This window comes from Undibacterium sp. SXout20W (assembly GCF_049340285.1).
In the GTDB taxonomy this organism is placed as follows: domain Bacteria; phylum Pseudomonadota; class Gammaproteobacteria; order Burkholderiales; family Burkholderiaceae_D; genus Undibacterium.
In genome coordinates, this window is the sequence record NZ_JBMPPH010000011.1 from 1 (window position 1) to 57,671 (window position 57,671).

At 46.4% G+C, this 57,671-nt stretch carries 49 protein-coding genes, 3 tRNA genes and 2 pseudogenes (1 of these 54 running past the window's edge); 29 read left to right on the top strand and 25 right to left on the bottom strand.

Annotated elements, in window-relative coordinates:
* From ACO0K1_RS07870 to ACO0K1_RS07890, 5 genes are all read right to left on the bottom strand, one after another.
* On the bottom strand, positions 1 to 124 hold a 124-nt coding region (locus ACO0K1_RS07870), incomplete at its 3' end, for a GTP-binding protein (RefSeq protein WP_017454492.1).
* 77 nt (positions 125 to 201) lie between these two features.
* A tRNA-Thr gene (locus ACO0K1_RS07875) sits at positions 202 to 276 on the bottom strand.
* Positions 277 to 310: 34 nt separating this feature from the next.
* Positions 311 to 384 (bottom strand) — tRNA-Gly (locus ACO0K1_RS07880).
* A gap of 48 nt (positions 385 to 432) precedes the next feature.
* A tRNA-Tyr gene (locus ACO0K1_RS07885) sits at positions 433 to 517 on the bottom strand.
* A 72-nt stretch (positions 518 to 589) separates the two neighbouring features.
* Positions 590 to 1,336, bottom strand: a complete 747-nt coding sequence (locus ACO0K1_RS07890; RefSeq protein WP_423024441.1) for an MgtC/SapB family protein — start codon at positions 1,334 to 1,336, stop codon at positions 590 to 592.
* An 850-nt stretch (positions 1,337 to 2,186) separates the two neighbouring features.
* On the opposite strand from ACO0K1_RS07890, the gene ACO0K1_RS07895 reads away from it, so the two are divergent.
* From ACO0K1_RS07895 to ACO0K1_RS07905, 3 genes are all read left to right on the top strand, one after another.
* The gene (locus ACO0K1_RS07895; RefSeq protein ID WP_423024443.1) at positions 2,187 to 2,567 is read left to right on the top strand and encodes an arsenate reductase family protein; all 381 of its coding nucleotides are present in this window, start codon (positions 2,187 to 2,189) and stop codon (positions 2,565 to 2,567) included.
* Positions 2,560 to 3,381, top strand: coding sequence for a hypothetical protein (locus ACO0K1_RS07900; protein WP_423024445.1), 822 nt, complete (start codon positions 2,560 to 2,562; stop codon positions 3,379 to 3,381). The genes ACO0K1_RS07895 and ACO0K1_RS07900 overlap by 8 nt, the downstream gene beginning before the upstream one ends.
* Positions 3,382 to 3,674: 293 nt before the next feature.
* The gene (locus tag ACO0K1_RS07905) at positions 3,675 to 4,007 is read left to right on the top strand and encodes a YXWGXW repeat-containing protein (RefSeq protein WP_423024447.1); all 333 of its coding nucleotides are present in this window, start codon (positions 3,675 to 3,677) and stop codon (positions 4,005 to 4,007) included.
* 187 nt (positions 4,008 to 4,194) lie between these two features.
* Here the strand turns inward: ACO0K1_RS07905 and ACO0K1_RS07910 are convergent, their stop codons facing one another.
* The 4 genes from ACO0K1_RS07910 to ACO0K1_RS07925 all read right to left on the bottom strand — a co-directional run bounded on the left by ACO0K1_RS07910 (position 4,195) and on the right by ACO0K1_RS07925 (position 9,310).
* A complete protein-coding gene (locus ACO0K1_RS07910) occupies positions 4,195 to 5,745 on the bottom strand; it encodes an HDOD domain-containing protein (protein ID WP_423024449.1) in 1,551 nt (516 codons plus the stop codon).
* Between the two features lie 150 nt (positions 5,746 to 5,895).
* The gene (locus ACO0K1_RS07915) at positions 5,896 to 7,527 is read right to left on the bottom strand and encodes a tetratricopeptide repeat protein (protein WP_423024451.1); all 1,632 of its coding nucleotides are present in this window, start codon (positions 7,525 to 7,527) and stop codon (positions 5,896 to 5,898) included.
* Positions 7,528 to 7,753: 226 nt separating this feature from the next.
* A complete protein-coding gene (locus tag ACO0K1_RS07920) occupies positions 7,754 to 7,951 on the bottom strand; it encodes a DUF2905 domain-containing protein (RefSeq protein ID WP_423024453.1) in 198 nt (65 codons plus the stop codon).
* Between the two features lie 168 nt (positions 7,952 to 8,119).
* The gene (locus tag ACO0K1_RS07925; RefSeq protein WP_423024455.1) at positions 8,120 to 9,310 is read right to left on the bottom strand and encodes a class I SAM-dependent methyltransferase; all 1,191 of its coding nucleotides are present in this window, start codon (positions 9,308 to 9,310) and stop codon (positions 8,120 to 8,122) included.
* A 45-nt stretch (positions 9,311 to 9,355) separates the two neighbouring features.
* On the opposite strand from ACO0K1_RS07925, the gene ACO0K1_RS07930 reads away from it, so the two are divergent.
* The 3 genes from ACO0K1_RS07930 to ttcA are packed head-to-tail and all read left to right on the top strand — an operon-like array spanning position 9,356 to position 11,544.
* On the top strand, positions 9,356 to 10,171 hold the full coding sequence (locus ACO0K1_RS07930; RefSeq protein WP_423024457.1) for an SDR family oxidoreductase: 816 nt from the start codon (positions 9,356 to 9,358) through the stop codon (positions 10,169 to 10,171).
* Positions 10,172 to 10,186: 15 nt separating this feature from the next.
* Positions 10,187 to 10,585 (top strand): dihydroneopterin aldolase, encoded by a 399-nt coding sequence (locus ACO0K1_RS07935; protein WP_423024459.1) that lies wholly within the window; start codon positions 10,187 to 10,189, stop codon positions 10,583 to 10,585.
* A gap of 5 nt (positions 10,586 to 10,590) precedes the next feature.
* Positions 10,591 to 11,544: a tRNA 2-thiocytidine(32) synthetase TtcA gene (gene ttcA / locus ACO0K1_RS07940; RefSeq protein ID WP_423024461.1), complete on the top strand. Its 954-nt coding sequence runs from the start codon at positions 10,591 to 10,593 to the stop codon at positions 11,542 to 11,544.
* A gap of 90 nt (positions 11,545 to 11,634) precedes the next feature.
* Here the strand turns inward: ttcA and ACO0K1_RS07945 are convergent, their stop codons facing one another.
* Together ACO0K1_RS07945 and ACO0K1_RS07950 are read right to left on the bottom strand one after the other, a co-directional pair.
* Positions 11,635 to 12,057, bottom strand: coding sequence for a DoxX family protein (locus ACO0K1_RS07945; protein WP_423024463.1), 423 nt, complete (start codon positions 12,055 to 12,057; stop codon positions 11,635 to 11,637).
* Positions 12,058 to 12,092: 35 nt separating this feature from the next.
* Positions 12,093 to 12,707: an FMN-dependent NADH-azoreductase gene (locus ACO0K1_RS07950; RefSeq protein WP_423024465.1), complete on the bottom strand. Its 615-nt coding sequence runs from the start codon at positions 12,705 to 12,707 to the stop codon at positions 12,093 to 12,095.
* 159 nt (positions 12,708 to 12,866) lie between these two features.
* Between ACO0K1_RS07950 and ACO0K1_RS07955 the strand changes: the two genes are divergently transcribed.
* The gene (locus ACO0K1_RS07955) at positions 12,867 to 13,787 is read left to right on the top strand and encodes a LysR family transcriptional regulator (RefSeq protein ID WP_423024468.1); all 921 of its coding nucleotides are present in this window, start codon (positions 12,867 to 12,869) and stop codon (positions 13,785 to 13,787) included.
* Between the two features lie 118 nt (positions 13,788 to 13,905).
* On the opposite strand, the gene ACO0K1_RS07960 is transcribed toward ACO0K1_RS07955, so the two are convergent.
* Positions 13,906 to 14,601 carry a response regulator gene (locus tag ACO0K1_RS07960; protein WP_423024470.1) on the bottom strand — a complete coding sequence of 232 codons (696 nt, stop codon included), beginning with the start codon at positions 14,599 to 14,601 and terminating at the stop codon, positions 13,906 to 13,908.
* A 10-nt stretch (positions 14,602 to 14,611) separates the two neighbouring features.
* A complete protein-coding gene (locus ACO0K1_RS07965) occupies positions 14,612 to 16,069 on the bottom strand; it encodes an ATP-binding protein (protein ID WP_423024472.1) in 1,458 nt (485 codons plus the stop codon).
* Between the two features lie 356 nt (positions 16,070 to 16,425).
* Here ACO0K1_RS07965 and ACO0K1_RS07970 point away from each other — a divergent pair, with 356 nt between their 5' ends.
* The gene (locus ACO0K1_RS07970; RefSeq protein ID WP_423024474.1) at positions 16,426 to 16,848 is read left to right on the top strand and encodes a hypothetical protein; all 423 of its coding nucleotides are present in this window, start codon (positions 16,426 to 16,428) and stop codon (positions 16,846 to 16,848) included.
* A 150-nt stretch (positions 16,849 to 16,998) separates the two neighbouring features.
* Positions 16,999 to 18,081, top strand: a complete 1,083-nt coding sequence (locus tag ACO0K1_RS07975) for a hypothetical protein (protein ID WP_423024476.1) — start codon at positions 16,999 to 17,001, stop codon at positions 18,079 to 18,081.
* Positions 18,082 to 18,260: 179 nt separating this feature from the next.
* Here ACO0K1_RS07975 and ACO0K1_RS07980 read toward each other — a convergent pair whose 3' ends face one another.
* The gene (locus tag ACO0K1_RS07980; RefSeq protein WP_423024478.1) at positions 18,261 to 18,812 is read right to left on the bottom strand and encodes a thymidine kinase; all 552 of its coding nucleotides are present in this window, start codon (positions 18,810 to 18,812) and stop codon (positions 18,261 to 18,263) included.
* 254 nt (positions 18,813 to 19,066) lie between these two features.
* Here ACO0K1_RS07980 and ACO0K1_RS07985 point away from each other — a divergent pair, with 254 nt between their 5' ends.
* The 10 genes and pseudogenes from ACO0K1_RS07985 (at position 19,067) to ACO0K1_RS08030 (ending at position 29,490) form a co-directional block, all read left to right on the top strand.
* The gene (locus ACO0K1_RS07985) at positions 19,067 to 19,519 is read left to right on the top strand and encodes an Hsp20 family protein (protein WP_423024480.1); all 453 of its coding nucleotides are present in this window, start codon (positions 19,067 to 19,069) and stop codon (positions 19,517 to 19,519) included.
* A 588-nt stretch (positions 19,520 to 20,107) separates the two neighbouring features.
* A complete protein-coding gene (locus tag ACO0K1_RS07990; RefSeq protein WP_423024482.1) occupies positions 20,108 to 20,476 on the top strand; it encodes a response regulator in 369 nt (122 codons plus the stop codon).
* A 12-nt stretch (positions 20,477 to 20,488) separates the two neighbouring features.
* Positions 20,489 to 20,770, top strand: coding sequence for an STAS domain-containing protein (locus ACO0K1_RS07995; RefSeq protein WP_423024484.1), 282 nt, complete (start codon positions 20,489 to 20,491; stop codon positions 20,768 to 20,770).
* A gap of 148 nt (positions 20,771 to 20,918) precedes the next feature.
* Entirely contained in the window at positions 20,919 to 23,162 is a 2,244-nt protein-coding gene (locus ACO0K1_RS08000) for a chemotaxis protein CheW (RefSeq protein WP_423024486.1), read from the top strand.
* A 1,414-nt stretch (positions 23,163 to 24,576) separates the two neighbouring features.
* Positions 24,577 to 24,957 (top strand): annotated as a pseudogene (locus ACO0K1_RS08005) (PAS domain-containing protein); the annotation flags it as partial.
* 351 nt (positions 24,958 to 25,308) lie between these two features.
* Positions 25,309 to 26,280, top strand: a pseudogene (locus tag ACO0K1_RS08010) (methyl-accepting chemotaxis protein); the annotation flags it as partial.
* Positions 26,281 to 26,289: 9 nt separating this feature from the next.
* Complete coding sequence (locus ACO0K1_RS08015) at positions 26,290 to 26,892, top strand: chemotaxis protein CheW (RefSeq protein WP_423024488.1); 603 nt, start codon at positions 26,290 to 26,292, stop codon at positions 26,890 to 26,892.
* Positions 26,882 to 27,715, top strand: a complete 834-nt coding sequence (locus ACO0K1_RS08020; RefSeq protein WP_423024490.1) for a CheR family methyltransferase — start codon at positions 26,882 to 26,884, stop codon at positions 27,713 to 27,715. Before ACO0K1_RS08015 ends, ACO0K1_RS08020 begins: the two co-directional genes overlap by 11 nt.
* 189 nt (positions 27,716 to 27,904) lie before the next feature.
* On the top strand, positions 27,905 to 28,399 hold the full coding sequence (locus ACO0K1_RS08025; RefSeq protein ID WP_423024492.1) for a chemotaxis protein CheD: 495 nt from the start codon (positions 27,905 to 27,907) through the stop codon (positions 28,397 to 28,399).
* A 17-nt stretch (positions 28,400 to 28,416) separates the two neighbouring features.
* A complete protein-coding gene (locus tag ACO0K1_RS08030) occupies positions 28,417 to 29,490 on the top strand; it encodes a protein-glutamate methylesterase/protein-glutamine glutaminase (RefSeq protein WP_423024622.1) in 1,074 nt (357 codons plus the stop codon).
* A gap of 183 nt (positions 29,491 to 29,673) precedes the next feature.
* On the opposite strand, the gene ACO0K1_RS08035 is transcribed toward ACO0K1_RS08030, so the two are convergent.
* Both ACO0K1_RS08035 and ACO0K1_RS08040 read right to left on the bottom strand, forming a co-directional pair.
* Positions 29,674 to 30,810 carry an alpha-hydroxy acid oxidase gene (locus tag ACO0K1_RS08035; protein ID WP_423024494.1) on the bottom strand — a complete coding sequence of 379 codons (1,137 nt, stop codon included), beginning with the start codon at positions 30,808 to 30,810 and terminating at the stop codon, positions 29,674 to 29,676.
* A gap of 139 nt (positions 30,811 to 30,949) precedes the next feature.
* Positions 30,950 to 31,858, bottom strand: coding sequence for a LysR family transcriptional regulator (locus ACO0K1_RS08040; RefSeq protein WP_423024496.1), 909 nt, complete (start codon positions 31,856 to 31,858; stop codon positions 30,950 to 30,952).
* 149 nt (positions 31,859 to 32,007) lie between these two features.
* On the opposite strand from ACO0K1_RS08040, the gene ACO0K1_RS08045 reads away from it, so the two are divergent.
* From ACO0K1_RS08045 to fahA, 3 genes are all read left to right on the top strand, one after another.
* The gene (locus tag ACO0K1_RS08045) at positions 32,008 to 33,348 is read left to right on the top strand and encodes an MFS transporter (RefSeq protein WP_423024498.1); all 1,341 of its coding nucleotides are present in this window, start codon (positions 32,008 to 32,010) and stop codon (positions 33,346 to 33,348) included.
* A 90-nt stretch (positions 33,349 to 33,438) separates the two neighbouring features.
* Positions 33,439 to 34,758, top strand: coding sequence for a homogentisate 1,2-dioxygenase (gene hmgA / locus ACO0K1_RS08050; RefSeq protein WP_423024500.1), 1,320 nt, complete (start codon positions 33,439 to 33,441; stop codon positions 34,756 to 34,758).
* A complete protein-coding gene (gene fahA / locus ACO0K1_RS08055; protein ID WP_423024502.1) occupies positions 34,759 to 36,090 on the top strand; it encodes a fumarylacetoacetase in 1,332 nt (443 codons plus the stop codon).
* A 155-nt stretch (positions 36,091 to 36,245) separates the two neighbouring features.
* On the opposite strand, the gene ACO0K1_RS08060 is transcribed toward fahA, so the two are convergent.
* The 4 genes from ACO0K1_RS08060 to ACO0K1_RS08075 all read right to left on the bottom strand — a co-directional run bounded on the left by ACO0K1_RS08060 (position 36,246) and on the right by ACO0K1_RS08075 (position 41,030).
* A complete protein-coding gene (locus ACO0K1_RS08060; RefSeq protein ID WP_423024504.1) occupies positions 36,246 to 36,476 on the bottom strand; it encodes a hypothetical protein in 231 nt (76 codons plus the stop codon).
* A 244-nt stretch (positions 36,477 to 36,720) separates the two neighbouring features.
* Positions 36,721 to 36,975, bottom strand: coding sequence for a hypothetical protein (locus ACO0K1_RS08065; RefSeq protein ID WP_423024506.1), 255 nt, complete (start codon positions 36,973 to 36,975; stop codon positions 36,721 to 36,723).
* A gap of 103 nt (positions 36,976 to 37,078) precedes the next feature.
* Positions 37,079 to 38,380, bottom strand: a complete 1,302-nt coding sequence (locus ACO0K1_RS08070) for a cytochrome-c peroxidase (protein WP_423024508.1) — start codon at positions 38,378 to 38,380, stop codon at positions 37,079 to 37,081.
* A gap of 178 nt (positions 38,381 to 38,558) precedes the next feature.
* Positions 38,559 to 41,030: an alkaline phosphatase family protein gene (locus tag ACO0K1_RS08075; RefSeq protein ID WP_423024510.1), complete on the bottom strand. Its 2,472-nt coding sequence runs from the start codon at positions 41,028 to 41,030 to the stop codon at positions 38,559 to 38,561.
* A gap of 504 nt (positions 41,031 to 41,534) precedes the next feature.
* Between ACO0K1_RS08075 and rlmF the strand changes: the two genes are divergently transcribed.
* Positions 41,535 to 42,485 (top strand): 23S rRNA (adenine(1618)-N(6))-methyltransferase RlmF, encoded by a 951-nt coding sequence (gene rlmF, locus ACO0K1_RS08080; protein ID WP_423024512.1) that lies wholly within the window; start codon positions 41,535 to 41,537, stop codon positions 42,483 to 42,485.
* A gap of 522 nt (positions 42,486 to 43,007) precedes the next feature.
* Positions 43,008 to 44,252 (top strand): nitronate monooxygenase, encoded by a 1,245-nt coding sequence (locus ACO0K1_RS08085; protein WP_423024514.1) that lies wholly within the window; start codon positions 43,008 to 43,010, stop codon positions 44,250 to 44,252.
* A 102-nt stretch (positions 44,253 to 44,354) separates the two neighbouring features.
* On the opposite strand, the gene ACO0K1_RS08090 is transcribed toward ACO0K1_RS08085, so the two are convergent.
* Both ACO0K1_RS08090 and ACO0K1_RS08095 read right to left on the bottom strand, forming a co-directional pair.
* On the bottom strand, positions 44,355 to 45,497 hold the full coding sequence (locus ACO0K1_RS08090; protein WP_423024516.1) for a JmjC domain-containing protein: 1,143 nt from the start codon (positions 45,495 to 45,497) through the stop codon (positions 44,355 to 44,357).
* Between the two features lie 113 nt (positions 45,498 to 45,610).
* Positions 45,611 to 46,621: a DUF2804 domain-containing protein gene (locus tag ACO0K1_RS08095; protein WP_423024518.1), complete on the bottom strand. Its 1,011-nt coding sequence runs from the start codon at positions 46,619 to 46,621 to the stop codon at positions 45,611 to 45,613.
* A 199-nt stretch (positions 46,622 to 46,820) separates the two neighbouring features.
* Between ACO0K1_RS08095 and ACO0K1_RS08100 the strand changes: the two genes are divergently transcribed.
* A complete protein-coding gene (locus ACO0K1_RS08100) occupies positions 46,821 to 48,200 on the top strand; it encodes an exonuclease domain-containing protein (RefSeq protein ID WP_423024520.1) in 1,380 nt (459 codons plus the stop codon).
* Between the two features lie 11 nt (positions 48,201 to 48,211).
* Here the strand turns inward: ACO0K1_RS08100 and pncB are convergent, their stop codons facing one another.
* The 3 genes from pncB to ACO0K1_RS08115 all read right to left on the bottom strand — a co-directional run bounded on the left by pncB (position 48,212) and on the right by ACO0K1_RS08115 (position 51,374).
* Positions 48,212 to 49,402: a nicotinate phosphoribosyltransferase gene (gene pncB, locus ACO0K1_RS08105; protein WP_423024522.1), complete on the bottom strand. Its 1,191-nt coding sequence runs from the start codon at positions 49,400 to 49,402 to the stop codon at positions 48,212 to 48,214.
* A 117-nt stretch (positions 49,403 to 49,519) separates the two neighbouring features.
* A complete protein-coding gene (locus ACO0K1_RS08110) occupies positions 49,520 to 50,386 on the bottom strand; it encodes a cysteine hydrolase (protein ID WP_423024524.1) in 867 nt (288 codons plus the stop codon).
* A 283-nt stretch (positions 50,387 to 50,669) separates the two neighbouring features.
* On the bottom strand, positions 50,670 to 51,374 hold the full coding sequence (locus tag ACO0K1_RS08115) for an MgtC/SapB family protein (RefSeq protein ID WP_423024526.1): 705 nt from the start codon (positions 51,372 to 51,374) through the stop codon (positions 50,670 to 50,672).
* A 669-nt stretch (positions 51,375 to 52,043) separates the two neighbouring features.
* Between ACO0K1_RS08115 and ACO0K1_RS08120 the strand changes: the two genes are divergently transcribed.
* The 4 genes from ACO0K1_RS08120 to ACO0K1_RS08135 all read left to right on the top strand — a co-directional run.
* Complete coding sequence (locus ACO0K1_RS08120) at positions 52,044 to 54,290, top strand: TonB-dependent receptor (protein WP_423024528.1); 2,247 nt, start codon at positions 52,044 to 52,046, stop codon at positions 54,288 to 54,290.
* A 222-nt stretch (positions 54,291 to 54,512) separates the two neighbouring features.
* Positions 54,513 to 55,586: an extracellular solute-binding protein gene (locus ACO0K1_RS08125; protein WP_423024530.1), complete on the top strand. Its 1,074-nt coding sequence runs from the start codon at positions 54,513 to 54,515 to the stop codon at positions 55,584 to 55,586.
* 127 nt (positions 55,587 to 55,713) lie between these two features.
* The gene (locus tag ACO0K1_RS08130; RefSeq protein ID WP_423024532.1) at positions 55,714 to 56,832 is read left to right on the top strand and encodes an ABC transporter ATP-binding protein; all 1,119 of its coding nucleotides are present in this window, start codon (positions 55,714 to 55,716) and stop codon (positions 56,830 to 56,832) included.
* Positions 56,833 to 56,840: 8 nt separating this feature from the next.
* Positions 56,841 to 57,671 carry the 5' portion of an ABC transporter permease gene (locus ACO0K1_RS08135; protein WP_423024534.1) on the top strand. The gene runs 36 nt beyond the window's last position, so the window shows 831 of its 867 coding nt (coding positions 1-831); the start codon lies at positions 56,841 to 56,843; its stop codon lies beyond the right edge, outside the window.

Here is a 57,671-nt window from a genome sequence, read left to right on the forward strand (position 1 = left end):
CGCCAAATTTTTTGGACAATACTGTCGCAATCGCTGCTGTCAGTGTAGTTTTACCGTGATCAACGTGACCAATTGTACCGACGTTGACGTGCGGCTTGGTGCGTTCGAACTTACCTTTTGCCATTTTGGACTCCTAACGATTTTGATGAGAATACTCAGGCACGCGCCCGACAAATTCAGACTAGACTACACCAGTTCACATGGTGCCCTTGACGTGGATTGAACACGTGGCCTCTCCCTTACCAAGGGAGTGCTCTACCACTGAGCTACAAGGGCAGCTCGTTTCGCACAAACACCATGCAAATAAAACTGGAGCGGGTGAAGGGAATCGAACCCTCGTCATAAGCTTGGAAGGCTTCAGCTCTACCATTGAGCTACACCCGCAGGGGCTACCACTTCAGCCGCATACTTACTTAAAAATTCTTTATCCTATGGTGGAGGGGGCTGGATTCGAACCAGCGTACTCAGAGAGAACAGATTTACAGTCTGTCGCCTTTAACCACTCGGCCACCCCTCCGTAGGGAACTCAGAACTATAGAGATGCAAAGACCTTCTGTCAAGGACTATTTGTGAAATTTGTCTAAAAGCCTCAATTTTTTGCATGCGCAAGCTGAAATGATTCCACTCCTTCAACTTTTTCAATATCGAGTGACAACTCACTAATGGACTTCGCTGCATGCTTATTTTCCGCAACCGCAACAAAACGCCATTCATGACCATGCTCGTTGTTACTGATGCATAAGGTTCTCGTCATGAGTACATACCCACGTTCTTTCGCCATAGCAACTAAAGCAGCTTCCTTAGGCTGATAGCCTTTTTTGAAACGTAGCGTTATGGCAATTGCCGACTGTGTAGGCAGCCACATTTCCAATCGATACACCAACACCATGCACCCAGCGGATAAAAGTGCCAGCAGAATTGCGGCCGCATAAAATCCGACGCCGATCAGAATGCCGATGGCTGATGACGCCCAGATAGACGCCGCCGTGGTCAATCCGCTAATACTAAAGCCTTCCTTCATGATAACGCCGGCGCCAAGAAAGCCAATCCCCGTTACCACACCTTGCATTACTCTGGTTGGGTCTGCGGCGGAAGGCGTTAAGACTTTCCCTCCAAACCAAAATTCTGGATAACCGACCAACACCACCAGCGCCGCAGAGGCCATACAAACCAAGCCGTAGGTGCGCATACCTGCAGCACGTCCATGATAGGAGCGCTCATATCCAACAAAGCAGCCGAGCACCAAAGCACCCGTAAGATTAAGAAAAATTGTTATATTTGCACTTAATTCGGCGGGCGACCAAAAAACCATTAATTGACTCAAAAATTCACGCATAAAGCCTTATCAGAAATCTCATAAATCGTGCAAGTGTAAAGAGATTACGAGCAACATGTAAGTGTGGAAGTGAAGACTGGCATCATCGACAACAGATCTGTCATCGATCTGATTTTTCGTTTAGTCGCTTATTTGTCGTTTATTAGTCGGTTATAGGTGCTTAAATTAAGGTGCAATCTGAAATCAAGAGTCCGCATCAGTATTGGCGAAGCAAGTACTTACCATTAATAAAAAACCGTGAGGTAAAGACTTTTTTGCAATGCTCGCAAAAATATAACTCAGTAAGGGTCATGTTTTTCGCACAGCGTTTTTCCTTGCAAAACCTCCAGTAGGCAAATGAGATGTCTCTTCGCAGGGGGTGCACCCATAATAGGAAAACCAAGGGATAAAAAACCAGAGCTCAAATTCGCATAGCGTATAATTTCACTCCTGAAGCACTAACTCTTTGGTGATTATTTGATCAAATTCCCTAGGCAATACCGCCCGTGGCGCGCAAAAAAAATGGCTATCTGCGTCTAAAAATGGCACTTTGATTAGCTTATTTACCCCATTTTATTGATCTCATCCAAAGAGCAAATCTGTCTATTTGACTCTTTTGGTGGTGAATATGTTGAAAATTTGCGCAACGTAGGACTATGCGGAACGACAAGACAAATGAAGATATCTGCAATTTCCAGACTGACAACCTCGTATTGCAAATCAAACTTCGTCGCCAAGATTGGCACTTAACAAGTCATATCAGCACGGGCCTTTAATGGTTTTAAATAGTTTTAAATGGTTTTAAATGGTTTTAGTTGGTTTTTAATGGCTTTTAAAAAAGCAAATCAACGTTAAAGTTAAAGCATCACGAATGATTAAAATTTACCACAATCCACGGTGCTCGAAATCCCGCGAGACGTTGTCGCTCGTTGAGCAAATCGCTACAACGAAGCAGCTAGAGCTCGACATCATCGATTATCAAAAAACACCCCTCACAGTAGATTTATTGAAGAGTCTATTACGTGAATTAGGCGGCAACGTACAAACAATGCTGCGCTCCAACGAAGAAGAGTACGATGCAGGTCATTTGGCGGATGCCGATGACCACCAAGCGATTCTGGCAATTGCGAACCATCCCAAATTACTTCAACGCCCTATCGTCAGTTATCAAGGTAAAGCAGCAATCGGCCGGCCTCCAGAGCAAGTATTAGCGTTATTTAATGAAAGTAATGAAAGTAATAAGTATGAGTGAATTCAAATTAGCCGCGGGTAGCGTTGTTAAACTGGGCGTGATAACCACCCAGTTGTATCCAATATTGAGGAATGGCTTATCGGCGAATACGCCAGCACACCAGTTCCAGACGAACGCCGACGGCGCGCTTTCAAAAAAAGCAGACACGCCTGGCGTACAAATCGGCGAGTTGATGGCCTATTTTTCAGCCTGCGCGGCTTTTTGCAATAACACCAGTGAAATCCATCATCAGCAGCAGGATGCGATGGCACGCTTTGTTGGTGCGTTGCAAGATCAACGCGGGACTAAACCGGTCATGCCAGAGTTGGAAGATATTGCGCATCAGGCGGGTTTACCTATCGTGCTAGAAATTGTCCTGGAAGAAGATTGCGTGCTGCTCGCGGATAGCCATTTTGTCAGCGAGACTGAACCTGAAAAGAGCTGGAAACTCTGGCGCAGCGGTTACTTGCAACGTGCTGATGGCATCCCTGCACATTGGATTAAACAATTTTATTTTCCACGTTTGCTTGATTATCGTGATGTGACATCTGCACGAAATCCGCGCAGTCTCGAACAAACAACTGATACTGCACTGATGGTCGGTGGCTTGATGCAATATTGGCACAAAGATACGCCTGGCGATCTGTTAGCCGCGTTTAAAAAACAATATGGGCGGATTAACTTTTCTCAGCGAAGTAACTTTGACGAAACGTCATTGGAGCGCTTCTTCAATCTAAGTGCCGTCATCGACCCTGCCACACGTTTGTTGAATCAAATGACGATCTGGCAGGATATTGATGCGTTAGCGAAGAAACAAGGAATTGAACTTAGTTAAGTTGTGCTTCAGTTCTGCGTCAGTTCTGCTTCAGTTCTGCTTCACCTTTATTTTTGCTGTAAAAAAATAGCTGCTTGCGTGCACCTCAAAGCATTTTGCCGCGTTAGTGCAACATGCTTTGAGTTACACATAGCGAAGAAGCTAAGCACAGAAATATTTACTCTGTGCTGCAAAGAAGGAACATAAGGAAAAAGGAAACATTGCGCTGATTTTTATTGCTTGATTCAATTTTAAATCACCGTGTTTGCAGTAATTCTGTCATTCAGATGCCGAATGGCATTTTTGGAGAACGTATGAAACGCATCGCATTTTTATTAGCAAGCGCCACCGTGCTTGCATCAGTTGCCTCATTAACTGGCTGTGTTGTCGAAGCACCACGCCATCGGTATTATGCGCCGGCGGTCGTTACCGTGGCGCCACCTGCCCCGCAAGTAGAAATTATCAGCGCACCACCAGTCGTGGGTCATATCTGGATTGACGGTGCGTGGTATTGGGATGGTGGACGTCACGTCTGGCATCCAGGCTACTGGTCCGCCCCTCGCCCAGGCTATGCATGGGTTCCACATCGTTGGGAACATGTCGGTGGCGGCTGGCAATTCCACGAGGGGCATTGGGATCGTCACTGATAGTCACTGATCGTCACTGATCGTTAATGATAGTCAAGTAATAGGTGAAAAACAGCAATAAAAAAGCAAAAAAGCATTGCCACTATCTTGACCTACAAAAAAAGGAGCTAATTTGCTCCTTTTTTATTTGCGCTTTCCGCGTAATTTCAAATTCTACCCATCTTGGAGAACAAACTTTCGATTGAATTTATCCGCGCACCATCGCTGCCACCAACTGACTTTTCAGTGTTTTAATTAAGGAAGTTTCGTCATTTGGTACGCCTTCTTCCGCCGTAACAACACGATCTGCATAGATCAGACCTAATGATTTTTTTTGAACGACTAAAGGCAGGATAATAAAACTTCGTGCGTCCGGCAGCAGTTCCTGATACCAAAACGGCAGCAAACTGCGAATCTTCGGCGCAGACGTATCTGCAATCATCACATCGACATTATTCGTCATCGCCAGATGAAATAGATCTGCCTCTTGTTTCATCGAAAAGCTAAATCCTTTTTGCCGCTCAACATAATGTTCACCAACCGAAAACTTTGAAACGTAACATCCTCTCGTCTGATCACGGAGACATATGGTCGCAAAGCGAAATCCCATGCTGGAATATAGCGTTTCTAAGACCTGAAGAATGAGAGCATTGATCTGAAAATTTGCAGAAGCCAGCATCTGAGTGACGTCCTGAATTCCGGCTAACAGCAAATCATGGGCGTGATACGGTTTGCCGCTGGGATAGCGATCCGATTCCTGCGCTGGCAGCAACTCTTCAGAAACCATTAAAAATTCAGTGGGCACGCCAATGGCAGACGTCGGCTCCTCAGATTCAGTAAAATCGGCTGGCAAAGCAATGTTCATGCTCTTCGCTAGTTGCCGTGTTTCTTCTTCTACCCGCAAAAGCAGAGCCTCAAGCATTGGTTGATCAATTTCTAAAGCCTTCCCATATTTTTTCAGAATCGCCGCCAGATAACCCGGTGTCCCATGCTTACCCATGATGACGATCTCGGCCAATGCATCACTAAAACTGGCGACTTGTTTCAACCAGTCGTTACGGTAAGCGGCACGTTTTAATTCGCCAGCGGGTAATGGCGCCATCGATTGGATGATGGCTTCCGGAATTTTCCATTCCTGTAATGCCATCTCACCAAAACGTTCAAAACTACAACCCAAAAAGAGTTGTACAGCATCACCTGGACGCACTTCGCCTGCTTCTTCTAAATTTTGGATTTTGGCATAAAGTTGATAGTCAAACGAGGCCACTAATACCCGACCTACATTTTTAAACAATGCAGCCACTGCGGCCTCTTCGCCATCAGGAAAACGACCTTTACTTGCTATTTCACGACCGATAATACTGGCGCACAGTGAACGCACTAATTCTTTGCGAACACTATGTGCTTGCTCTTTGTTTTTAAAATAATCGACCAGTAACATTGCTGTCGCGCTGGTTTTGACAGTGTTAAAACCGAGCAAAAAAATAGACCGTGAGATGGTCGTCACGGGAGCGCCAGAACTGGTTCGATACTGTACGGTATTTGATAAACGTAAGATTTTTTGCGTCAATCCAACGTCAGATAGTATGAAATGTGCGAGGTTGTTGACCGATTCTAAGCCTGAAGAAGTGATTTCTATCACTTTCGCAATCGCTACACCCAACGTCGGCAAATCACTTTCCTCATGGATTTTTCTAAGTAATCGTTCGCGCTGTGCGGCGGGTAACAATGAAAGCGAGTGTAATTCTGTCTGAGTCATAGTTATGTAATGCCATCTGATGCCCGGGCTGAATGCGCGGCTCCCATGTTGGTCTATTCCAATTCCAATTGTAGAACACCAGGTAGCAACTCAATTCAGATTCAACATGCGGGTTGCTTTTGATCAAGCTCCCGATGCGATGTAAATAAATCAGCTTTTCGCGACGCGATTTAAGCTCATTCCATACTTTTTCTGTAGCTCATCGTACAAACCACGAATCGCTTTCAGACGCGGATTCATTGGGTCAAGACGCCGCCCCGCCTCAATCAGATGACGTGCTTGTTCGCCAATGGTGCTGTCCCACCCCATATTTTCCAGACATTTTAACGCCGCCAATGCGGCATTCAATACAACCTGAGGATTGTCCGGGGACTTCCTCGCGGCCGCCGTCATCAAATCAACCGAACCGCGGAAATCGCCTTGTTTAGCTTTTTGCACACCCAGTGCGACCAAATCCATCACTTCTCGCTGACTGCGTTGCGCCAGTTCTTTACCTAAATGTCCTTTTCCGGCGCTCTCAAAAATACCCACAGCGCGCGTAATGACCGCTTGGTTGCTGGCATTTTTCATCACACCGAGTACGATGTCCGAAGCATCGCCCTCTTTATCATTTTCAAGGCAAGTTTTTGCTAATCCCAGCTTTGTGCCAGTTGACAATCCGATGTCTTCCCGGCTGGCGACTACCGCCGCATCTAACTCGGTGTTGAGGCGAGAGTCCCCCGTTTTGGCATGTACCATGGCTGCGCTGATGGCTCTGCAGGCTTCCGTTTTTTTCAGCCCGCCCATGTTTTTTTCCATATCGCGGATCACTGTTTTTGCCTGGTCCGTATCGCCTTTTTTGACGAGCGCGTTGACCAAATTTAAGTGATCTTCAGGGTCACGAAATTCTGAGAATTTGGCCTTACTTACTACTTTTTTGAATACACTTTCGGCGGTCTGAATATCGCCGGTTTCCATTGCAATACGACCTAGATTGCGTAAGCGCCGCACCGCATGCGGCGATACCGTAACGGCGGTGTCAAGCACGTCTTTTGCCTCAGGAAGCGCGCCAATCATTTCATGCGTTTTCGCTAGCCAATCATACGCATCCATAAACTTATTATTTTCAGCAACCAGTGATTTTAGTATTGCTTCGGCTTCCTGATACTTACCTTGCATGAACAAGGTTTTTGCTAATCCGAGACGCGCCCAGGCGACCGCTTTGAGCTCGAAAAGTTGGATATATAAAGCTTCGGCTTCCGCTGCCTCGCCAAGAACTACGTGCAATTCCGCACGCAAGCGCATGAAATCAACCGCATATCGGGGATATTCGCGTTCGCCATGGTGACAGGCGGTGATCGCTTCTGTTACTGCACTGGCTTCCATTAAATTGTGGACTTCAACGAAGGCTTTACGCTTTTCCAGTGCACGAATCACACGTTCAAGCAACATGTCAGCGGTAAAAGGTTTCAGCAAGTAATCCGAAGGCGCTAATTCAGCAGCACTAACGACCTTGGCATACGATCGCTCGGCGGTGACCATTATAAAGATCGTTGAGAGTGGCGTTAGTTTGTGATGACGTACATCTTCTAGCAATTGCTGCCCATCCTGACCAACGCCAAGATCATATTCGCAGAGGACCAAATCGTACACTTTGGCCTGGATGCTGCGCACAGCAGTGCCTGCAGTCAATGCGTGTTCGATTTTTGTTATGCCGCATAAATTCAGCATATTGTGCAAACTGACCCGCATGCCTTGATGCGGTTCAATGAGCAATGCCCGGATGTCACTGAGTTCGCTCATTTCGACCTTTAGCGTTAATTCGTCTTAGTTCTCGTCTGAAAAAGCAGATGGGGTTTGGGCACCTGTCTGCCTGAACCAGCACTTCATACTTTAATTCTTTACCTTTGATTCATTATATTAAAGTGACCGCCCAATAGTATAGGAAGTTTTATTGTTTAACGGAAATATTGAGAGTACGCATCGGAAACTTTACAACTTACCGACATTTTTGTCCTCACTTTTTGCCTTACTTTATCAATCTTGCGATCAGCATCGCAAAGACGGACAACACAATGGTCGAGGCAAAAGGAAATGAGTAATTTTGCTTACCGAAACGAAATCGCAAATCTCCAGGCAAGCGTCCAAGCCCTAATTTTTCCAACCAAGGTAGCCAGCGGGAAATGATGATGACGACCAAAAAAATCACAAACACCCAGCGTATCACCAGATACTCCCCCTTAAATTTTAAAAATTGAGTGATTTATCAACGACAAATATAGATGAAAAAAAATACTCCTACTCAGTATATAAATGAATTTAAATCATTAGGGTGAGCAGGTATCCGTTAAGCCGTCTTTTCTGCAGACGTTTGTACGCTGCATCGGCACACAATTTACAAGCGGTGACAACGATCATGGCGCAGCAGACCCGCTGGCATGTCGACGCCACTACCGACGACCAACACTTTGAATAACTCACCCATTTCCGCCGGTGACACCAACTTTTGCAGCGCGTTGGCTTGCGGAAGATAACGCATCACTTGCTCTGCGGACTCTCGCGCCAGCAAGTTCGCAATACCAGATTCGAGCAAAAACGCCGCCTGACTGGTATAGCTCAATAACTCCAAACCACCCGCCAATGCTGCTTTTGCCATTGCCGTAAAATCAACATGCGCCGTAATATCTTGCAAACCTGGCAAATAAAATGGATCAGGATGCGCATGATGACGATAATGGCACATCAGCGTTCCCTGATCACGCTGTGAGTGATAGTACTCATTCGCCGGAAAGCCATAATCAAGCAGAATAGCCGCACTGCCCCGCCCGGATTCTACTTGCCCAGCTCTGAGCATACGCGCCAGACTGTGCATAAAACCGGTCGCCACGGCATGAACTTCAGTCATGTAAGGGGCAGGCAAGTGCTCAATGTCAGGGATTTGTGCCAGCTTTTGCAGGTCACAATCATGCTCGCGATAGACCAGACGTGGCAATCCCGATTGCGCATCTGGCTCTGTCTCAGCCACGGCGACACCCAACTCACGCCAGCCTTGTGCCGTCTTCATCACCAGATCGACTGGCATTGCATCCAGGACTTCATTGCCGAGTACCAAACCGGAAAACGAATCTGGCATTTTTTGCAACCAAATGACCTGGGGAAAGTCTTTCAATAAAACTTCCTGTCGTGCGCGCAGTTCGCCGGACAATTCCACGATAAAATAGCGGTCTATTGCAATTCCAGAAAATTGACATTCCGTTAAAAAGTCCCGCGCCAGCTTACCGGTACCGGCGCCGAACTCCATGACTTGGGCTGAGGTTTGCGCAAATAGCCTGGCTGCTAAGTTTGCCAGCGTTGCACCAAACAGCGACGACATTTCGGGAGCCGTTGTAAAATCACCGTCTTTGCCTAATTTTGTGGCACCGCCACTGTAATAGCCTAAGTCGGGCGCATATAAGGCGAGTTCCATATAGCGTGAAAACGGAATCCAGCCTTGATGCTGCTGAATTTCATCAATGATAAGTTGCTGCAACGCGTGCGATGCAGCCAAGGCATCTGGCGCCGGCAGAGGTAGAGATAATTTTTGCATACCGGCATTGTATAAAAAACGAAGATGACACAGTAAAGAATTTCCATGACTCAGCAATCCCATAGCCCCCACAACAATTCCAGCGCAACGCGCAGAGTTGCGCTGGTCACAGGCGCTGCCAAGCGTATTGGGCGACATATCGCCTTAGCCATGGCACAACAAGGCTGGGACGTGGTGGTGCATTTTGGCACGTCCGAAAACGAGGCCGCCGACGTTGTAGCAAAAATTACCGCCATGGGACAGCGGGCGGTAGCTATTCAGGCAGACTTGGCGAACGAATCTGCAACACGCGCCTTATTTCAGTCGGCGGTGGTGGCAATGGGTGAAATCCATTGCGTGGTTAATAATGCATCATTATTTGAAGAAGACCGCGCCAGCACCTTTTCGCAAACGTGTCTGGATCACCATATGCATGCCAATCTGGCAGCGCCTATCCTGCTGGCACAGGCGTTACACGCTGCCACCCCGGAAGGTCAGCAAGCCAGTGTGATTAATCTGCTGGATCAAAAGCTGTACAACCTCAATCCCGATTTTTTGTCCTACACCTTATCCAAAGCGGCGTTACAATGCGCCACCACAATGTTAGCGCAAGCTTTAGCACCAAAAGTAAGAGTCGTTGGTGTTGCGCCCGGCATTACGTTGGTATCTGGTCATCAAACCGAAGCCGACTTTAGCGTTGCGCATCAGGCCACGCCTTTGGGCTACTCCAGTTCACCGGAAGATATTGCACGTAGCGTTTTATTTTTGGCCAATAGCCCAGCCATGACTGGTACTACAATTTTAGTTGATGGCGGCCAACACCTAATCCCATTGCAACGCGACGTGATGTTTGTCGCGACTGCAACCGAATCACATTCTTAATCCATCGAGCACATTATGCTATCCGTTTTACACCACCCGCAACTCACCGATTGTCGCCGCCTGTTTTTGCGTAACTATGAAATTTCGATCAACATCGGCGTTCACGAATTTGAGAAAAAAGGCGAACAACGGGTCTTAATCAATGTCGATCTGTATATTCCATTAGCGGTGTCAACGCCAAAGGATGATCAGCTTGACGAAGTCGTGGATTACGATTTCATCCGCAGCTCAATCGCCCAACGGATCGCGCAAGGCCATGTACATTTGCAAGAAACTTTGTGCGACGACGTTGCCAAACTGATGCTCGCGCATCCACGCGTTCGCGCTGTGTGCATCTCCACCATGAAGCCAGATGTTTATCCAGATTGCGAAGGTGTTGGCGTCGAAGTTTTCCAGATCAAAAATGAAATGTAAGTACCATGCAAGCTAATCAAGAATCTTTGGTGGACATCATCCTCGACACCGCGCAAGAGCGTGCTGTCGAAACCAGATCACAAGAAAAAATTACCTACGAAAACAATAAACTGCATAAGCGTTTGTGCCGTCTGGTGGGTCAGGCGATTGGTGATTTCAACATGATCGAAGACGGTGACAAAGTCATGGTCTGCTTATCGGGTGGTAAAGATAGCTATGCTTTACTGGATATTTTGATGACGCTGCGTGAACGTGCACCGATTCATTTTGATATCGTCGCCGTTAACCTCGATCAAAAGCAACCGAACTTCCCGCCAGAAGTATTACCTGCTTATCTCGATAAAATCGGTATTCCTTACCATATCGAAAATCAGGATACCTATAGCATCGTCAAACGTTTGATCCCTGAGGGCAAAACCACATGCTCGCTTTGTTCGCGTTTACGTCGCGGTATTTTGTATCGTGTTGCTGATGAATTAGGCGCAAACAAAATTGCATTAGGACATCATCGCGACGATATTCTTGAAACGTTTTTCTTGAATATGTTCTTTGGCGGCAAGCTCAAAGGTATGCCAGCCAAATTGCAATCGGATGATGGCAAACATATCGTGATCCGACCGATGGCGTACGTCAAAGAAGCAGACACGCAGCGCTATGCCGAAGTCAAACAATTCCCTATCATTCCGTGTGATTTGTGTGGTTCTCAAGAAAACCTGCAACGCAAACAAATCAAAGGTCTGATGCGTGAATGGGATAAAAAATTCCCGGGTCGCGTTGATAATATTTTCGCTGCGTTATCGACCGTTGCACCATCCCATCTGATGGACAAAAATCTCTTCAATTTCAGTGACCTGAAGATTGATGGCCAGGCGCGCACTGATGGCGATATTGCCTTTGATGATGAGCCATGCTCAACACCGACATCGGGCGTTATTTCTTTGCATCTGAATCAAGACTGACGCAATTCAAAACTTACTTCAATAAGAAAACCCCTGAGATTTGCTTGATCTCAGGGGTTTTCTTATGACTGGAAAAGCATCATCAATTTTCTATTTCGCTTCTGTAGCACTATTCACAGAACGTTCAAGACTCAAATTCCCACTGCCATGCACCACGGCAAATAGCAGGCCCCCTGCCATCGACAAATTTTTCATAAAATGTATCATCTGGTTTTGTGCAGTATCGGCACCTGCATTCCAAAAATCATGAAAAATAAATCCCGCCGCCAGTGTGAATACCATCATCGCCAACGCCGCCCAGCGTGCTTTCCAACCAACGATGAGCATCAAACCACCACCGAGTTCCACGATGATCGCTGCCACAGCAGCAATCGCAGGAAATGGCACACCTTTGCTGGCGATGTAACCAATAGTGCCGTCAAATCCAGCAATTTTTGAGGCGCCAGAAGCGACAAAGATCAACGCCATCAAAATACGTGCGGCGAGCAAAGCATAATTTTCTACGTTTTTCATTTTACTTATTCCTTATTCCTTATTCCTTATTCTGATCAAGCTGTCACTATTTCTTCAATCTGTTGTGCTGCCGAGGACAACGCAGCGGCTTCAGCATCTGGCCCCATTGCCAGCCCTTCTGCATAAATGAAATTGACGTCCGTCATTCCCAGGAAACCAAAGAAATTTTTGAGGTAAGACATTTGCGTATCATTGGGCGTATTTTTATAAATACCACCACGGGTCAAGGCCACAACCACTTTCTTGCCCGTCAACAAGCCCTCAGGACCGTTTTGGCCATAGCGGAAAGTCACGCCAGCGCGCGAAATCGCGTCTACCCAGTTTTTTAGCTGAACGGAAATGCTGAAGTTGTACATAGGAGCGCCGATGACGACGACGTCAGCTGCCTGGATTTCAGCAATCAAGGCATCGTCCAGTGCGACGCGGGCTTGCTGCTCGTTTGTGCGATGTTCGGCTTGTGTAAACAGTGCTTGTAACGCCACTTCGTCCAATACAGGATGCGGTGTTTGCGCCAAGTCACGCGCCACTACCTGCGCCACTACATGGGCATCAGCACTGGCCGCAATAAGACGTTCTACGATCTTCTGAGCAAGCTGTTTTGAATGTGAGCCAGCAGCACGAATGCTGGAATTAATTTGTAAAATGTTCATAGAAACCTCTATCAATATTGCGATCATCAGGAATCTGCAATTCCGTCTCTCTTGATCTACGATGGATGAAGAATTGCGATAGACGTACTTTATAGATTCCAATTTTGATCCGGAAGAGCATAAAATGGATATCATTGTTCCAAAATCGGAAAAATAGAAATGCAACTAGAAGCTAACGATCTTTTGTTATTCGCTCGCGTTATCGAAGAAGGCAGCTTTAGCAAGGCCGCTGACCGTCTGGCAATGCCCAAATCGAGCTTGTCCCGCCGTATTTCGGCGTTAGAGACACAATTGGGTGAACGTTTGTTGTTACGCACTACCCGCCAATTGACAATTACCGATTTTGGGCAAAGTGTGTTGCACCACGCACAACAGGTACAGGATGAGGTTGATGCGACACTCGCACTGACGCAACACCGGCAAGCGCAACCGTCAGGGCGCTTGCGTGTATCCATGCCGAGCGACTTCGCCAATCAGCAAATGAGTCAGTTCCTGTCGTCCTTAATCCAAAAATATCCGGCAATTTCTTTGGAACTTGACCTGACACCGCGACGTGTTGACCTCATTGGCGAAAATTTTGATGTTGCAATCCGCGTTGGTGATTTACCTGACGATGCTTCACTGGCAGCCAGACGTTTAGCCGTATTCAAAGTCGGATTGTATGCAGCACCGGATTACCTGAAACGGCGAGGAACACCCACAGAACCAGAAGCCTTAATGGAACATGATGCCCTGCGCTTATTAGCGCGCAATGGCGAACCCAGCCCTTGGAAATTAACACGCGACGATGAACAATGGGAAGGTATTCCCCCCGGGCGTGCCACCGCAAATTCGCCAGAATTACTCACACGTCTAGCCTTAAACGGCGATGGTATTTTGATGCTATCGGACACTTTTATTAATACTTATCTGGAAAGCGGTGCATTGGTTCGCGTGCTGGCTGACTGGCAACTACCCTCTATTGACGTATGGGCAGTTTTTCCTGGTCGTCGCTTAATGCCTGCCAGAACCAGAGTATTCCTCGATAGTTTGCAAGCTGAATTTCAGAAAGAGTCTTGCGTGGGCAGGATCGACGTATAAATTCAGCGGAAGAGAACGTCTCGCGCCATAGCGGACGGAACAGCGCCAATATTCGTGCTCCCCTTCAACACTGCTTATTAGCTAGTAGGTATTCGGTTCACACCGATGAACGATTTGCTTAGGTGCTTGATGATGGTGGTAGTTCAAATCGATAACCAACCCCATATACCGAGTGCAAGCATTCGGGTTCCGGGAGCTTGCTTTGGATTTTTTTGCGAATATTTTTAATGTGCGAATCGATGGTTCTATCATTGATGTCGCGCTGATCTTCATGCGCAATATCGAGCAAATGTTGGCGTGAAAAGACCCGATTTGGATGACTGATCAATTCTGCTAACAGACGATATTCGACTGGGGTCAGCGGTAACGCATTCCCTTCAAATAGAATTCTTTGTTCTGCAGTTTCAATAAAAAATCCTGATGCTTGCGTCGTCTTCCCGCTATGCCGACGCAGATGGATTTTTGCTCTCGCCACGACTTCACGTGGGCTAAATGGTTTACACACGTAATCGTCAGCGCCTACTTCCAGCCCCAATAGTCTGTCAACTTCCTCGACTCTGGCCGTCAGCATAATGACCGGTATCTGCGTAAATTTTCTTATTTCCTTGCAGACTGAAATTCCGTCCATCAAGGGAAGCATGAGATCAAGCAATACAAGATCAGGAAGACTTTTTTGAACTGAAGCCAGACCGGATCTACCGTCGTGCTGTTGTTCGACCTGATAGCCACTGGCGACAAAATAGTCTTGCAACAATGCGGCTATTTTTAGATCGTCTTCAATAATTAAAATACGCTGCAGAGAATTGTCAGTCATCATTGTCCTGTTACAAAATAAGCGGAAGCCGGATTACCATTTTTAAGCCTCCTAACACCGATGGCATGGCGTCAATTTCGCCATCCTGCGCTGTGAGTAAAGCTTTACAAATAGACAGTCCAAGCCCACTTCCTCCATGTGCGCGGCTACGTGCCATATCGACCCGATATAGGCGATCAAACAATAAACTATGTGCGTTCAGTGGTACGCCGGGCGCACTATCTTCAATACAAATTTCGACAAAATTACGACTCGACGAAATACTGCATCGGAGTGTGCCAGGACTATCGGTATATCGGATGCTGTTTTCCAGCAGATTGCTGATCACCTGTGTCATGCGACTCGTATCACCTCGAATAAAAGTTGGCTCGGCAGGGAAGTCAATTTGTATCGATAACTGTGCTTTTTGTAATCGCAATGTATAGCGTTGTGTGATGGAAGCGACTAAAGCAACGATGTCGATTCTGGCGAACTCATAGCGTAAATCGCCAGCATCGGCGAGTGTCAATTGGCGCACGTCATCGACCAGCTTATTTAAATGCAATATCTCCGCATGTAAAGACGCCATCGCCGCAGGAGAAGAAGTTCTGACACCATCAATAATGGCCTCAACTTCTCCGAGGATGACGGTGAGCGGTGTCCGCAGTTCATGGGAGATATCAGCTAACATCTGCCGGCGTTGCGTCTCATTTTGCTGCAAGGAGCGCGCCATGCTGTTAATGTCTTTAGCCAACTCGCCCAGTTCATCTTGATTCAAAACCTCAGCACGCGCCTGGAATTGACCTTTAGCAATCCGTTTGCTGACTTTATGCAGCGATTTTAAAGGCCGTAGTAAATGTCGCGCCAGGTAGATGGATAAAATCAATGCGATGATGATCAGACCTAGTGCTAACCAGATCGTTTGTTGAATCTGTATGCGGACGAAATCCAAACCATTCGCATTGGATATATTGCGTAATGGTGCCAATCGAAGTGTGCCGACAACGCGCTTATCGACGACAATACTTTGTCGACTACCGTCAGGTGCAGTAGCGGCGTCACGGGGGCCAATAATTGCGGTTCCATGTTCGTCGATCAATGCCAATCTTTGTGCGAATCCCATAGGATCAGGGGGCGGCTGATCCAGCGATCTCTCTGGCAGAGGCACATCAGGCGCAGCCGATGTTTCTGCTGTCGGAGATATCGGTCGCTGTTCAATGACATTGCGTGGTGGATGCGGTCGCATTTGCTCGAGTATGTCGTGCAAGCCTTCGCGATCACGAGACAGGTGATCAAAATTACCATCGCGCCGATAATCTTCCGCCAATAACTGACTTAATTTTCTTAAATCTTGTTGTTCTAGCTCACTGAGATAAGAGATAAATCCACGTTTAAGATTTTGGCTGCTAATCCACGCCATCGTCCCTATGCATAAAATCACAATGGTGGTGATCGTAACGGCGATTTTTTTGGCGATGGTGAGGCGCATGGGATGCTTGGTGTAGGGCGTTGTTTAATTGATCAACATAGAGTCAGAATCTTTACCATCTACCGACATGGTAATGCCACAGTATAGCGACAGAGTATAGCGAGTGAGTGTATTACTTAAATATGGAGCAATAAAGGAATTGCCACTATTTTAAGCGATAGCCAAGATACTTAATTAAATGAAAACAATGCGTAAATTAACGCTAAGAAACCACACCATTAGACAAAAATTTACCTCTTTTCTCCATTTTTCCTCCTTAATTTAGATGCACTGTGGCAACTATGCAGACTTTTCTGGCTGCATGCCGCTAGCGAAATTCGCATGGCGATTCATGTTATCAAATCAGGAGGCTGCAAATGAAACAAGCAATTCGAATCTCGGGCATGACCAGACAACTCGTCGCGCTAAGCCTTTCAGGCTTAGCTCTAAGCGCCTGCGGTGGCGGCCGCGAAACGACAGCACAAACAACCCAAAGCATTAACGTCGCTGCGGCAGCAGAGACCAACGCCGCCAGTGTCGCCAGTGCTGCTATTACTGCAAGTTCCGACAGTGCCACGACCACGTCGACTGCATCTAGCGCAAAAATAGCGCTGGCACTGGCAAGTAATACGGCCCAGCCCAGTGCGACGGTCAGCACAGTATCAACCCTCGAAAAGCCAATCGCGATAAGCAATATCGAAGGAACTGTGTTAACTACGACCGCCAGCGGTACGATCGATACGAGCAATGCATTTTTCCAGGCATTTGGAAATGGTCGCAGTTGTGCCAGTTGTCACTAGGAGAGCCAGGCCTGGAGTATCAGACCAGATAGTCTGCAGCAGCGTTTTATACAAACGAATGGCACCGATCCAATTTTCAGTTTGGTCGATGGTGCCACTTCACCCAAGAGTGTGGTTACGACTCTTGACCAAAAACGTCTGGCCTATAGCATGCTGTTGACCAAGGGTTTAATACGTGTCGGCTTGCCGCTACCTGCCAATGCGCAATTTATATTGTCAGCTGTCAATGACCCTTACGGCTTCGCGAGTGCAACGCAACTTTCTTTATTCCGTCGACCACTACCAACAACGAACCTTAAATTTGAAACAACGATGATGTGGGACGGACGCGAGACTTTTTCAAATTCACAATCCGGTTTATGTCTCAAAGGCGTGCAACCATCGACATCTTTTGCCACTTCTGATTTTGACTTATTACATCAGGCAAATACCGCCGTACTGACGCACGCACAATCACCACAAGGTCTGACCGCGGCGCAGCAAAGAGCAATTGTCAGTTTTGAAGAATCATTGTTTACGGCACAACTGACGAGTACGCGTGCTGGCAGTCTGACCGATGCCGGGGCCAAAGGCGGTCCCGTTGCGCTGGCAGCTAGTAATTTTTATTTTGGCATCAACGACATTAGCGCAGGTGATTATGTCACTGGTGCTGCGTTTAATCCGAATGTAATGACAATCTTTTCGTCCTGGAGCAGTTTGGATGCACCGACCCCGGGCGCGAAAGGAAAACCTCCGGTGGCACCGACGGCAGTCAATGTATTACGTGCCTCAATTGCGCGCGGCGAGAAGATTTTCAATACTAAGCCATTTAATATTAACGGTGTCGCAGGTTTTAGCGATCAGCTTCGCACGAACTTGCAGCGTGGCACTTGTGCTAGTTGCCACAGCACGCCAGCAGTTGGCACGCAGTCCGTTCCACGATTATTTAATACCGGTGTAGCAGGCGCGAATTTGCGCACGCCAGATATGCCTTTGTACACGTTTAAAAATAACAAAACCGGAGAAGTCGTGCAAACAACAGATCCTGGCTTTGCGCTGACGACTGGTCAGTGGCAAGACATTGGCCGCTTTAAGGTGCCTGCGTTACGAGCATTGGTCGCGCGCGCACCGTATTTTCATAACGGATCTGCGCCGGATATTCCTGCGGTTATTCATTTTTATGATAAGCGGTTCAATATAGGGTTCACGCCACAAGAAGTGAGCGACCTGACAGAGTTTTTGAAGGTACTTTAATTTTAGAAAATAAAAAGCCGAATTGTCTTACCGGACAGGTTCGGCTTTTTGATGCCATAAAGTTCGCTTGCAACGTCTGGCACTATTCCAAGTGAAGATCGCGTGATTTATTGCGTGATTTATTGCGTGATTTATTGCATGATTTTTTGTGTGATTTAGTGTGTGATTTAGCGTGTAATTTATTCGGCGTAAAAGCAACGTCCACAAACATGTTGATAGCGTTCATTGCCACCAATGTCAATTTGTTCACCAACTTTTAACCTCTTACCGCGGCCATCAACCCGGATATTCATAGTGGCTTTCTTTCCGCAGGCGCAAATATTTTTCAATTCTTCAATAGTATCGGCTAGTGCCAATAAATACGTTGCTCCGGGAAACGGTTCTCCTAAAAAATCACTTCGTATCCCATAACAGATCACTGGCACACCGCGAACGTGTGCCAGTTGATGCAGTTGCTTAACTTGATCTGGCGACAAAAACTGTGCTTCATCAACCAGCACACAATTGACTTGTGGGGCTTCTTTAAAGAAATCAAATTCTGCATCAAAGACGTCAGCTTCTCGCTGAGGTCCCAGACGCGAAGTAACCTTGCCAATCCCATACCGATGATCAATCGCAGCCGTATATAAACAAACATGCTGACCTTGCTCTTCATAGTTATGTGCCACTTGCAACAACGCCGTTGATTTACCTGCGTTCATTGCAGAATATCTGAAGTAAAGCTTGGCCACGGGTGTTCCTTAAAATGTGATCGACGGGCAGATATTGTAACTGCATGCCGGAATTTCAAGAGTCTCTGACAAATAAAATTCCATATTTTATTTATTTATCTTGATTTTAAAAAACCTGAATTAAATCCCTTGAATTCAAAAAAATGCACCCTATCTTTGACTCAGCAGATGCTCATGTGAGGTCTGCAAATTCTAGCTAAACGCTTAGCTTATTTAGTTCAATTTATATCGCTTCATTTTAAAAGGATATCACCATGCGTAATTTTGATTTTGCCCCTTTATACCGTTCAGCTATCGGTTTCGATCGTCTCGCACAATTGTTCGACGATGCACAGCGCAACGATGCCGCTCCTAGCTATCCCCCATATAATATCGAGTTAATCGCTGAAGATAAATATAGCATTACGATGGCAGTTGCTGGCTTTGATCGTAGTGAAATTGAAATCGAAAGTGAGCGAGATACGCTCAAAGTTGTGGGTCGCAAACAAAAAGAAGATGCACCGAAAAATTACTTGCATCGTGGTATTGCATCACGTGATTTCGAGCATCGTTTTCGTTTAGCGGACCACGTCAAAGTCGTTGCCGCGAGCTTAAATAATGGTTTGCTCAATATCGAATTGGTGCGCGAGGTTCCTGAAGCCTATAAACCACGTCGCATCCTGATCGATGGCGAAAATTTGCAGTTAGTTCAAACGCAGGCAGCCTGATTTCTTACTTTAATCGGCTGAAATTCAGCCTTTTACGAAAAAACATGGTCATTGATGGCCATGTTTTTTTTGCTCAACATGATGTCGTCAATCAGAAACATCAACAACACCTGGAAATCATTCGACATGGGGCACAATCGCCCCAACTCATTTTAGCAATGAACGCCGACTTTGATTTTGTCCGAAAAAGCTTCGCTTTAACCGTTTAACTTAAGCGTTTATTGGATAAATCCACGGAAATTTTTAGTTACCATTTTAATTTACCGCACAGAAACAACAAGATATTCTTTATTAATATAGAGAAATATTTAAAGAATTTATTGCTTTTATAACTATAAAATTTGTGAGATGGTAAGATATACATGGTCTCTTGCCTCTGTATTTTGGCTTTTTCATGCGAATTGCCACAGAAATTGTGTTTATAAAATTAAGTATGTGAAATAATGTAACTACTATTTCGTGCCAGTGTAAAACTTGGCGTCTCAAATAATGAGCTGCAAATAGGCCATTTTTGAATTATTCTTTGTTCGACAAGAGTAAAGTCGGCTGAGCGTAGTTGTTGCATTATTCTTCATGAGAGGATGTCGTATGTCCAAGACTGTAATGGTGGTAGATGATTCTGCGTCTGTTCGGCAAGTAGTAGGACTTGCTCTTAAAGGTGCAGGCTATACCGTCATCGAGGGATGTGATGGGGTTGACGCATTGTCTAAGCTCAAAGGACAAAAAGTACATCTGATTATTTCAGACGTCAATATGCCCAACATGGATGGTATTAGCTTTGTTCAGGAAGTAAAAAAACTCGCGGCCTATAAGTTCACCCCAATTATTATGCTGACGACAGAGTCGCAAGAAGGTAAGAAATTGCAGGGTCAGGCCGCTGGCGCCAGAGCTTGGGTAGTCAAGCCATTTCAACCTGCACAAATGCTGGCAGCAGTGTCAAAACTAATCCTGCCCTAGAAGAGGCGCGCTATGAAAAGCCAGACAATTGAAGGTGAGTTGACGATCTATACTGCGGCGACAGAGAAACAAAGTTTGATGAATTTTTTGGACACCGACAGTGAGCTTGAGTTAAATCTTTCACAAGTATCAGAGATGGATACCGCAGGCTTGCAAATCCTGATACTGATGAAGAATGAAGCACGTCGTCAAGGCAAAGTACTGCGGTATGTTATGCATAGTAAGCCCGTGCTGGAAATTCTGGAAATGACCAACGTTACTACAAGTTTTGGTGACCAGATTATTCTGACGTAACAACTTTCTTTTATCTTCAAATCGCGTTAAATTAGCTTCTCCACCCCCTAATTCAATAGACCGTCGGTAACTTTGATCCAATTAGTCCGGTGATCATTATGAGTAATTGAAGCACAGCATTCCATAGCAATTGAAAGCGGAGGATTGAATGAGTTTCGATATAGAAATGAAAGCCGCGATGGAGACGTTTATCGTCGAGAGTCGCGACTTACTGCAGGATATGGAAGATTTATTGCTAGGCCTTGAGCATAGCAACGACACTGCAGATGCCATTAATGCTATTTTTCGTGCGGCTCATACCATCAAAGGTTCATCTGGACTTTTTGGCTTAGATCATATCGTCAGCTTTACCCATGTACTTGAAAGTCTCCTTGATAAAGTACGTGATGGCGAGATTCCAATTTCCGCCAAATTGGTTGCGGCACTTTTGCCCTGCCGCGATCATCTGAGCTTGTTGATAGACCGCATTGCTGTCGGCGACCTGAGCGCCAGCCCTGAGCTGACAGCCGCTGGTGCTGAGTTACACATTCAACTGGGATACTTTCTTGACCACAAGCAAGGCTCCGAAACTGGCTCTGCCATTCAACATGCGTCCGACGAACCCACACACACAAGTAGAACAGAGGGATGCAAAGTCGATGCCGGAAATTGGTATTTGTCACTGCGTTTTGGCCCGAATTGCTTACGCAATGGTATGGACCCCCTCTCTTTTATCGGCTACCTCAATACCTTAGGGGATGTGGTTCATATCGTTACCATCAGTAATGAGTTGCCTGAAGCCGATGTAATGGATGCCGAAACTTGCTACTTAGGCTTTGAAGTCGTATTAAGGAGCAATGCAACAAAAGAGGCTATCGAGAGCGTCTTTGAGTTTGTCAACGAAGATAGCGTGATACGTATCGTTCCACCGAACAGCAAAATCGATGAGTATATAGAAATCATCAATTCACTCCCGGATGATATTGAGCTCCTCGGCGAAATATTGATAAAAAGTGGTGTACTGACAAAGAACGAATTAGAAAGCTGCTTGAGCTTACAGCGCCAACGACGGCAAAATTCTACGTCTGAAGAAAGTGCAACACTGGTGCCAATTGGTGAAATATTGGTTAAGCAAGAAATGCTGCAAAAACCCGTATTGAACGCCGCGCTCAATAAACAACAACAAGTAAAAGACTCAAAAGCACGGGAACGTCAAAGTATTCGTGTCGATGCAGAACGTCTTGATAAACTAATTGATCTCGTCGGCGAGCTAGTGATTGCGGGCGCTGGCGCCAATTTACGCGCGAATAAAATTGCAGATATGGCCTTACTGGAGTCCACCAGTGAAGTCATGCGGTTAGTAGAAGAAGTCCGTGACAGCGCATTACAACTCAGAATGGTACCGATAGGAACCACGTTTAGTCGTTTTCAGCGTGTGGTCAGAGATGTCAGCATGGAATTGGGCAAAGACATTATTCTCGAAATTTCTGGTGGCGATACCGAAGTGGATAAATCCGTCGTTGAAAAAATTGGCGACCCTTTAATGCACCTGGTTCGCAACTCGATGGATCATGGCATTGAGTCATCGACCGTACGCCTCGCCCGTGGTAAGCCTGCCCAGGGTATCTTGCGCTTAAATGCGTATCATGAATCTGGCAGCATCATTATTGAAGTCAGCGATGATGGTGGTGGATTAAACAAGGACAAAATTCTCGCTAAGGCGATCGAACGTGGTTTGATTACACCCAATGCCGTACTCAGTGATAAAGATATCTATGCGCTCATTTTTGAGCCCGGATTTTCGACGGCAGATCAGGTTTCTAATTTGTCCGGACGTGGTGTTGGTATGGATGTGGTCAAGCGCAACGTCACCTCGTTACGCGGCAGTATCGATATTGATAGCGAAATTGGGGTAGGTGCAACAATCAAGATACGCTTACCGCTGACTCTGGCGATCATCGACGGTTTTTTGGTCGGCGTGGGTACATCTTCGTTTGTCGTACCACTGGATCATGTAATTGAATGCGTAGAATTACCAAAAGAAAGTGATGATCTCGACTACATGGATCTGCGTGGGCAGGTATTACCATTTATTCGCTTGCGAAATTTTTTTGAAATTGAAGGTGAATTGCCACGTCGCCAAAATGTGGTGGTAGTTGGTTATGGTGATAATAAAACAGGGCTGGTCGTTGATCGCTTAATGGGTGAGTTTCAAACAGTAATCAAACCATTGGGACGATTATTCAATCATGTAAAAGGTATTGGTGGTTCCACTATTTTGGGTAGCGGAGAAGTAGCACTGATACTCAGTATTCCCGCAATGACACAGTTATATTCTGCACAAGAACAAAAGAAGCTTCTGAACTCATCAATGCCATTACCAGGCCCAAAAAAGCAAACACAGGAATTGTAATAAAAATCTGCAATTCACAGTATATGTCGTAATTTGAAGAAAGGAAATGCAAATGAAATCGCTCTTAGAATCCTTAAAAATGTGGCAAAAATTTGCGCTGGTTGGCTTATTTGTGATTGCTTTATTTGGATTGCCGTTTGTGCTGTATTTGCATGCCGTCAATCAAGAAATTCATGACTCCGATTTTGAAAAAATGGGCGCTCATGCTTTGGTACCATCCGCTAAATTACTGCAATTGGTCCAACGCCATAGTTTGCAAAATCAAGGGGTGATTACAGGTGACAAGAATATCCGATCCTCTCGTGATGCTACTTCACAAGAAATTTCAAACGAATTGGATGGCATGCTCACGATGAGCAAGCAAAATCAAGAACTTGGACTTGAAGACAAACTTAGCCAATTGAAACAAGCATGGACGGCACTTCTGAATGAACAGGATAGCTTTAATAATGAACAAAATCGTGCCAGACACTCCGAGTTAGTCAATAAACTTTTTGGCATCATTGACACCGCTGCGGATAACGGAAATTTACTATTGAGTCCTGATGCCGGCACCTTTTATCTGGCAACAATGGCAAGCGATAGCGTTGTGAAATTGACCGAGAAATTCCGTACTTCCAGAGCGCTTGGTTACGATACCCTCACCAATAAAAACCTCACTGATCTAGATCGTGGCAAACTTGCCGCTAACAACGCTGTCATTGCTGACCATATCGCCAGAAATGACAAAAATTATTCAAAATTAATTGCGGCTAGTTCCGTCTATAAAGATACGCTAAGTTCCAAAATATCCGAACAAAATACACGATCCAGAGAAGCCCTTAACTTAATCACCGACAAACTGCTGGAAGCCAGTAAATTTGAAATGGAGCCGCAGGCCTACACGCAAAAATTGACCAACGTTATTGACTCAACGCATGAGTTGGAACAACTAGTGACCAAAGAGTTGGTTAAAAGAACCGATGAGCGTAATAAAGAACTCAAATCACAACGCATGCAAACCGTAGGCGCTTGCATGCTCATGTTGCTCGTAGTCGTTAGCCTTTCCTGGGTCATGATCAAAACAATCATTCGCCAAATCGGTCAGGAACCTACCGATGTCGTAGAGTATGCCAATCGGGTCGCATCAGGAGATTTTTCAGCATCATTAGAATTACGTGATAACGATATTTCCAGTATTGCAGCTAACTTGTCAGCGATGGTGGGCAATATCCGCGCGCGTATCGAAGAGAGTGAACAAATCGCACAAGAAACCCTGCGGATAAAAATCGCGCTGGACAATGTTGCCACCAATGTGATGATTTCGGACGTCAATAGAAATATCATCTACATGAATAAGTCGATTGTCAGCATGTTGACTGAGGCTGAATCCGATGTCAAAAAAGCGTTGCCGAATTTTTCTGTTGCCAATTTAATGGGTTCAAATATCGATCAATTCCATAAAAATCCGGCGCATCAAAAACAATTGCTCTCAACGTTCACTTCTAACCACCATGCACAGATCAATGTTGGTGGACGCACCTTCACATTATCTGCCAATCCCGTCATTAATGACGCTGGCGAGCGCTTAGGTAGTGTGGTTGAGTGGGCGGATATTACGGCACAGTTAGCAGCTCAACAAGCTGCAGAAAAACTTGCGGCAGAAAATTTACGTATTAAAATCGCGCTCGATAATTGTGCGACCAATGTCATGATTGCCGATCCTGATCGTAATATTATTTATGCCAATAAATCCATCATCGAGATGCTAGAGGCCGCAGAATCGGATATTCGTAAAGTGTTACCAAATTTCAATGTTTCAAAATTGATGGGATCGAATATCGATCAATTCCATAAAAACCCGGCACACCAAAAAGCGATGTTGGCGAACTTTACGAGCAACCATAAAGCCCAGATCGTCGTCGGCGTGCGTACCTTTGCCCTTTCAGCCAATCCAGTCATGAGTGACAAGGGTGAGCGTCTCGGTAGCGTGGTTGAGTGGGTGGACAGAACCGCCGAAGTGGCCATCGAGAAAGAAGTTGGCAATATCGTTGAACAAGCGGTTGCAGGCAACTTTACGACCCGTATTATTGAAGATGGCAAAACTGGCTTCTTTGGCAAGCTAAGTTCCGATATCAATCGCTTGATGTCGACGAGTGACGAAGGCCTCAGCGAGGTGTTACGCGTATTAGCAGCAATTGCTAAGGGTGATTTAACACAAACGATTGATCGTGATTATGAAGGCACGTTTGGTGCCTTGAAAGCAGCAAGCAATGAAACTGTAGAACGCTTGTCGCAAATTGTGACAGACGTGATTAATGCGACCGATGCCTTATCCAATGCATCGGAACAAGTTAGTGCAACTTCTCAGGCATTATCACAGGCAGCTAGTGAACAAGCGGCTAGCGTCGAAGAAACCAGTGCCAGCATCGAACAAATGGCCGCCGGTATCAACCAGAACGCAGAGAATGCCAAAGTAACTGACGGTATTGCCGGGAAAGCTGCTAAAGAAGCAAGTGAAGGTGGTGTTGCGGTGAAACATACCGTGTCGGCAATGAAGGAAATTGCTTCAAAAATTGGCATCATCGATGATATTGCCTACCAAACCAATATGTTGGCATTGAATGCGGCGATTGAAGCGGCGCGCGCCGGTGAACATGGCAAAGGCTTTGCGGTCGTTGCCGCTGAGGTACGCAAATTAGCAGAACGGAGTCAAGTCGCTGCCAGAGAAATCGGTGATCTTGCCGGTGGCAGCGTGAAGACAGCAGAACGCGCCGGTGAATTGATTGATGAAATCGTACCAGGCATTGGACGTACCTCCGATCTGGTTCAAGAAATTGCAGCCGCATCGCAGGAACAATCGGCTGGCGTTTCGCAAATCAACACTGCGATGAACCAAATGAATCAGATTACACAGCAAAATGCTTCATCTAGTGAAGAATTGGCAGCAACCTCGGAAGAGATGACCAGCCAGGCTGAGCAACTTAAAGAGCTCGTTGCCTTCTTCAAGATTTCACAAGAAAGCCATCAAGCACATACGGCAGAAGTCAGGTCGAACAGACCATCGTCGAATTTGAGTAAGCGCGGACGCATGGTCTCATCAAGCGGTATTGATGAAGCCAAATTTGAACGTTTCTAGGAGTGTGACATGGGCGCGATTATCGATGCCAAAAAGCATGTTGCGTCCGTTCATGGCGCAGACGCTAAAAATACCGTAAGAAGTTCTCAATATTTGACGTTTGTATTGGGTGGCGAAGTCTATGCTTTGGAAATTCTCCATATCAAAGAAATCATTCAATATGGAGAATTGACTGAAGTGCCAATGATGCCGAGCTTTATTCGTGGCGTGATCAATTTACGCGGCAAAGTGGTTCCAGTGGTCGATATGACCGCGAGATTTGGACGCGGCATCACCAACGTTGCGCGTCGCACCAGTATCGTCATTATTGAATTAGTACAAGACGAGGATAGTGAAGTCGAGGCACAAAGCATCGGCGTGATGGTCGATGCAGTGAATGAAGTCATCGACATTGCGGATGCCGACGTTGAACCACCGCCAGCGTTCGGCGGAAAAATACGTGCAGACTTTATTAGCGGCATGGCAAAACGCAATGGTCGCTTTATTATTGTTCTCAATTTAGCGCAAGTATTGTCGGTGGAAGAAATGGTCGCTCTTGGTAGTTCTATGCTCGATGGCGGGGAACCTGCCACAAGCACTAATACTGAGTCGGAGTCGGAGTATGAAGGCTAATACTTTGGGTCCGGGGACGATACAGCCGCTCAAAAAAATCGAGTTTGAATGGATATCTCAGTTTTTATATGAGCGCACCGGGATCGCGCTCAACGATGGCAAGCAAGCGATGGTCATGGGGCGACTCGATAAGCGTTTGCGTAAGCGTGGTTTGCTTAACTATACGGATTATTTTGCATTGCTCGGCAAACCTGGTTTCGAGGATGAAACTACGGTTGCTATTGATTTATTGACAACTAATGAGACGTATTTTTTTCGCGAGCCTAAGCATTTCGACTTTTTAAAAGCGGTGGTTTTTGAACAATACGCAAGGCAACGTGGCCTTCGCGTGTGGAGTGCGGCGAGTTCCAGCGGTGAAGAAGCGTATACGATTGCCATGTGCCTGGCCGAGTATTTCCGCGGCGATGGCTGGGAAATCTTAGGGACAGATATTTCAACGAAGGTCTTAGAGAAAGCAGCTCGCGCTTTATACCCGATGTCTGCGGCAGAAAAGATACCGCTCCCTTTATTAAAAAAATACTGCTTGAAGGGGCGTGATGAATTTGAAGATTTTTTTCTGATCGATCCCGTCATCAGATCAAAAGTAAAATTCCAGTCCCTCAACTTAATCGAGCCATTACCAGACATTGGTTTGTTGGACGTAATATTTTTACGCAATGTCATGATTTATTTTGATCTGGAAACAAAACAAAAATTAGTACAAAGAATGGTCGAGAAATTGCGTCCTGGCGGCTACTTTTTTATTAGTCACTCCGAGACGTTAAATGGCTTAAATACGAGCCTGAAAATGGTGAGTCCCTCCATCTACCAACGGCCAATGTAAGTTTTTCTTGTCATAACAGAATGGCACATAGGGACATCTTATGCGCCAGAGCTGTAATGATCTGCTTTGTTAATGGATGCAAATTTTCACCGGCAATGGAGCCTAATTTAATGGTATTTTTCAAAATAGGCTTTGTTTTTCGTCGATCTCTGCACCACCAAAGTTTTCAAGTAAAGTGATTTTTTTGGTATGGAAGCTCCTTCTTTTTATATTGATATTTTTTTGCAACCCGGAGATTTCTATTTCGGCGACAGTGATACCCGTATCCGTACTATACTAGGTTCCTGTGTGGCAATAACTTTGTGGCACCCGATTTTACGGATAGGTGGGATGTGTCATTACATGCTGCCCAAAAATAGCCGAAGAGCGCCACATGCGCATCTGGACGGTCGGTATGCGGAAGATGCCGTGCAGTTATTTTTGAAAGAAATAAAAAAATCACGTACCCATCCGGCCGATTATGAAGTCAAGATGTTTGGTGGCGGAAATCAATTTCCTTCGCAAAATGTCGGTGAGCTTACGGTGTCTGATAAAAATATCGAGTTGGGTCGACACTTACTCTCGGAGCATGGTTTTTCAGTGCGGCGTGAACACATGGGTGGCGTGGGACATAGGAATGTGATATTTGATTTATGGTCAGGTGACGTGTGGGTCAAACACGTTGAGAAAGTGATGGTACCGTGAGCGGAAAAATAAAAGTAATGTTGGTGGATGACTCGGCCGTGGTGCGTCAGGTTCTGACTGCCGTGCTCGGTCGTGATCCCGACATTGAAGTCATCGCTGCTGCACCTGATCCCATATTTGCGATGGATAAAATGAACCAGCGCTGGCCTGATGTTGTTGTATTAGACGTCGAAATGCCTAGAATGGACGGCATCACATTTCTCAAAAAATTGATGTCTGTACGACCTACTCCAGTCATCATTTGCTCAACGCTGACAGAAAAAGGCGCAGCAACGTCCATGCAAGCGTTAGCTGCCGGTGCAGTATCTATCGTCACAAAGCCTAAAGCGGGATTAAAGGGCTTTCTGGAGCAAGATTCCGGCGATATTGTGCAAGCCGTAAAAGCGGCCGCCATGGTCGATATGCGGCGTATCAAAGCAATGACCATGAACACCCTCAATCCAACTGCCAAGCTCACGATCAGTGAGGCAATTCCTGCATTTGAAGCTAGAACTGGCGCAGCCATGTCAGTCACCACCGATAAGCTTATAGCAATTGGAACCTCAACCGGCGGTACGCAAGCATTGGAGGTCGTCCTTAAGGACTTGAGCCGGACGACCCCAGGTATTGTCGTTGTGCAGCACATGCCTGAAAAATTTACGGCGGCTTTTGCCGAACGTCTGAATAGGATTTGTTCTATTGAGGTGTTAGAAGCAAAAAATGGGGATCGCTTGATCAATGGCAGAGCATTGATTGCACCGGGTGGACGCCACATGCTCGTCAAACGTAGCGGAGCGCAATATCACGTCGAAATTCTGGATGCGCCACCGGTCAATCGTCATCGACCGTCCGTCGATGTATTATTTCGATCGGTTGCCAAATGCGCAGGAGCAAATGCTTTGGGCGTCATCATGACCGGTATGGGCGATGATGGTGCCATCGGCATGCAGGAAATGCATGATGCCGGTGCTGAAACACTCGCACAAGACGAAAAAAGTTGTGTGGTCTATGGGATGCCAAAAGAGGCAGTCAAGTTGGGCGCCGTTGATACCATTTTGCCGCTGAAAGATATCGCCGCAACGATTGAGGCTTACGGGCGGAAAAATATCTGAACATCTGTTCCTGCTCGCCATCAAAACAACAAGGCTTTGAACCCTGCCCCCCCGCAAGCGGGAGAAGGGCAAGGGTGACGGTGCTTAATGAGCTGGACTCTATAACACGTGCTGTTATGGCAATGACACGCATCAGGCGGGTTTGCATCGGTTCGATAAGCCTTTACCAGAAGACGCGCATTTTTATTTGCGGATAATGGTACTCAGCCCGACGTCACGAATATCTTTAGTGCCAGTCAACGCCATACTGACGTCAAGTTCTTTATGTAAAATTTCCAACATCTTGGTCACGCCCTCTTCGCCCATGGCACCCAGTCCATACAAAAAGGCACGCCCAACCATGCTACCTTTGGCACCAAGCGCCGTCGCTTTCAAAATATCCTGACCAGTCCGGATACCGCCGTCAAACCAGACTTCGGTCTGATGACCAACAGCGTCCACAATGGCAGGCAAGGCTTCGATCGATGACATGGCGCCATCCAATTGGCGACCACCATGATTGCTGACCACGATCGCATCAGCGCCAGCTGCTACCGCCAATTTTGCATCTTCGACGTCTAAAATTCCTTTGAGGATCAGCTTACCGCCCCATTCTTTTTTGATCCACGCAACGTCTTCCCAGTTTAAGGTCGGATCGAACTGGCTGGCTGTCCATTGGCTCAAAGTTAAAATGCCATCGCCGCCTTTGACATGCCCAACCAGGTTACCAAAAGTTTTGCGACCAGTCAGCGCACGCAACGCCCATGCAGGTTTGGTGGCAAGATCAATCATATTCGCGAGGGTCAGTTTCGGTGGTACTGACATACCATTTTTCAAATCCTTGTGGCGCTGCCCCAGGATTTGCAAGTCCAGAGTCAACACCAGTGCTGAACATTTGACCGCTTTAGCACGCTGTATCATTTCCTTCACAAAACCGCGATCACGCATGACGTATAACTGGAACCAGAAAGGCTTTTTGGTGACGCTATCAATGTCCTCAATCGAACAAATACTCATGGTCGATAAGGTAAATGGCACTCCAAATTTCTCTGCCGCAATCGCGCCGAGCATTTCACCGTTCGCCCATTGCATTCCTGTCAATCCCGTTGGTGCGATCGCCACTGGCATCGTCACCTCCTGGCCGATCATTGTAGTCTTGGTAGAACGGTTTTCTACATTGATGGCAACCCGTTGACGCAATTTAATTGCCGCCAGATCATTGGTATTCGCTTTATAGGTGCTTTCGGTGTAGGAACCACTGTCGGCGTAGTCGTAAAACGCTTTGGGTACGCGTTTCTTAGCGAGTAAGCGCAAATCTTCTACACAAGTAATGACTGGCATGCTGGGTCTCCTGACGGTATTTGAATAGTCAAAAGTGTAGGTGATATTCGAACAGTGATGGGGGAAAACGTTTCAGTGATCGAATGAACTTTTTTCAGCTGACTCTAGGGGCGCAATATTGACAGTGTAAAGCTTGCATTTATGCTTCTAGAAATAGTTCTGAAATGAAATTTCTTAACCACAAATTACCGGCATCCTGATGATAGCGACGATGCCAGAATACATTGGTTTGCAAAACTGGCAAACGCAATGGCGATTTGACATAGTGGAGTCCAAACGGTACGGCGGCTCTTTCGGCTAATTTTTTTGGTACCGTGACCAGCAAATCAGATGTACTGACAATGTAGGGGACGGCGACAAAATGCGGTACCTTAAAATGCGCAGAGGTCAAAATACCGGCTTTTTCGAGGCTTTGATTAATCTTGATATACGGTTGTTCCTGAGAAGCGACGATCAGATGCTGCGCCGCCAGAAAATGGTTCAACTCCAGGCTGGCTCCTGCAAGCGGATGATGGCGACGGAACATACATACATAGTTTTGAGTAAACAGCCGCCGTTGATACCACGCGTCAGACAAGTGATCAAAAGCACCAATCGCCAGATCGACACGACCTGATTCCATGTCGGTTTTAAGATCAATGCTACTCGCGCGAACAGTCGTCAAGTGAAGGTGTGGCGCACAGACATGCAGTTTTGCTGCGAGTAAGGGCATGAAATACACTTCACCGACATCAGTCATCGCAATCGTAAATTGACGTTGGCTAGTGACGGCGTCGAAGTCTTCTTGTGGATTTAACGCCGCCGTAATGTGCCTGAGGGCGAGTGTCACTGAATCGGCAAGTTGCTCAGCCCGTGGGGTTGGTTGCATACCGTTAGCGGTGCGTACAAATAGTTCGTCACCAACGGTTCGCCGCAAACGCGCTAAGGCATTGCTGACGGCGGGTTGCGACAGACCAAGTTGGCGCGCAACGGCGGAAATCTGTCTCTCCTGAAAAACTTGCTGAAACACAATCAACAAATTCAGGTCGATATCTTTGGCTTCTAGCATTATTGATATTGTGAATGATCTGTATTTTTGTATTTATATCGTAAAAATGCGCCGCTTGCACTACATTCGAGGGCTGAGCTGCAATAGGACGCAAACTTCAATAGAAAGTGAGCGCAGCGACAAGCCAATAATAATTTCAGGAGGAAGACATGCAGCCCCAAGGTAATGATATTACGGCAACAAAAACGGTGAGTGTTGAGCAACTAATAGAACAAAGTCGCTTAGATCGTTTCCAAATTGGCCTGCTTTTGCTGTGTGGTTTATGCCTGATCATTGACGGTTTCGATGTACAGGCAATGAGTTACGTCGCACCGGCGATTATTGCCGATTGGCATGTTAATAAGGCCAGTCTTGGTCCCGTTTTTGGGGCTGGTTTATTTGGGATGTTGTTGGGTTCATTGGCACTCACGCCCGTCGGTGACAAATTTGGTCGACGTCCTGTGTTGATTTTATCCACCCTATTCTTTGCGATCTGCATGTTAGCGACGACCCAAGTTCAAAGTATTGATCACTTGATCATCTTCCGCTTTATTACTGGGCTGGGCTTAGGTAGCATCATGCCCAATGCAATGGCACTGGTCGGTGAATTCAGTCCCGACAGTGCACGAATCACTCGCATGATGCTGGTGTCTTGCGGTTTTACCGTCGGTGCTGCAGCCGGTGGCTTTATCAGTGCCGCATTAATTCCAGAATTTGGCTGGCGCGCCGTATTTTTGGTTGGTGGTGTCTTGCCTGCTCTACTGGGGATTGCAATGGTGTTCTGGTTGCCGGAATCGATCCAATTTCTGGTGTTAAATAAACGCCCTCATGATCAGATTTCACGTTGGTTGAGCAAGATCGCCAACGGACTCAAAATTAATGAAGAAACAACGGTCTTGGTCAAAGAAAAACTAGCCCAGGGGTTGCCAGTTACCGCCCTCTTTCATGAAGGTCGCGCTGGTGTCACGATCTTGTTGTGGTTAATTAGTTTTATGAATCTGATCAATTTATATTTCTTGTCTAACTGGTTACCAACCTTAGTCAAAGACGCAGGTTATAGCACTGGCACGGCCGTTTTAATCGGCACCTCGCTGCAAGTTGGCGGCATCGTTGGCACGTTGAGTTTAGGTTGGTTGATTAAGCGATTTGGCTTTACTAAAGTGTTGGGAAGTTGCTTTTTGCTGGCTTGCGTCTGTATCGCCAGCATTGGTTATGCCGCAACAACGCCGATTTTATTGTTTGTCAGCGTCATCATTGCCGGGTTTTGCATTGTCGGTGGTCAGCCTGCTGTCAATACGTTGGCAGGTACCTTTTACCCGACGTCACTGCGCTCGACTGGTATCGGCTGGGCGCTGGGAATTGGACGTATAGGATCCGTGCTGGGACCAGTTGTTGGCGGACAATTAATTGCCATGCAATGGGCGAATACGTCACTGTTTGTCGCGGCAGCAGTGCCTGCCTTGATTTCTGCAGTGACGGTGTTACGTCTCCATCAAATCAACAAGCATTGAAAGCATTAAAAGCATTAAAAGCATTAAAAAAAGTAAATACACTAAAAACAGTCAATGATTTAAAAGCGTTTTATAGATTGAGGAAGAACGATGATGACGAATTTAACGACAGCTGGCAAGTTAGCCTATCAATCCGGGTTTGCGAATGAATACGCTACCGAAGCTTTACCTGGTGCGTTGCCGCAAAACCAGAATTCACCACAAAAGTGTGCATATGGTTTGTATGCGGAACAAATTTCTGGCACCGCATTTACTGCACCACGTCACGCCAATCGTCGTTCGTGGACATATCGCATTCGCCCTGCAGCAATGCATCAGCCGTTTAAGCAAATCGACAACGGTCGCATGACCAACGATTTTTCTCAAGCGCCATCTACACCGAATCAATTACGCTGGGATCCACAACCCATGCCGAACACGCCGACCGATTTTATCGATGGCTGGTTGACGATGGCGGGCAATGGTTCGGCCGATGCACAAACAGGATGTGCAATTCATTTGTATGCGGCAAATAAAGATATGGTCGGTCGGTTCTACTATAACGCTGACGCAGAGTTACTGATCATTCCGCAACAAGGTCGTTTGCACTTACGTACCGAGATGGGTTTAGTCGATATCGAACCACAAGAAATCGCCGTGATACCACGTGGTGTTCGCTTTCAGGTGCAATTGCCGGACGGCGAAGCAAGTGGTTACATCTGCGAAAACTTTGGTTGTATGCTGAAATTACCAGATCTGGGGGTGATTGGCTCCAATGGCTTAGCGAATCCACGTGATTTCCAGACGCCAGTTGCCTGGTACGAAGACAAAGAAGGTAACTTTGAACTGGTTGCCAAATTCAGCGGCCATTTATGGTCGGCAAAAATCGGTCATTCACCTTTAGATGTCGTGGCATGGCATGGGAATTTTGCGCCCTATAAATATGATTTGCGCCATTTTAATACGATAGGTTCCATCAGCTATGATCATCCGGACCCATCGATTTTCCTGGTCTTGCAGGCACCTAGCGATACGCCGGGCGTCGATACGATTGATTTTGTGATTTTCCCACCACGCTGGTTAGCGGCTGAAAATACCTTCCGCCCACCTTGGTTCCATCGCAATATTGCATCTGAATTCATGGGATTGATTCATGGTCAATATGATGCTAAATCAACTGGTTTCCGTCCGGGCGGTGCGAGTTTGCACAACTGCATGAGCGGACATGGTCCCGACGCCCCAACGTTTGAGAAAGCCAGCAATGCTGATACCAGCACACCGCATAAAGTCGATGATACGATGGCGTTTATGATAGAAACGCGTAATATCATCAAACCTACCCGCGCAGCCATGGAATCGCCGCAATTGCAGGCTGATTATTACCAATGCTGGCAGGGTATTAAAAAGTATTTCAATCCGGAGCAAAAATAAATGACGGTTCAACTCAACGAAACCCACGACATCAACCTGCGTAGCTGGGTTGCCTCAGCTAACAATGCAGAAACAGATTTTCCTATTCAAAATTTGCCATACGGCATGTTTCGTCGCCAGGGCAGCAATCAAACTTTTCGCATTGGTGTGGCGATCGGCGATCAAATTTTGGATCTGGCTGCTGCGCACGCGGTGCATGCATTTGCAGGTTATACCGAATTGCAGGGCGGGCATTTCACTGCTGCCGTCAATGCACAGAATTTGAACGGCATGATGGGATTGGGAGCGCCAGTGTGGTCGGCTTTGCGTCTGGCATTATCTCGCGTATTACGCGAAGGATCATCGCAACAAGGAACATTACAAGCCTGCCTTTTAGCACAAGCTGCAGCTGAGTTTGCATTGCCAGCACAAATTGGTGATTACACGGATTTCTATACGTCTGTCCATCATGCGACCGCCGTCGGTAAGTTATTTCGTCCGGATAATCCATTGCTGCCAAATTACAAATGGATCCCGATCGGCTATCACGGTCGCGCTTCGTCCATCGGCGTCTCAGGTCAACAGTTCCGCCGTCCGATCGCACAAACCAAACCGCCGACGTCTGACACACCCGTATTTGGTCCAGCAAAACGCATGGATTATGAGCTGGAAGTCGGCATTTTCATCGGTCCAGGCAATGCTCTGGGTGATGTGATTAATATGGAACGCGCTGAATCCCATGTTTTTGGTTTGTGCCTGTTGAATGATTGGTCTGCACGTGATGTGCAAGCGTGGGAATACCAACCCTTGGGACCTTTCCTGGCGAAAAATTTCGCATCCACTATTTCACCATGGGTTGTAACACTGGAAGCACTCGCGCCTTACCGCCTTGGTTGGACCCGTGACCCTGCTGATCCACAGCCATTGGTCTATCTGGATTCACAGGATTTACGCGTTGATGCGGCGTTTGATATTGAGCTGGAAGTCCTGTTGGAAACTGAAAAAATGCGTACCGATGGTACACCACCGCAACGTTTATCGTTGTCAAATTTCCGCCATTCTTATTGGACAGTGTCGCAGTTGGTGACGCACCATACTGTCAACGGCTGCAATCTGAATCCTGGTGATTTGTTGGGCTCTGGCACGCAGTCGGGGCCAGCGCCAGAAGAAGCAGGTTCTTTATTAGAACTGACCGAAGGTGGAAAAAAATCTATCGCTTTGAGCAACGGTGAACAACGTGTTTTCATGGAAGATGGTGACGCTATCATCATGCGCGGTTGGGCACAAAAAGAAGGTGTTGCCCGGGTTGGTTTTGGTGAAGTGGTTGGTACTTTATTACCAGTACGTAGCTAAATTGCGCCGGTTGAAAGCAACATCGTCTTAGTGTCAAGATGGCTTCGACGGTTCGAGGCTATCCTACATAGATCATGCCTATCGGTCGCTTTTGTAGATACTGTTATCCAAGGCTTTACCAATGACCTCTTTGTTGAGTCATTTTTACGTCGTTTTTACGTCGTTTTTGCGTCGTGTTTAATATGTAAAAAGATCGCTCTTTGTAGAACCAGGCCGGGTGTGGCCCGGCGGCCACTTACTTTTCTTTGCTTCGCCAAAGTAAAGTAAGCAAAAGAAAGGCGACGCTGAGACTTTGCCCTGCGGGTGCCGTCACTGCGTGTCGGCACAATTTGTGCGTCACGTAAAACGGGAAAGTGTCGAAACTCGCTGCGCTCAGACAACGACACTTTCTGATCCGTTTTCCGTGAGGCACAAATTGCTTTGTCTAAAGCGGGTAAGGGCTACATCAACGTCCACTTCGACGTCAACGTCAACGTCGACGTCAACGTCGACATCGACATCGACATCTATCTCCACCTTTAGCGCTTAGGGTGCAAGTTGAGCCTTAAGCCTTCGTTTCTTTTTGATTTTTAGTGTTGTACTTCGGGCTACCAAGCCGGGAGTGGCCCGGCGGCCACTTACTTTTCTTTGCTACGCCAAAGTAAAGTAAGCAAAAAAAAGGCGACGCTGAGACTGTGCCCTGCGGGTGCCGTCACTGCGTGTCGGCACAATTTGCGCTTCACGAAAAACGGGAAAGTGTCGAAACTCGCTGCGCTCAGACAACGACACTTTCTGATCCGTTTTCCGTGAGGCACAAATTGCTTTGTCTAAAGCGGGTAAGGTCTGCATCAACGTCCACTTCAACATCAACATCAACATCAACTTCAACTTCAACTTCAACTTCAACTTCAACTTCAACACTAAGTGTAAAGGCGCAACTCGCCAACATGACACATGGTAATGATCACGCGGGTTTTAGCGATTTTTACTGTCCTGGTTCAACGATCATTTACTGCACTGATTTTTTTGCTGCTGACTCTGGTCCGACCTTGCGATAACCATCATCAAGGGTCTTAAGAAAGGCTAACAAGTCTTGCATTTCTGCTTCCGTCATTGCCTGCGCGGTGATTTTTTTGGGATTAAACGGCACGTTAAAATGATCGACATTGTTGCGATATTTTTTTGGTAAGTCGTTGTACAACTCGATTTTCCCATGCACTTTTGGAAACCATTTTTCTGGTTTGCTATCACGTTCAGCATAGAAATGAATGACATCATCCAGGCTCTTGAAGACGCCGTTGTGCAAAAATACCTGACGCGTCGCGACATTGCGTAAAGTAGGCGTCTTAAACATCCCGCAATATTCTGTTTCTTTGCTCAGGTCTTTTCGTACCGGCCCACACAGTCCTAAATCAAAATAGGCAGGATCTTTGTTGGCAGGAATCTCTGCATTGCGGGGGGCGCCAATTGCTTCGAATCCAAAATCAGTAAATTGTGCAGGGCGTCCAGAACCACCCACCCGGTCACTATGGCACTTGGCGCAATTGCCTTTATTTGGGTTATGAAACACAATAAAGCCGCGCGCTTCTGATTCTGTAAATTGTGCCTCACCAGAAACAACAGCATCAAATTTACTCGTGTATGGATGAAAACTATAGTCCTCCGTTTCAAAGGCTTCTAAAGCCTTACCGGCCTGTTCCAGCGCAATATCTGGCGTCTTGAATGCATCGGTTCCAAAGATTTTGATAAATTCTGGCGCAAGCGTGCTGCGTTGTAATTTTTCGGTAAAACCGGCAGCGGTCAGATTTGCCATTTCATTCGCAGCCGGCAGCGGCACAGCAGCCTGCTTGCTCATCGAATCTAACGCGCCGTCATGCGTAAAACCTCCGGCCGGACCTTCATCTTCCAATCCTTCACTCGCTGGCAAATAAAAATGTCGGGTAAATTTTGGCGTAAATTCCAGATACCGCAGTGAGGGAACTGCTCTCGTACCAGCTTGACGCATGTCCTTCCCACCCAACTGAACTGCCAAATTGTTGGCGGGCGCATAGGCATGATCGGGATGATGACAAGTGGCGCAAGACATTGTTCCTGATGCTGACAAGGTCGCATCAAAAAATAACTTCTTGCCCAACTGCGCTTGCGGACTTAATGGCGTATCGGCTTTTGGATACTCGACATAAATTTTATTGGCCGAAGCCGGATTCTTTGGCGCATTAATCGCTGGTGTAATGGGTGCTTCAACATGCTTTTGACATGCACTCAATAACAATAAGAGCGAAACTACAATGACATGACTTCGTGTAAACATGCAAACGAACCTCAAAATGAGGAAACTTCACAAAACATTTTCCAACGCACGAAGGGGCTGATTGTGCAGGCTTATTGTGCAGACTTAAATGCCTTGGTATGTTTTCAGACGTATCCGATGAAATAAAAAACGGAGTCAATGCCAGGCATTCACTCCGCTTTTTTATTGCTGTGACTATTTAGAAATTAAACATCGTTGTCAAATCACCGACTGCAGATGTATTGACCGGGATATACAAATTGGATGTTGAATTTGCCGGGTTTGGACGATTATCACGACTACGGGCAGATAATGGCGCGAGTTTCCAGTTACGTTCGATAAATTTCATTACAGAAGTGTGATCATGGTAGGTATGATCGATGTAATTTGTACGCGCATAAGGGGATACCACCAAGAACGGGATACGTGGACCATCACCGAAGAAGTCGATATTCTGAATCGCACCGGTATCAAAATGCCCACCACCTTCATCCGTTGTCACGATGATCGCCGTATGTGCCCACAAGGTCGGATTCGCCTGTACTTTAGCGATCAGATTTTGCAAGAAGTATTCATATTTTGCTGGTACAGAATAACCTGGATGACCGCTGTCCAGATTTTTCGGGACAACAAAAGATACTGCAGGTAAGGTTCCCTTTTGCACATCATTAAAGAAAGTCGTCAATCCTGCCAACCCTGCTTTCAAGGACGTCGATGTCATCACATTTTGTGACGCAACCAGTGGATCACCGATCGCATTGTATTGCGCCGCCTGAGCAACCGCAGCCGGCACCCCAAATGCTGCCGCATCTGCAGTCACATCGGCCAACTCACGACCACCGGTGTACCATTTCCAGGACACGCCTTTTTTGGCCAATGCCTCCGCGATCGTCGGCACTGTTTGTGGAGGATAGTTATAGTTGTTTGGACCTATAGGCTGTACATTGCCGTTCATGTCATAGCCTGGTGCATAGTTATTCACTAGGTAGTATTTACCTGCATCACAATTACTTGCAACACCGTTTGTCACTAATATCGACAGAATTGGCGCTACGCCAGGCTGTGTCGAGTCTGAACAATTCACGTAAGAACCGCCACTATAGCCATCTTGCAGGTAAAAGTTGGGATTCGGATTGGTCGCATCCGTCTGTGCTTTTGGATTTGGGTTGGGATTTTCAATTTGATTGGCTGGCGGCACGGCAACCACGCCGTTAATATTGAAATATGGCACGTCAGCCGTTGCCATAGCGAAGAAGTTAGCACCGGTACCACCCAAGATCGATTGATGGTAATTATCACTGATCGCATAACTTTGTGCGAGCGCTTTGAAATAAGGTGCATCACCTGTATTCATGTTAAAAAAGCCCATCAACTCGCCACCCTGAGCTGGATTAGCAAATGTGATACCTGGCGTGTCCCCACCCTGACCGGCTTTGACCGCAACCCAAGTGAACATATCCAATTTAGCGTTAGTACCGCCAGTTTGCTGCCACATCTGGAAGAATCGATGGACTGGATCTCCAGTCGTTGTTCCGATAGGGTTGGATAGCGATACGCCATACGGTACGAATTTGGTGATCTGGAATGGGCCATTTGCCAGAGGTTTCGAGAAGTTTGGATCAGGAATCCCCCCCGCTGGCTGCAGACCACTCGCGAGCGAAATTTCACCGGTTTGCAAAGGTTGCGGCAACGTCGTGTAAGCAGCGCCACGTGTTGGCGTGATTGTGTATGTACTTTGGCCAACGCCTTGATTTTGCAACGCGAGCGCAAAATTTGGACCTGGTGTGCCGTCGGCATTAATAATTCCTTGCGAGAGCAAATTCTTTACCGTCTGACCTTGTGGCGCTGAATAGGCACCAAAGACACCGTCGAATGTCTGATTCTCGCCAATCACTACGATCACATTGGTAATTGGGGTGGTTGTTGGGCCCGTCGCCAAGGCAGTAATCGAGGTCACTGAACTTGCAGGTACAGACGTTGATATCGTGCCTGTGGCAGGCACATTCAATACTGTTTTATTGGTGTCAGTACCAATGCTGATCGTGCCATTATGGACATTGAAACGCGCCAGATTGAACAAATTATCTAATGGATCAGAACTGCCAGCCTTGTAGGTAGTCGATCCGATTGGATCAGCGGTTTCAGCGCTGGTAATGGACAGTGCCGTGTAGACCGGTTGCAACAGAGTACTTACTGTCTGTTCGACGGCGGTAATCTGTGCACTCGTAATCGACGCTACCGTCGTCGCCGCCACAGTACTACTTGTGGGCACAGTCCCAATCACCCGTTGCGAGATCAGTGAAGTCAGTGGATTCAGATTCGCCTGCACAGCAACGGTGCCACCCGCAACAAGTGTTGGACTAATCGCTGCGGACAGTACCACTGGGGTACCATCGACGTCATTGTAGGGTGCCGTAAGCAGGTAGGGTGCAGTGCCACTCAAGGTCAATAAATAATGACCGCTTGAATCAGTGACGGTGGATGTGGTGATCGCTCCAGTCGCGTCGGTGGCGCTGACTGTAACACCAACCAACGGCACACCCGCAGAAGCAACGCCAGTAACACTTACGGAGCTGACAGAGGTCGTGGATGATGCACTGGAAGAACTTTTGTGACAACCGCTGGCAAGCACCAACAAGGAACAAGCGAGGGCAATGGAACGCAATTTCATGATTTCACATCTCCAATAAGGAAAGTTTGTTATTTAAAAACAGGAGACATATCAGGCAATCCGACGTCTTGAATTTTATGTCATCTCTTTTTTTGAGAATACAGACTAAATCACATGACTTAAGTGTTATTTGTGTCATTTGTGTCAGTTGTGTCATTTAGTCTCGCCTACGACTACTTTAGTTTTTTCGAAATTCTCAGATGTTTTTCTATCTAAGATAGATTTCTATATCTGGTTAGTTTCACAAGAATTTGTGACCTAGGTATTAAAATGCTGGAATTAATTTCACATTAGAAATGTCGCTCTAAATCACTGTAATCATGCGTCTCATTTTCACTCTTTAATCGAATTAAGTCGAATTTCCAATGTATCGAATTGCGACCTGGCGACCCTTGTCAGGTCAAATAAACTCTAAGTCACACCGCGTGGACACATACAATACGAAATAGATGTCTTATCCGCGCCACGTTCTCTCCACCGTCAATGCTTTTTTTCCTTTTACGCATGCCCCCTAAACATCAACCATTTCACCCCGCAAACCGCCATCAAGGCAGCTATGATTTTGCCCGTCTGACTAGCGTGAGTCCCAGTTTATCTGCCTTTACCGGCACCAATCAGCATGGCACTACGACGATCGACTTTGCTGATCCCATTGCGGTGAAGGAACTTAATGCTGCGATTTTAAAAGCGGATTATCAGGTTGCGGAATGGGATATCCCCGAAGGGCAGCTGTGTCCGCCGATACCTGGACGTGCCGACTATGTGCATCATTTGGCAGACTTATTGCGTCAAAGTAATCAAGGGAAAAATCCAAAAAAGCAGCATCTGGCCGTGCTCGATATTGGCACAGGTGCCAGTGGTATCTATCCTTTAATTGGCGTTGCCGAATACGGCTGGCGCTTTGTTGGCGTTGATATCAATCCCGATTCATTAAAAAATGTTCAAAAGATTCTCGATGCAAATCCACGATTCGCAGAACAAATTACGTTACGTTTGCAACCTGACGCCAATGCTATTTTTAAGCATATTTTTGTTGACGATGACTGGTTTGACCTGACGATGTGCAATCCGCCCTTTCATGCTTCGCTAGCGGAGGCACAAAACGGTGCGCAACAAAAATGGCGAAATCTGGGCAAAGTCGTGTCGGCTGACGCGAACTCGCCGAAATTAAACTTTGGGGGCCGCGATGCCGAACTTTGGTGTCCGGGCGGTGAATTAGCATTTATCGAAAAAATGATGCTGGAAAGCGCAAAGATTCCTGGTCGTTGCTTTTGGTTTAGTTGCCTGGTGTCGAAATCGACCAATATTCCGCCCTTAAAAATGCTGCTAAAACGTCTGAAAGTCCAGGATCAGTGTGAAATCTCAATGTCACAAGGTAGCAAACAAAGCCGCTTTCTGGCCTGGACTTTTTTAACCCCGCCACAACAAACGGCATGGAAAAAATTACGTTGGTAAACCTGGCAGTGATTTTTCAGGCAATGGCGCAGAATTTTTATTTAGCAACATTGCCAGCAAGAATGTTGCAGCTGTCATTCCTATGACATAGTTATCAGGCACATTGAATAGTCAAAGATTTGTAGCCTACTTAATCAAAAGGCATTGAAATCTATTTGATCAGCATCAAAAATGATTAAAAAAAGAAATCAGATAAAATATATTTGAAGCCGAAATCATGCATTTATGCAAGATTTTGACGTGAACTAAAATTAGAGAAAAAGCTCTAACTCTGATTATTTTTCGGTCATCATCGTCTAGCTGTACGCAACATCAAAAATATTGTTTTATCAATAATATTTTATAAAGATAATTTGCTGGTTTTCTGACTGATATCGCGTCAATTTTTGCTTTTAAATTATTCACAGGACATACCTCGCCTGGCTTACAATCTGGGTCGCCCTCATTCTGAATGACGGCTTCACCCAAAAAATCGACCCGGATTTGGGTGTGACCTTTAAGCTCAATGTGTCAAGGATAGCAATGAAACGAGTAGATGATTTCCGCCTGAAGTTAGGCAAAGATGAACTGGTTCCTATCATGATTGGTGGGATGGGCGTTGATATTTCCACCGCAGAATTAGCGTTGGTAGCAGCACGTCTCGGCGGTATCGGTCACATTTCTGATGCGATGGTGCACGACGTCACTGACCGTCGCTTTGATACCAGCTATATCAAAGAAAAAACAAAGTATTACAAATACAACATCAACAATAGCGACAAGACAGATATCAAATTCAATCTTGAACATTTGGCTGATGCTACTCGCATGCATGTCAGTAAGACCATGGAAGCCAAACAAGGCACTGGCATGATTTTTGTGAATTGCATGGAAAAGCTGACCATGAACGGTCCGCGGGAAACACTGAAAGTACGCCTCGAAGCAGCGCTGGACGGCGGGATTGATGGTATTACGCTAAGTGCCGGCTTACATCTGAGTTCATTTGGTCTGATGGCTGATCATCCACGTTTCCGCGTAGCCAAACTGGGTATCATCGTTTCTTCATTACGCGCCTTGCAGTTATTCCTGCGTAAAAACGCCAAATTAAACCGTCTGCCTGACTATGTTATTGTCGAAGGTCCATTAGCAGGTGGCCATCTGGGTTTTGGTGATGATTGGGCGACTTATGATCTGCAAACGATTATTACTGAAATCGCAGCTTACCTCAAAGCCGAAAACCTCGATATCCCGCTGATCGCTGCTGGTGGTATTTTTACGGGCAGTGATGCGGTATCTTTCCTGGAAAAGGGTGCGTCCGCTGTCCAAGTAGCGACCCGTTTTACCGTCACGAAAGAATGTGGCTTGCCAGATGACGTGAAACAAGAATACTTCAAAGCCAGCGAAGACGACATCGAAGTTAACCATATCTCGCCAACTGGCTATCCAATGCGGATGTTGAAAAGCACACCTGCGATTGGCGATGGCATCCGTCCTGGCTGCGAATCCTATGGTTATCTGCTCGATGGCAACGGCAACTGCGCGTACATCACATCGTACAATCGCGAGGTTGCGGCACACCCTGACGCTAAAAAAGTGGTTGTCATGGACAAAACTTGCCTGTGCACCCATATGCGGAACTTCAATTGCTGGACCTGCGGACAAACAACGTATCGCCTCAAGGACACCACGCGCAAGCAGGCAGACGGCAGCTACCAACTATTGACCGCAGAACATGTGTTCCGCGATTACCAGTTCAGTACCGATAACCAGGTCGCATTGCCAGAATAAACTTCTGTCGCAATCAAGCAATTTCACCACCTTATGCCTCCCGCACACGCGGGAGCTTTAAGGGGCGAAATCGTTTTGTCAGAAAAAAGTAGAATACCTCGATCACTCCGCATACCAATACCCTTGGTTTACCCACGCAACCAAGGCCGCAACAAACGCGGTAACTTGTAAACCGTCTTCTAACATCTCAGCATCCACGTCATCGTTATTGCACAACGCCATGACCGCCGCGCGTGCAGACTGACCAAATTCATAACGCTGCCCGTCTACATAGCAAATACCCTGATCTATCGTCTGATCCAGATAGAAACACCGCAAACCACCCGTCCGCCGCAGACCTTCATTTTGCAAAAGATCAATCAAGTCATCCTCATTGATCTCATCATCCAATTCCTGTAAATCCAGCTCGCACTTGGTCTTAGAAAGAAAGCTGCCGACAAAATCACGAACGATGTCATCATCATTCAGGATCGCTTGCATTTGCGCCTTGATCAATGCTAAGTCACTCCCGTTAATGTGTCCCTGCTCGGTATGAAGCGGGCGTCCAGCATCACTGATTAAAGCAGAACCGAGCTCATTATCAATCAGATGATCAGCCAACCCGCTCAACATGTCACGCGCAGACTTACTGCGAAACCCGACCGAAAAGCTCATGGAATTTTCCAGGCAAATCCCGTCATGCGGAAACCCGGGCGGAATGTATAAAATATCGCCTGCGCTCAACTCGGCGTCGATGATTGCGTCAAAAGGTTCCGTATGTAACAAGGCTGGATGTGCGGCGAATTGGCGATGATTTCCACGCTCTCCCAAACGCCAATGACGGCGGCCTGAACCCTGACAAATAAAGACGTCGTAAAGATCAATATGCGGCCCTACACCGCCACCGGCAGCCGCGTAGCTGATCATGACATCATCAAGTCGCCATTTTGGAATAAAAGAAAATGCCTGCACCAGACCAGCAACATCAGGTGACCAGTGATCGACTGCCTGCACCACCAATGTCCAATCTTTCTTACCGAAACGACCGTAACTTTCAAATGGCCCCGATTCTGCCTGCCATTCACCGTCCTTTTTATAAATCAGACGCGATTCAATTTGTGGTTCGCAGGCGAGTCCAGCCAGCTCATCTGGCCGTATCAAATCATAAAAGCCGGGAAACCCCTGTCGGATTAAGACCGGCTTTTGCTGCCAATAATCGGCCAGAAATTCTTCTACCGAAAATTCACTGAAGTGGAGTGTCAACATGGCAAAAAACAAGTAGCTGGAAAGCTATTCTTGTAACACGATGCCGTAGCCAGGTATTTCGCCTAGATCAAACTTTTGCTCAAAAAATGATCGATATTATCGCTACGTCACAGTTACCATCTCGAAAAATGATCCTCAGTCACGCCAACTAAATTTGAAAAAGCCCGTGGCTCAGCGTTTTTATCTGCTTTGACCCAGCCGCTAAAAGTGCCGATAGGCTGCACGTAGCGACTGGCGGCAATAAAAAGGTTTTTGTCCTCCTGGCGACATCCTTCTGGCTGAAAAACCACATCCAGCAGGCCATCATCGGTGGAAATATGCCAAATGTCCAAGGGATTGTCCGGATTAAAATCGAAACACGCCGCACCAAGAGAAATAATTTCTCCATCGATCCATAATGCATTTTCCTGATCGCCAAAATAACCTGACTGTAAATTAAATCCGATCTCCAGATTATGCGCAGAAGCCCAGCGCCACGCAGTCTCGCGCGCCAGAAAACCGTTACTATGATCCATGCTGGCAATTCCGCCATCAAGTACAAAATGCACACCCGCGACGATGACATCGCCGGTCACAGGCATGCCTCCCGACTTCACTGTTGCATGTACTGTGCCATCAACCACCGTGCCGATTGCGCTCAGACTTGGTAACGCCTGCTGTACCTCCAACTGCGCTTGAATGGAAAATTCACCGCACACCACGTCTAGCGTTGCAAATGAAGCATCGTCAGCATGGCAAAAATCAATGCGATTATGCAAAAAATGAAAATGGCTGGCGGCGCCCGTTGCAGGCTTGGAATGCAACCGGGAAGTCAGTCCGGGTAAGCCATCTTGTGAAAAATTGGCAATGATTTGCTTTTTTTGCCGATCAAAAACGTAAGCAAACGCCGTATTCGTCCATCCGACATCAACAATTGCAATGCCACAAAATAGGTCATCGCTCGCCAACGCCAGATATTGCCAACGCTTGTGATGAACGCGTTGCCACCATAGATTGCGACGGTACGGTGATTTCAGCCCAGACCAGTTGATGTCGGCGAGTGCGCCGAAGAACTTGCCGAAACAGGGCTGCCCGGCGGCATCAACTATTGCTGCTGGCACTGGAGGTAGAGAAGTAGTCAACATAGCAATATTCCTACAAATCAAGAATGATCCAATATGATGCATTGTGCATGATACGTATAGAGTAACAATTCAAAAATCGCAGAATCCGTCTAATTTGATAGAAATCAAACGACGATGACCTGGCTTGTTTGCATTTGAATAGCGCGAGAACGAAGCGCAAGCGATACAATGACGTCAAATTGACTGAACGAGTACCATTTTGACCCTACTTGCACGCCCGCTGGCTTTTGTTGACCTGGAAACCACAGGCACTATTGCAACCCGAGATCGCATCACTGAAATCGCCATCGTCACATTTGATGGCGAGAAAGTAGAACGCTGGAGCCAGTTAATCAACCCCGAAACACCGATACCACCCTTTGTTGAACAATTGACAGGTATTAGTGATGCAATGGTGGTAAATCAACCAAAGTTTGTTGATCTGATTGATGAAATCCTCAGACGTTTGCACGGACATATTTTTGTCGCTCACAATGCACGTTTTGATTACGGTTTCCTGAAAAATGAGTGCAAACGATTGAATCAATCTTTTCGCGCAACAGTGCTCTGTACATTGAAGTTATCGCGGAAATTATTTCCCCAATTTGTTAAACACAATCTCGATAGCATCATGGAGCGGCACCAGATCGTTGGCGAAGGTGAGCGCCATCGTGCTTTATGCGATGCAGATGCCATCTATCAATTCTGGCGCGCCTTAGAGACCAGTTTGCCAGAAGCTGAATTGCAAGCGGCTGTCAAAGAACTAACGACACGCTCTAGTTTGCCGCCGCATTTAGATGCCGACATTATTGACCAATTGCCAAAAGCTTACGGTGTGTATCTGTTCTATGCCGAGAACCGACTGCCGTTATACATAGGCAAGAGCAATACTTTACGCCAACGCGTGCTTTCCCACTTTTCATCCGATCATGCCATTGCAAAAGAGATGAATATATCGCTTCAGGTGCGTGATATTGAATGGATAGAGTGCGAAGGGGAGGTTGATGCTTTAATTACTGAAGCCCGGCTGATTAAAGAAAAGCAACCAACGTTAAACCGCCAACTACGCCGCAATACAGAGTTCTGTTCATGGCGACTGGTCGATCTGGGATCTGGTTTACTACAACCACAACTAGCATATGGACGCGACCTCGATCTAGGCCGCCAGGAACAACTTTACGGTTTATTCAAAAGTGGCGCAAGCGCGCGAGAATTTTTATTGCAAGCAGTAAAACAATTTCAGCTCTGCGCAGCAACTTTGGGTCTTGAAAAAGGTGGCGGTGGTAAGCCATGCTTTGCCCGCCAATTAAAGCAGTGTAAAGGCGCATGTGTTGGCCTGGAATCTCCTTTACAGCACAACTTGCGTTTAATCGAAGCGCTGGGCGAAATGAAGCTCAAAGCCTGGCCATTCAATGGTCCGGCGATGTTTAAAGAAGGGCATGTCTTTCACGTCATCGAAGCGTGGTGTTATCTCGGACGAGCTTATAACGATACAGAAATTCAGACCTTATTAGCATCAGGAAAACCTCGCTTTGATCGCGACACTTACCGGATATTGGTCAAATATCTGAACCGCATGACACCCATTAGCGTCGTCTGAACAAGATAAATTCAAATCACCGGGTGGTTGAAAATTTGCCGTAGATAAGCCAGAAAAGTGTCATCCGTACACAAGGTTTTGCCAGCTGAGTCTGACAACTTGGCGACGGATTGACCATTGCATGACATGAGTTTCATTACAATGTTCAGGGCTGGTATGCCAGTGTCATTGGTTAAATTGGTACCAATACCAAATGCCGGCATTGTTCGACCGGCAAAATGCCGGTACAAAGAAAACGCCGCATCAAAATCAAGTCCATCAGAAAACACCAAGCGTTTAGTTTTCGGATCTATACGCAACTTGGCATAATGGGCGAGTGCCTTTTCGCCCCACACCACAGGATCGCCAGAATCATGGCGCAAGCCATCAAACAACTTGGCGAAATACAAATCAAAGTCAGCCAGAAAAGCATCCATGCCGACCACATCCGTCAAAGCAATGCCAAGATCGCCCCGATATTCTTGCACCCAATCCTCTAAGGCCGCTTTTTGAAAGTCACGCAGACGCACACCAAACGCCTGATACGACTGTAAATATTCATGCGCCATTGTACCTATCGGTATCAAATTATATTTTTTGGCGAGATAGACATTGGAGGTGCCTTTAAAAAATTGCGGTACTTCGCGTGCGAGTGTCTCAACGACTTCATCGTGCCACTCGCCAGAAAAGCGGCGACGCAGGCCAAAATCAGAAAATTCAAAAGGATGATCTTGAGTGGGCTCTTGTTCAAATGCCCGCAAGCGCGCAATCTTTGCTGTCAGGCGTCGTCGCGCTTCGGGGAGGGTCTCAAGCTTTTGCAAACGCCGGAAATACAGTTCATTGACGATGTGCAGCACAAATATTTCAAACCCCATCACATGCACTTGTGGTCCGGTGGCAACGATTTCTAAATCGTCGCCTTTGGTGGCGACGTGGATAAACTTTCTCTGAAAATGAAACACCGTCAAAAAGTCAGTGAAATCACTTTTAATAAAGCGTAAAGAACGTAAATAGTCCAGCTCACTTTCAGTAAATCTGAGCGAACAAAAATAATCAATTTCCCGCTCGACATCAGCATGCAGTTCAGCTAACGGATAGGCAGGTGTATTGCGACACACAAACGCATATTCGGTATGGGCGTCCGGATGTTTGTGCAGCAACGCCTGCCACATTGTAAATTTGTACAAATCAGTTTCTAACAGACTGCGAACAACTGGTTTCATTGTGTTCCTTGATAATCGGACTACTGTCGTATCCCAACGACTTCAACTTGTACTCGTCGCACCATAGATTTAAGTGCTACGGTGGGTCTGATTGCTGCAATAGATTTGATTGCCGCCCTACTTTCCATTTGCAAGAAGGTCGGGAAGTACATCTGCCGCTGTTGCAGTTTGCACGCCAAGCGCTTGCATGTCGCCGATGAATTTCTGATGGCTCGTTTCAAAACCAGAAACCGGGCTCATACAATCAGTCAGTAGCACTAATTTTGCGATTGATGAGGATGGCAGATGAGCGACAAGATGTTCCGTTGTTGCCTTCACACAATGGCTGCTCGCTTCACCAGCAATATAGACCCGATCTGCGAGCTTTACGATGTCAATGAACTGACGATTCAATTGGGTATCTGGGGCGTCGTCATCCGGCACCTCTGCCATAATCGCCGAGTAGTGTTCGGTCCATGGATTCGATCCCTTCATAATTTTTTGTACCGGACGGCAATGCTTATCTTCCCATTGATTATAGGCGGCTCGGACATCGGCATGGATCGCTTGTCCCCATGTGCCAATCTCACAATGAATAGGCCACACCATCAACTGATAACGACCGGCTTGTTCTAAAGCATCAAGATATGCCAGCACCCTTGGCAAAGCGGTCATATCACGAGGCTGATATTTTGCCTGGCGGACAGCTTCCGCAGAAATTTGTGTGAACGGGGCAACTTGCTGCTGTTCTTGATCAAGCCAAAAAACCGGATGGGCAATATCGTAGCGATGATGCGAATCCAGCGTCACGCTGATCTCGCTTAAACCAGTCCCACCTTGGGATATCAACTGCGCGACGCGCTGCATGTCGGCATGGGCACCAGGCACCGGCAAGGCTGGTACGATGTTCTGCCCGCTATGTGGGTCCAGCGTCAGGTAACTTGCAGGTAAATCACAAAAATCATTTTGTGGATCGATCACAAGGAGGTGGAAATTCTTTTTCATGGAGTAGTTTCTGAAGCGTTGCCGGCATTTAGCTACTGACCAAATGACACGTTAAAAGACCTGGTGGTGGCTCTATTTTAAGACACTCTGGCACATAATATACATAAGCGGCAAGCGCCATACTTCAAATGTCAGCAGAATAAAAAAGCCGTATCCATATAGATACGGCTTAACTTTGGTTTTTGCATGGCTTTTGATTGCTTTTTTGTACGGATTTTTTGAAAATTATTTAAAAAATAAACATTATTTTCATTAATGATGAAGAACCTGGTGAGGCCACATTTTATTCTTCAACACGATGCAATACCGACCAACGCGCCGCACTCACACCTTTTTCCAAACTAATCCGGCTCACAATTTGTTCCAGTTGCAACAAATGATTTGGCGAAGCAATCAAATCAGCTCTGACCTCTAATTGTCCACCCAAAGGCATATCTTCGCTATGTAATGATTGAATCAATAGCTGCGGCATACCATTCAGCATATGCAACATCAGAGTACGCACGTGGACTTCATCATCGGCCTGACAGACGATGGACAAGCGATACATTTGCTCGACTTCGGTCGCGCTTTCCATGCTTTGTTTATTGATCATTTGACCGAGGCTGCGCAAGAGCAAATTTGCCCCAAGAATAACCAGTGCGCCAACCGTTGCTTCCAACAAATGGCCTAGTCCAGCCAATACACCAATCGCTGCAGAACACCATAGAGTCGCGGCGGTATTGAGCCCGCGGACATTCAAGCCTTCACGCATAATCACCCCTGCGCCAAGAAACCCGATACCAGAAACGACCTGCGCAGCGATCCTCGCCTGACCATCAGCCGTCCCGGAAATCACTCCCACGGCGACAAAAAGACAAGCGCCCGCTGACACTAAAGCGTTCGTGCGCAAGCCTGCCATACGTTGACGCATCTGACGTTCGGCGCCAATCAAAGAACCCAAAGTCAATGCCAATAACACCCTTAAGGTAAATATATCCCATTCCATATTTCATCTCTCCACAATCAATTTTCGTACCGGAAAAAAATACGCCGGTACAGAGCTAAGTTGCCTCAAAAAAATCAAGGACAACAAACACAAATACAGATCAAGGGGATGGAAATACTGGCAAAAGAACTTTACCAATTTACCGCAGCTCACATCGTCGCCAGCTGCAGCAGAAAATCTACATGGAGCGAGCGAAAATGGTAGGCACGAATGTCCATCCATCAATTTGATCGATACAACTGCTACAGTCCACGATAATTTTCCTCAATAAAAATAACCTGCGCATTGTAAGCGCCATGATTTTGAACTGTCAACGATAATGACTCATGCAGCGACTAATGCAGCGACTAAAACTTCATTCAATGCGAATAAAATTTCAAGAAGTTTTTAAGGAAATTTTAAGTATTTACTACGCAAGATATATGTCCTTGGCATGACAAAAAATGGAATTATTCCTCAAAAATGAAACTGTTGTATCGCCAACCCATTCACGAAATCGTCATATTCAATTGCTAGACTTCGCCGCGTTGATGTCAGAGCAAAAACTTGTCTAGCAGTAGATCTGCAAACACTTCTCACCGAACCATCATCCAAAAAATATTGATCGATGATGTGTCGCTTAGACAACACAAAAATTATTAAATTCAATCAATCTGAAGGGAACTTCTTGTGGCAAACCATTTCCAACGCACGCCTATTTATCTCGTTTTGATGCAAGCTTTTGCAGCGCCAGCTTTTGCTGAAGCAGTAGCAACACCTGAACCAACACCAGTAGCAGCGCCTGTTGCAGCCGCGGAAGCGACTACCGTAACGATCGTTGGCGAAGGCAAAACTCGTCAGGTACAAGACATCACCAAAGAAGATTTGATGAAAGTCGTACCAGGTACAAGCCCCTTGAAAACGCTGGATAAATTACCTGGCGTCGCATTTGAATCTGCTGACCCGTTCGGCACTTACGAATGGTCTACACGTTTCAGCGCACGTGGTTTCAATCAAAATCACTTAGGCTTTACATTGGACAATGTACCGCTGGGCGATATGAGCTACGGTAACAATAACGGTCTGCATATCAGCCGCGCGATCTCTTCAGAAAACATCGGTCATGTCATTTTGTCCCAAGGTGCCGGTGATGTTGGTACTGCATCGACAAGTAATTTGGGTGGTACTGTACAATTTTATTCCTCTGCACCAGCGGAAGAATTTACACTGACTGGCGCACAAACTTTTGGCAGCAATAGTACGTCCCGCACATTTGCGCGCGTTGACACTGGCTTGCTGTCAACTGGCACTAAGGCCTATCTCAGCGTAACACGTCAACGTGCTGAAAAATCCAAAGGGTCAGGCTCACAAAATCAGGACCAATTCAATTCCAAATTAGTACAACAAATTGGCAGCAATAATAAATTGTCCGCTTTCTTCAACTATTCTGATCGTAAAGAAATCGACTACCAGGATGTGTCATTGGATATGGTCAATCGTCTCGGCTATAACTGGGACAACTATGCACCTGACTGGCAACGTGCAGTCAACGCTGCTAAAAACATCTTCACTGGCGGCGTCAACAGCTTAGATGATGCTTATTATCAAGGCAGTGGCTTGCGTAAAGACAGTCTGTTGGGCGCGACTTTAGACAGCAACTTGTCTGACACGATGACTGTAAAAACGACGGCCTATCATCATAGTGATCAAGGCCAGGGTCACTGGTATACCCCATACCAGGCTTCAACCAATGGTCTACCTATCTCCATCCGTACATCAGAATACGCGATCAGCCGCAACGGTATTTTGTCAGATCTGACATGGGAACTTGGTCAACACACCATCAATGCGGGTTTCTGGGCAGAAAGCAGCTTGCACACTTTATCGCGTAACTACTACGACGCGACTGGTGGTCAGGACACAAACTATTTCCTGAGCAATCCAACTAGCACCGTCTTCAAGCAAAATTTCACGACCACAACGACACAATTCTATGCGCAAGATACAGTGAGTTTGATGGATAATAAAGTCAAACTGAACTATGGCTTCAAATCACCAACAGTCAAAATTGACTCCGTTAGTGTCGTTGGCAGCCGCGCTGCTGGTGAACTCAAAGCATCCAAAACATTCCTGCCGCAAGTTGGTGTGAGCTATGCACTGACCAAAACAGATGAGTTGTTTGCCAGCGTGACACAAAATATGCGCGCTTTCCAACCAGGTGTTGACGGCCCATTTTCACAAACGCAAACAGCGTTTAACTTGGGTCAACCAAACCTGAAGCCAGAAGCATCAACAACACTCGACACTGGTTATCGCTTTAAACGTAATGACTTCGTGGGCTCCGTTGGTGTTTATTACACGAAGTTCAATGATCGTTTGTTATCGGTCGCGACATGTGCCGGTATCGTCGGTTGCCCAAGCACACTCGTGAACGTCGGTTCCGTCGAGAACAAAGGGATCGAAACTGCGCTGTCATATGCTGTAGCTAAAGACCTGACATGGTTCAACTCGTTCACATACAACGACTCTAAGTACAAGTCTAACTATGTTGACGGCACAACGACAGTCAACATCGCTGGAAAACAAGTTGTTGACGCGCCAAAAATGATGTTTAAAACTGAATTGTCCTATGACACATCAGTATGGTTCGCCCGTACTGGAGCGAAATTCACTGACAAACGTTTCTATACATATACCAATGATGCAAGCGTACCTTCTTTCTGGGTCGTTGATCTGTCTACAGGTTACAAGCAAAAAACGTTGGCTGGTCTGAAAGACGTTTCGATTCAGTTGAATGTACAAAATCTGATGAACAAACAATACTTCAGCACGATTGGCTCAAATGGCTTCCAAGCTAGCGACCCAACTGGTACAGCACAAACATTGTTGACTGCTGCACCACGCCAATTCTTTATTTCCTTCAGCGGAAAAATGTAAGAAGGCGGATTTAATTTTTAATTTTTAATTTTTAAATTTAAAAATATTTGAGATTCTCAAAGACCAAAAGCCGACGCTGCATGCGTCGGCTTTTTCTCTCGCTTTTATTGCATCGTTACCACGAGAATTCAAGTCAAGATTCAAAATTCACCGTCTGTCATCAAAGCGTCATCACAGTATGAAACCATTCTTGTTTAGTGTGAAATTACGTAAAGAATATAAATGAATACCTTTCGTCGCTCCATCCTTTCTGCCTCGATCATATGTGCATCGATAGGTTTGTTAACTGGTAATGCTACTGCGGCAGATAAGTTGCGCATTTTGACATGGGCTGATTATGTCCCTAAGGATGTCGCTGAACAATTTACAAAAGAAACAGGTATCGCCGTTGAGTTAACCTTATCGAACAACGAAGAAATGATCTCCAAATTGCGCGCCACCGGCGGTGCGGGTTTTGATTTGGTGCAGCCAAGTCAGGACAGAATTGCAGGGCCGGCAGCAGAATTTGGTATTTATAAAGCCATCGATTTATCGAAGGTAAAGACAGCGCAATTTTTACCAGAGATGTTGGAAGCCACCAAAAAAGTGACCACCATCAATGGTAAAACGTATGGCCTGCCATTTTTCTGGGGTACTGATGGCCTGGTGATGGCGAGCAATAAAGTCAAAGTTGCTGACTACAGCGATTTGTGCAAACCAGAATTACACGGCAAGGTCGCCGTTCGCTTAAAGCGTCCTACCTTAATCGGCATGGCATTTTCTATGGGTTTAGACCCATTCAAGGCTTATAGCAATCCTAAGCAATACGAACAAATTATGCAGCAAGCAGGCGACAAGCTGGTTACCTGTAAAAAAAATCTGAAATATTTTTGGGAAAGCAAAGATCAATTACTCAACGATCTTCGCACGGGTGAATTGCTCGCGGCTCAGATGTGGGATAGCGGTGGTTGGAAGCTCAATTCTGAAAATCCTGATCTGAAATTTATCGCTCCTAAATCCGGCGCGCTCGGTTGGGTCGATGGCTTTGCGATTCCGGCGCGGGGTAAAAATGATGCTGCCGCTTACGCGTGGATCAATTTTGTGACTCGACCTGAAATTGCCGGACGCATGGCGAAATCAGCACGGACATTTACGGCGGTCAAAGATGCCGATAAATTCATGGATGCGAAAATGAAAGCGCAATTCAATGAATCTTTCTCGGCGGACGCACTAAAAAATATCAAATGGTATCCCGCAATCCCCGCAGGACTTGAAGAGTTGGATGGAAAAATTCTCGACAAAATCAAAGCCTCTTAAGTCCAATCCAATACGTGGCGAGAAAATTAGTCTCTTCTCGCCACCGTTCTGCACTATGACCTATCAGCCACATCAAGCTTGTTTATGGGCGTTATAGGTATCGCTGAAACTCACTCATTTTTTCATTATGCTGCCGTCTTCTTATGAACTGATCGACCTTGATATTCAAGGCGTATCCAAACGTTATCAACTTCACGGTCAAGAATTTACGGCCGTCGACAATCTGTCGTTACAAATTCCTAAAGGACAGTTTTGTTCTATCCTCGGTCCATCTGGGTGCGGTAAAACAACCTTGCTACGGATGGTGGCAGGATTTATCGAGCCTGATGAAGGCGACATTTTGGTTGGCGGAAAAAGTATGCGTGCGGTGCCACCAAATCAGCGACCAGTCAACATGGTGTTTCAGCATTTGGCGCTGTTTCCTATGATGTCAGTGGGCGAAAACGTCGCATACGGCTTAGCCAGACGAAACGTTAAAAAGCCCGAAATTCAACATAAAGTAAAGGATATGTTGCGCCGGGTTGGTTTGCCTGGCATCGAAGATAAACGTATAGAACAGTTATCGGGTGGGCAGAAGCAACGTGTTGCGATTGCGCGATCATTGGTACTGGAGCCAACACTATTGTTATTGGATGAACCACTGGGTGCACTCGATTTGAAATTGCGTGAGCACATGAAAGTCGAGCTTAAGCAGTTGCAGGCACAAATCGGCACAACGTTTTTGTACATTACCCATGACCAATCTGAAGCACTGGTCATGTCAGACATGGTCGCAGTAATGAACCATGGCAAATGCGAACAAATCGGCACGCCACAAGATTTGTATTATCGCCCGCAAACAAGCTTTGTCGCTGGGTTTGTCGGCAATGCAAACAAACTCTCCGGACGCGCTTCAATTGGAATGACGAATTTAGTTTCTGCGCAGATTGCTGACAATATCTCCTTGTTCTGCAGCTCCCAGGATACGCTCCACAATAAGCAAGAAGTTCATTTATTCATTCGACCAGAAGGCATCGCAATTAGTCGTCAGGCTTTTCCCGTTGATGGATATGCCAACCATTTACGCGGTGCTATCAGTAGTATTTTATTTGATGGCGGAAATTCGTCTGTTCTCGTCAAACTCAGCAATAGCACCATTAGCATACAGGTATCCCTGCCGCAAAATGGACTGCTCAAAGATTTGCAGAATGGCGACGAAGTGCATCTTGCAATCAGCGCCGAAAATATCCAGGCTTTTTCTGTCTGAAGCGCGCTATGATTACTAAGCAAAAAACTCTCCTTTTGTGGCTGCTGTTAGCACCGGCACTCATATGGCTCAGTTTACTGATCATCCTGCCGCATCTTGAAATGCTGATTTTGTCCCTGCGCGTGCGCACTGCACCACAAGAATATGCATTCAGCTTGCGTCAGTACGTCACTTTTTTCGACGAGCCTCTGTATTGGCATACGTTCATGCGTACCGCTATTTTATCGCTAGCAGCAACCGCCATTTCGTTGGTGTTAGCGTTCCCGATTGCCTGGTACATCGCCAAGATTGCAGGCAATACCGCCAAGCCATTACTCATGGCGATGGTGTTGTTGCCATTTTGGGTCAGTGAGATGGTACGGACGTTAGGCTGGATGATTTTATTGCGCGGCAATGGCGTTGTACCGCAGCTTTTATTTCATCTTGGACTGACTTCTGAGCCGATAGAACTGCTGTACAACGACGCAGCGATTCTATTGGGTCTCGTGTATTCGTCATTGTTGTTTATGTTAATTCCACTCATCAATGCACTAGAAACATTGGATGTCAGCCTGATCGAAGCTGCCTACGATCTCGGTGGACGACGCTTCAATATTGTGCGGCAAATTGTTATTCCCCATGCAGCACCGGGCATTGCGGCCGGCACCATTATGGTATTCATGCTGACGCTGGGTAATTATCTGACGCCAGTACTTTTAGGGGGTAAGAACTCGATGTGGTTCACCGAGCAAATTTACACCCAATTTATTACCCGCTTTAATTGGGAACAAGGCGCTGCATTTGCATTCCTTTTATTGGGATTATCCACATTCCTGGTCTGGTGCGGCTTGAAATTAAGC

Excerpts from the sequence above, each read along its gene's own strand:
- ACO0K1_RS08110 (WP_423024524.1), bottom strand. The coding sequence starts at position 50,386 with ATGAAAAAGAATTTCCACCTCCTTGTGATCGATCCACAAAATGATTTT.
- ACO0K1_RS07910 (WP_423024449.1), bottom strand. The coding sequence starts at position 5,745 with ATGACTCAGACAGAATTACACTCGCTTTCATTGTTACCCGCCGCACAG.
- ACO0K1_RS08045 (WP_423024498.1), top strand. The coding sequence starts at position 32,008 with ATGCAGCCCCAAGGTAATGATATTACGGCAACAAAAACGGTGAGTGTT.
- ACO0K1_RS07895 (WP_423024443.1), top strand. The coding sequence starts at position 2,187 with ATGATTAAAATTTACCACAATCCACGGTGCTCGAAATCCCGCGAGACG.
- ACO0K1_RS08130 (WP_423024532.1), top strand. The coding sequence starts at position 55,714 with ATGCTGCCGTCTTCTTATGAACTGATCGACCTTGATATTCAAGGCGTA.
- ACO0K1_RS08115 (WP_423024526.1), bottom strand. The coding sequence starts at position 51,374 with ATGGAATGGGATATATTTACCTTAAGGGTGTTATTGGCATTGACTTTG.
- ACO0K1_RS07890 (WP_423024441.1), bottom strand. The coding sequence starts at position 1,336 with ATGCGTGAATTTTTGAGTCAATTAATGGTTTTTTGGTCGCCCGCCGAA.
- ACO0K1_RS07995 (WP_423024484.1), top strand. The coding sequence starts at position 20,489 with ATGAAAAGCCAGACAATTGAAGGTGAGTTGACGATCTATACTGCGGCG.
- ACO0K1_RS07990 (WP_423024482.1), top strand. The coding sequence starts at position 20,108 with ATGTCCAAGACTGTAATGGTGGTAGATGATTCTGCGTCTGTTCGGCAA.
- ACO0K1_RS07900 (WP_423024445.1), top strand. The coding sequence starts at position 2,560 with ATGAGTGAATTCAAATTAGCCGCGGGTAGCGTTGTTAAACTGGGCGTG.
- ACO0K1_RS08090 (WP_423024516.1), bottom strand. The coding sequence starts at position 45,497 with ATGTTGACACTCCACTTCAGTGAATTTTCGGTAGAAGAATTTCTGGCC.
- ttcA (WP_423024461.1), top strand. The coding sequence starts at position 10,591 with ATGCAAGCTAATCAAGAATCTTTGGTGGACATCATCCTCGACACCGCG.
- ACO0K1_RS07960 (WP_423024470.1), bottom strand. The coding sequence starts at position 14,601 with ATGACTGACAATTCTCTGCAGCGTATTTTAATTATTGAAGACGATCTA.
- ACO0K1_RS08000 (WP_423024486.1), top strand. The coding sequence starts at position 20,919 with ATGAGTTTCGATATAGAAATGAAAGCCGCGATGGAGACGTTTATCGTC.
- ACO0K1_RS08030 (WP_423024622.1), top strand. The coding sequence starts at position 28,417 with ATGTTGGTGGATGACTCGGCCGTGGTGCGTCAGGTTCTGACTGCCGTG.
- ACO0K1_RS08020 (WP_423024490.1), top strand. The coding sequence starts at position 26,882 with ATGAAGGCTAATACTTTGGGTCCGGGGACGATACAGCCGCTCAAAAAA.
- ACO0K1_RS08070 (WP_423024508.1), bottom strand. The coding sequence starts at position 38,380 with ATGTTTACACGAAGTCATGTCATTGTAGTTTCGCTCTTATTGTTATTG.
- ACO0K1_RS08125 (WP_423024530.1), top strand. The coding sequence starts at position 54,513 with ATGAATACCTTTCGTCGCTCCATCCTTTCTGCCTCGATCATATGTGCA.
- ACO0K1_RS08040 (WP_423024496.1), bottom strand. The coding sequence starts at position 31,858 with ATGCTAGAAGCCAAAGATATCGACCTGAATTTGTTGATTGTGTTTCAG.
- ACO0K1_RS07965 (WP_423024472.1), bottom strand. The coding sequence starts at position 16,069 with ATGCGCCTCACCATCGCCAAAAAAATCGCCGTTACGATCACCACCATT.
- ACO0K1_RS07925 (WP_423024455.1), bottom strand. The coding sequence starts at position 9,310 with ATGCAAAAATTATCTCTACCTCTGCCGGCGCCAGATGCCTTGGCTGCA.
- ACO0K1_RS07955 (WP_423024468.1), top strand. The coding sequence starts at position 12,867 with ATGCAACTAGAAGCTAACGATCTTTTGTTATTCGCTCGCGTTATCGAA.
- ACO0K1_RS07975 (WP_423024476.1), top strand. The coding sequence starts at position 16,999 with ATGCTGTTGACCAAGGGTTTAATACGTGTCGGCTTGCCGCTACCTGCC.
- ACO0K1_RS07945 (WP_423024463.1), bottom strand. The coding sequence starts at position 12,057 with ATGAAAAACGTAGAAAATTATGCTTTGCTCGCCGCACGTATTTTGATG.
- fahA (WP_423024502.1), top strand. The coding sequence starts at position 34,759 with ATGACGGTTCAACTCAACGAAACCCACGACATCAACCTGCGTAGCTGG.
- pncB (WP_423024522.1), bottom strand. The coding sequence starts at position 49,402 with ATGAAACCAGTTGTTCGCAGTCTGTTAGAAACTGATTTGTACAAATTT.
- ACO0K1_RS07970 (WP_423024474.1), top strand. The coding sequence starts at position 16,426 with ATGAAACAAGCAATTCGAATCTCGGGCATGACCAGACAACTCGTCGCG.
- ACO0K1_RS08095 (WP_423024518.1), bottom strand. The coding sequence starts at position 46,621 with ATGTTGACTACTTCTCTACCTCCAGTGCCAGCAGCAATAGTTGATGCC.
- ACO0K1_RS08075 (WP_423024510.1), bottom strand. The coding sequence starts at position 41,030 with ATGAAATTGCGTTCCATTGCCCTCGCTTGTTCCTTGTTGGTGCTTGCC.
- rlmF (WP_423024512.1), top strand. The coding sequence starts at position 41,535 with ATGCCCCCTAAACATCAACCATTTCACCCCGCAAACCGCCATCAAGGC.
- ACO0K1_RS08025 (WP_423024492.1), top strand. The coding sequence starts at position 27,905 with ATGGAAGCTCCTTCTTTTTATATTGATATTTTTTTGCAACCCGGAGAT.
- ACO0K1_RS08015 (WP_423024488.1), top strand. The coding sequence starts at position 26,290 with ATGGGCGCGATTATCGATGCCAAAAAGCATGTTGCGTCCGTTCATGGC.
- hmgA (WP_423024500.1), top strand. The coding sequence starts at position 33,439 with ATGATGACGAATTTAACGACAGCTGGCAAGTTAGCCTATCAATCCGGG.
- ACO0K1_RS07930 (WP_423024457.1), top strand. The coding sequence starts at position 9,356 with ATGACTCAGCAATCCCATAGCCCCCACAACAATTCCAGCGCAACGCGC.
- ACO0K1_RS07985 (WP_423024480.1), top strand. The coding sequence starts at position 19,067 with ATGCGTAATTTTGATTTTGCCCCTTTATACCGTTCAGCTATCGGTTTC.
- ACO0K1_RS07935 (WP_423024459.1), top strand. The coding sequence starts at position 10,187 with ATGCTATCCGTTTTACACCACCCGCAACTCACCGATTGTCGCCGCCTG.
- ACO0K1_RS07915 (WP_423024451.1), bottom strand. The coding sequence starts at position 7,527 with ATGAGCGAACTCAGTGACATCCGGGCATTGCTCATTGAACCGCATCAA.
- ACO0K1_RS07905 (WP_423024447.1), top strand. The coding sequence starts at position 3,675 with ATGAAACGCATCGCATTTTTATTAGCAAGCGCCACCGTGCTTGCATCA.
- ACO0K1_RS08085 (WP_423024514.1), top strand. The coding sequence starts at position 43,008 with ATGAAACGAGTAGATGATTTCCGCCTGAAGTTAGGCAAAGATGAACTG.
- ACO0K1_RS07950 (WP_423024465.1), bottom strand. The coding sequence starts at position 12,707 with ATGAACATTTTACAAATTAATTCCAGCATTCGTGCTGCTGGCTCACAT.
- ACO0K1_RS08035 (WP_423024494.1), bottom strand. The coding sequence starts at position 30,810 with ATGCCAGTCATTACTTGTGTAGAAGATTTGCGCTTACTCGCTAAGAAA.